Below are 57,671 nucleotides of genomic sequence, written 5' to 3' on the forward strand. Positions count from 1 at the left end.
TTCGGTAAAGTTGTTATTGCTCAGTACTACCTTTGTTTCATCTTCGTCATCATCCTCTCTACCCGGAGTCTTAAGGTATTATTTTGTGTATAAATTATAAAGAAAATCTTCACTAGATATTGAAAATAAAAGGGATTAAAAATCTTTTATGTAAAAAATACAGAGTATTTTACAACAAAAATACATCAAAGTCTGAGTTTGGTGCATAATAGGATGGATACTGTAAAACATATATTTATTTCCGCAGCAAGTTAAGGCTGGAGCTGTTTGGTATGTAGATGTTGTGGAATATGTGACTTTGAAAGAGGAGAGATGAAACATGGCAATGAAAAGACGAACAGATAACAAAGGCAGAATTTTAAGGGTGGGAGAAAGTCAGAGAAAAGACGGTAGATATCAATATCAGTATACGGATTCCGTCGGCAAAAGGCAATGCATTTATGATTTAACCTTAGCAGGGTTAAGAGAAAAAGAAAAAATGATTATAAGAGATTTGAGAGACGGAATAAGAACAGGGGAGTCTAAAAAGATAACACTGAATATTTTGTTTCGTAAGTACCTGGAGAATCATAAAACAATAAGGAAGAGTACAGAAGTGCTTTATAAGAGTTATTGGAAAAATCACATAAAAAGTGCGGATATAGGGGAAAGGGCAATCTCTGATATAAGAAGCAGTGATATTGTGAGATTTTATAATCATTTGTTGGAAAAGGGATTGTCCAGCAGAACAGTAGGTGTAATTAATGCCGCGTTGCAGCCATGTTTTGAAATGGCAATAGAAGATGATCTAATAAGAAAAAACCCATGTAAAAATGCAATGGCCAGGATACCGCAGACAGAGGCGGCAAATAGGAGGGCCATGACCATTGATGAACAAAGGCGTTTTGTCAATTTTGTATCAAAGGATAAAGTGTATCGCCATTATTTGCCCTTGTTTACGACTCTTCTGGGGACAGGAATGAGAATTGGGGAATGTCTGGGACTGACTTGGGAAAATCTTGATTTTAAGGATGGCTTGATTTATGTTACACATTCTTTGAGATATGATAATTATGGAGATGGATATAAACTACATATATCGAAACCGAAAACGGAAAGTGGTAAAAGAGTAATTCCAATGATGGAAGATGTCCGCTGGCAGTTATTAAAGCAAAGGGAACACAGCTTCATGAGCCAAAGCAGCAAAGAATGTATGATAGATGGTTATAGCGGCTTTGTGTTTGTAAAAGAAACGGGCAAGGTATTTCTGACAAATGAAATAAATGCAATGCTCAACCGGATATGCAGAAAATACAATAAATTGGAAGAACGAGCGGCGGAAGAGGAAAAACGCCATCCTATTGTTCTTCCACATTTATCTGCCCACGTGATGCGGCATACATTTTGCACCAGATTCTGCGAAAATGAAACGAACGTAAAGGTGATTCAGGAGATTATGGGACATAGCAATGTAGGGGTGACAATGAACATATATAATCATGTGACATTAGATAAAGCAAAGGAAACCATGAAAAATATGGAGGGGAAAATGATAATTTCGTAGAGTATAAAAAGGTACAACAGTTTTACAACAAAAGCCGATGTAGAGTAGCGCAATCTGCTTCCATGCCGCATATATTATGGATGACAGTAAAGTTTTGTGGGAGGTGTCTATTGAATATGAATACGGGATCCTGTGATTTTGCTGTTATTGGCGGGGATATGCGGCAGGTTTATGCTGCCCGGATGTTAAAAGAACGGGGATACAGGGTGTGTTGTGCGCTGCTCTGCGGTGATGAGGGATTGCCGGAACAGGAGCTTAGGGAGGCAGTCTGCTCTGCACGTGTGGTTCTTGCCCCGGTGCCGCTGTCTGTTGACAGGCTTTATTTAAACCAGAAAAGTGGTGAAGGCGCCTTTCCTCTGACAGAGCTTTTGGACTGTCTTAAGGAAGGGCAGAAGTTTTACGCAGGATGTATTTCGGAAGAGTTTGCATATGCTGTGTCAGATAAAGGGGCAGAGGCGATTGATATTATGAAGCAGGAAGAAATTGCGGTTTATAACACAATTGCTACTGCAGAAGGAGCGGTGGCAGAAGCCGTAATGAAGAGTCCGAGAAATCTTCATGGCAGCAGGTGCCTGGTGCTGGGCTATGGAAAATGCGCGCGGACACTGACGGCGCTTTTGAAAGGCATGCACTGCCAGGTTCAGGTTTGCGCCAGAAATCCTGCGCAATTGGCGGAGGCGGCTATTTTGGCAGATAAAGCTTTTGAATTTGGAGAACTTGAGGCTGCGCTTCCGGATTATGATTTTATTTTTAATACGGTTCCAGCTATGATTTTGAACCGCAGGATGATAGAAAATATGAATTCTGCGGTTTGTATTTTTGATATAGCGTCGGCTCCGGGAGGAGTAGAATTTGAAGCGGCGGAGGAATTGGGGATTTCTGCATGGCTGTTGCCGGGGCTTCCTGGGAAATATGCGCCTGCATCTTCCGCAGAGGCAATTGTGCGTTATCTTATTGGAAAATAGATAACAGTTTGGCAGGGCTTTTACAAAAATAATTTAGAATATTGAGGAGAGGAAATTTATGTCATTAAAAAGAAAGAAAATCGGTGTGGCATTTACAGGATCTTTCTGCACCTATCGGAAAGCATTCCAGGATTTACAGAAGCTGATAGATGAAGGGGCAGAAGTTACGACCATTTTTTCAGATGCGGCACAGTCTATTGACAGCCGATTTGGACGTGCAGATGATTTTCTGGAGGAAGCAGCGCGGATTACCGGAAAATCAGCGATACGTACGATTGCACAGGCGGAACCGATTGGCCCGGGAAGCCTTCTGGATGTATTGATTATCCTGCCGTGTACGGGGAATACCATTGCAAAGCTGGCAAATGGCATTACGGATTCACCAGTGCTGATGGCTGCAAAAGCACATTTGAGGAATGAGAAGCCGTTAGTGCTTTCAATTTCTACAAATGACGCACTAGGTATGAACATGAAAAATATCGGTCTTCTGCTCAATGCCAAACACATTTATTTTGTGCCTTTTGGACAGGATAATCCAGAGAAGAAGCCGAATTCTATGATTGCTAATACAGAATATCTGCTTCCGGCGGTGGAGGCAGCTATAGAGGGACGGCAATATCAGCCGATTCTCTGCTGAATCGCGTAAGCAGCAGACGACCTGTGTGCCAGGCTGGTCTGCTGCCTGTATGTTGTAAGAGATTGTAGTAGAAAGGAGAACACTGCATGTGCGGAATTGCAGGATTTTGTAACCCTTCAATTGTTTTAGAAGATGAGAAGAACAGATGGCTGCCCATACTTGATGAGATGAACCGCGTCCAGAGACATAGGGGACCGGATGATGAGGGGGTTTATTTGAAACAGGGCTGCGGACTTGCGCACGTCCGTTTGAAAATCATTGATTTGGTGACAGGGCATCAGCCAATGACCTGTCGAAAGGATGGCGGGGAATGCACGATTGTATACAATGGTGAGATTTATAATATGCCGGAGCTGAAAGAGGAGCTTTTGTCAGAGGGAGCTGTATTTGAGACGGAAAGTGATACGGAAGTCATTCTTCAGGGATATCTCCGCTATGGAGAAGAATATGTGAAAAAGCTCAACGGGATTTTCGCGTTTGCCATATGGGATTCCCGAACAGAAAGACTTTTTCTTTTCCGTGACAGGCTTGGCGTAAAGCCGTTGTTTTATACCATGAAAGAAGGGATGTTGGTATTTTCTTCTGAAATAAAAGGGCTGTTTGCCTATCCGGGGGTGAAGCCTATCCTTGACAGGGATGGCTTGTGTGAAATATTTGCGCTGGGTCCTGCAAAATCTTACGGCAGAGGAGTATTTCAGGGAGTTCGTGAGGTGCTCCCCGGAGAATATCTGTGTTGCAGCCGGGAAGGTATTCAATCGGTTATTTATTGGAAACTGGAAAGTCATTTGCATGAGGAGTCTTTTGATGAGACGGTAGCACATACAGCATGGCTGGTGGAGGATTCCGTAAAAAAGCAAATGCTTTCTGATATTCCTGTCAGCACGTTTTTGTCAGGAGGGATAGACAGCAGCCTGGTAACGGCAATCTGTGCCAGGGAGCTGCATCGCCAGGGGAAGGTACTGAATACGTTTTCCTTTGATTTCCAGGACAATAGCCGCTATTTTCGCGCCAATGCATTTCAGCCGGGGGAAGACCGCCCATGGGTGGAAAAGATGATAGAATCCTCTCAGACGAATCACCGCTTTTTGGAATGCAGTAACATTTTGCAATATGAGTATCTGTTTAAGGCGGTAGATGCCAGGGATTTACCATGCATGGCAGATGTAGAGTCATCTATGCTATATTTCTGTTCTCAGGTGAAGGGGTATAATACAGTAACGCTTACAGGGGAATGTGCGGATGAAATTTTTGGCGGATATCCCTGGTTCCACAGCAGGGAGGCGTTTGAAGGGGAGCATTTCCCGTGGACGCCAAGTATGGAGCCGCGAAAACAGCTGCTTAGTGATGATATGCTTCGGGAACTGCCATTGGAAGAGTATGCGCATACAGCCTATGAGCGCACAGTGAAAGAGACGCCGCAGCTTTTTGGCGAATCTGCCGAAGAAGCACGCAGGCGGGAGATTTCTTATCTGAATCTGAGATGGTTTATGGTGACACTGTTAGATCGGATGGACCGAACCAGTATGCACTCGGGACTGGAGGCCCGCGTGCCTTTTGCAGATCACCGTATTGTGGAATATTTATGGAACGTGCCGTGGGAGATGAAAAGTCATGGGGGGATCGCTAAGGCGCTGCTGCGTCATGCTGCTGCGGGGCTGGTGCCGGAAGAGGTACTTTGGCGGAAAAAGAGCCCTTATCCGAAGACTTACGATCCGGCGTATGAAAAGCTGTTGGGAGAAAAATTAAAAGAAGTGATTTCAGAGCCGCAGGCTCCGGTGCGCAGCCTTCTTGATACACAGAAGGTTCGGAAGTTTCTTGACAGCCCATCGGATTATGGAAAGCCTTGGTATGGGCAGCTGATGGCAGGTCCTCAGATGCTTGCATATATTCTGCAGATTAATTATTGGCTGGAAAAATATCAGATTCAGATATTGTGAGCAGAGAATGGCTTACCGGGGAAGGGAGTTAACGGATAAATAGAAAGAATTCTGCCCCTGCATATGCGGTGCAAAAGATTGTTCGTATGGCATATGCGGGGGCAGGAATTATGTTTACGAGCAGCTGTAGGTAATATCAATGACACCGTTGGTTTCTTTGACATTTTCAATACAGAGCCTCAAGTTCGGGTGCGCCCTGTCAAACAGCGGGATGCCGCCGCCCAGTACAACCGGCATAATATGCAGATGGAATTCATCAATCATTCCGGCAGCTATAAGCTGATTGGCGAGATTGGAGCCGCCGCAGACCCAGATATGTTTGCCTGACTGTGCTTTCAACTCTGCCAGAAACTTTTCGGGGCGCCGCTGTATGAAAGCGATGCCTCTTTGGTCATCCATTTCCTTGTGGGTAAAGACATAGCTTTTCAGAGTCGGGTAAGGCCAGGTATCTGGTGAAAGCTCTTCTGTAATTTGTCGATAAGTATTCATTCCCATTAGAATGGTATCTGTTCCGGAGATGAACTCTTCATATCCGTAATCTCCGCTGTATTCTTCGGATTTACCTACAAGCTGGCTGACAGAACCGTACTGGTCGGCAATATATCCGTCTAAACTTACTGAAATGTACAAAATTACTTTTCTGGCCATAAAATAAGCCTCCATTTTCTGTCTGCCGGATGCAGACGTTATTTCTGAAGTAACGGTAACATCAGGTTACTGTTTACCTCATGTGTAGTAACTAATATACTACGAAAGTAAAAAAAGCTCAAGATGAAAGTTGTTAAAAAGTACAGGGGTGTGTTATAGTGGAATCACTATTTGTAGAGGAGCAGAGGGATGGACATAAGGAAAAGGGTAGTAAGAGTTGGGATTTTTCTAATGCTATTAGGGGCAATAGTTTTTGGAAAGGATGCGCAGGGGGCTTCAGGAAAAGCACGTGTATTGCTTGTGACCAGGGGGGAGTATAACGATTCATATAATAGTTTAAGCCCTGCACCGGAAAATGACGGAGAGAATTTCAGACGTGTTCTGGAGCAGGCATACGGCGAATTGCTTGCAGAAACAGTGGTGAAAAGAAAGGAGGGGGCAGATACAGTTGCAGGTGTACAGAAGGTTGTTTATGAAACGTTTAAAGACGCAGAGGATGGAGATATTAATTATTTCTACTATTCAGGACATGGGGTGCAGAAAGGAAGCGGGGGTGCGAAGGAGTCAACGCTTTTTTTGGCGAAAGGCCAATATATGACTGCCAAGGACTTGGCAGCGGCTTTTGAGGGAGTTAAGGGAAGAAATATACTGGTGATGGATTGCTGCTATTCCGGGGGGATGGTGAGCCGGAATGTGCAGGAGACGTCCGTATCAGAAGGATTTGCAGAAGATTTTGTGGATGCATTTCAGGAGGCGGTTTCAGACTGCGGGACTCGTGCGCGCTCAGCGCTGACAAGTTCAGGGTTTCAGCTTTTGATGGCGGCGGGGGAAGAAGAGCTTTGCTGGCAGCAGAAAATCAGTGAAAGTAATGAGACGCTGGAGGAAGAAGCTGTTGAGACAGGGCTGTTTACTGCAACGCTTTCCTACGGGTGCGGTGTGAATCCGGCGAGGGTTGGGAAAGAGACAGGATATGGTTTAGATACGGCATCTGCAGATTATAATCTGGATGGGGAAATATCATTGGAAGAGATTACAAGATACATAGAGAATACGTATCATTATACAGCGAATCATGTAAGGTGTTATCCGGCGAATGACAGCAGGAGCTTTCTCCCCGTGGGAGAAGGGCTTACACCCGGCGCAGCTTTTGGAAATATTGTTCCTGCTAAGGATTCTGCAGGCAATGCGATCGTAAAACTGTTTGGCCATATGAAACAGGGAGTGCTGGCGGAATATGCGGTTTATCAGGGGGATACGGAAGATCTGGGAGCCTGGGCTATGCAGGCGCTGCGGGCAGCAGAGACACCAAAAGAGGGGGATGGCGTCTGGAAAGCGGCAGAAGGGCAGATTGCATGTGAAGGACAGTTGGGGAAGGAATATGTTGTACATATTCCGGCGGATAGTTTGGATGAGGGGAAGTATTATGCAGCTGTACGGCTGCCGGGCCAGGAACTTCGTTATCTTTTGCCCTTTGTGCTGGAGGGAACGTCAGGCAGTGGTCTGGAGGAAAATTTTCGGTTGATATTTTCAGGCAGCCATTATAAGGAAGGGGAACCAGAAGGCGTCGGGATTTTCACCTCAGGAGGTGGAAATGAACTGGTCATCCGGGCGGATTTCGGCATTACGGAAGACCCGGATGAAGCGACGCCTTATCTGAGCTGCTATATATACAGTGAAGCAGACTATGCGGAGCAGGGAAGTGAGCCTGTAAAGATTTTGGGAAAAAATATGTTGATGCAGGTTGTGCCTACAGACTACCAGGCGATAGGACATGGAAATGTACTCGAAAGAGGAAATTGCTATCGTAATTTTTATTGGGATGGAAAAAATTCGGCCGGACAGCCGGTGGAGGAAGGTATGTATTATGCAGTGGTGAACGCTGCGGGTGCAGTGGAGGGTTCCAGAAGGGCAGCAGTATATGTGAAAGCGCCGGTTCCAGAAGAGACAGAACCCGGGGCTCCGTCAAATCCACAAGAACCATCGAAATCGGAAACGGAAAAAATGACGGAAACAGACCAGGAAAGACCTTCAGAGGCGCCAGGCACGACAGAAACAAAGAAGGAAGAAACGAAACAAGATACCAAGCCGGAAACGGTAAGTATAAAGATAGGGAAAAAAGCAGTAAAGAGCATTACTATGGGGAAGAAGGAAAAAGTTCTGCTGATACCTGCCGTTCGCCCACAAGGAAGTAAAGTGTCGTATATTTCCTCTAATCCCAGGATAGCGTCAGTGGATGCACAGGGGAAAGTCAAGGCGAAAAAAGTGGGACGTGCGGTGATTACTGTGCGTACTGCAAAAGGAACGTCCGCTAATTTGAGTATCCGTGTGAAAAAGGCGCCTGCTAAAATTATGTTTTCAGCTAGGAAAAAAACTCTGAAAGCCGGAGAGAGCAGCAGGATAAAAGTTAGATTTCCGGCAAAGTCCGGCAGCTACAAAATTACCTTTACCAGCAGCAGAAAAAAAGTGGCGGCAGTAGGGGCGGATGGGAAAATCAGGGCTTTGAAAAAAGGAAAAACAATAATCACTGCCCGCAGCTTTAATGGGAAAAAAGCCAGGATAGCGGTAACAGTGAAATAGGGAGTGGCCTGGAGTAAGTAACTTTCCGTTAAATGAGAACTTGAATGTGGAGCAGCAGCGTTTCGTTAGAAATATAGTGTTAACTATAGAGATAATTTGGTTGACAATAGAGAGGGGATCTACTATAATGACAATAGTCAACCGGAAGATAATGAGAGTTGACAATTCGAAGGATGTGCGAGGAGAGATACTATGGAAGGTAAAAAACAATTGTCAACAAAATCGATTATTCTGGTGGGAATGTTTGCAGCGGTGCTGGCAGTCATGTCTCAGATTGCGATTCCTATGCCGTCAGGTGTGCCCATGACACTGCAGACGTTTGCAGTAGCTTTGGCAGGCGCAGTGCTGGGGTGGAAGCTGGGCGCATTATCAGCGCTTGTTTATCTGCTTCTGGGTGCGGCGGGGGTTCCGGTATTTTCAGGAATGAGCGGCGGACTGGGGGTTTTGCTGGGAAAAACAGGCGGTTTTATTTTTGGGTTTATTTTCATGGCGCTGCTGTGCGGGCTGGGAGCGGCTCAGAAGAACAAAGGAATTAGAGGAATCTGTGGACTTGCGGGCCTGGCAGTCTGCCATGTCCTGGGCGTTTTGCAGTTTATGGTGCTGACACAGGTGTCTTTTGTGGAATCGGCAGTTCTTGTATCAGTTCCTTTTCTGCTTAAAGGCATTGTTTCTGTAGCGCTGGCATTTGTAATAGGGGAAATTCTGCGAAAGGCTTTGAATGCGGCAAACATATTGACTTATGCAAAGAAAGCTTAGAGTACATCATCTGCTGTGCATTCCGCTGTTTCAGGGATATGGGTATAGCGATAGCTTCAGCAGAAATATGGAAGCGCAGATAGAATATCTCAAGGCACATGCAGACGAGAAGATTTCACTGGTGTGCGCCCCGGATATGATATGTGAGAGATGCCCAAATCTGAAAGACGGGAAATTTTGCCGGGAGTCAGGGGACAGAGTCAGGGAAAAGGACAGGCGGCTGTATGAATCTCTGGGATTGGAAGGAGAATGCTTTACTTTTCGATTACTGCTTCAAAGAGCAGAGAATGCGGTGACGGAAACAGTCTTTTTAGAGTCCTGCCAAGACTGTGAATGGCGGGAAAGGGGGTTGTGCTCCTGGGAAAAATACCGGAGAGGCCTAAAGAACATGTATATTTAAAGGAGGTCTTTTGCGGCATGGCTGCAGAGGGCAGCGATATGTTTTGTGAAAAGTCACGAAGTTTAATATTTTGTATGGTGAAAAAAACAAAGAAATGTCCATTTTCCGCATGAAGGGAAATGGACATTTCCAGTGTTTTGTGCTATGATTAACACATATGGCAAAACATAGGAAATATGTATGAAAGGATTCTATGCGAGTCCAAAAAATAAGGAGGAAAAGCAAAAATGGCAAGAAAAATGAAAACCATGGATGGTAACCATGCTGCGGCTCATGCATCTTATGCGTTTACGGATGTAGCAGCTATTTACCCAATCACCCCGTCATCTGTTATGGCTGAAGCTACTGACGAATGGGCTACCCAGGGAAGGAAAAATATCTTCGGACAGGAAGTTCAGGTAACGGAAATGCAGTCTGAGGCAGGTGCGGCAGGTACGGTACACGGATCTCTGGCAGCAGGTGCGCTGACGACCACATACACAGCGTCCCAGGGTCTGCTGCTGATGATTCCGAACCTGTACAAAATTGCAGGTGAGCAGCTTCCAGGTGTGTTCAATGTTTCCGCGCGTGCACTGGCAAGCCATGCATTATCGATCTTTGGCGACCACTCCGATGTTTATGCATGCCGTCAGACCGGATGCGCGATGCTCTGTGAGTCCAGCGTCCAGGAGGTTATGGATTTGACGGCTGTCGCTCATATGGCTGCAATCGAAGGGCGTATTCCGTTTATTAATTTCTTTGACGGATTCCGTACTTCTCATGAGATTCAAAAAATCGAGACATGGGATTATGAAGACCTGAAGGAAATGGTAAATATGGATGCCATTGATGCATTCAGAAGAAATGCACTGAACCCGAATCATCCGTGCCAGAGAGGTTCCGCACAGAACCCGGATATTTTCTTCCAGGCAAGGGAAGCATGTAATCCATACTATGATGCGCTTCCGGCAGTTGTCCAGAAATATATGGACAAGGTAAATGAGAAGATTGGTACAGATTACAAATTATTCAACTACTATGGTGCAGCAGACGCAGAGCATGTGATTATTGCAATGGGGTCTGTATGCGATACTATTGATGAGACGATTGACTACTTGACGGCAGCAGGCGAGAAGGTTGGTGTTGTGAAGGTTCGTCTTTACAGGCCATTTTCTGCAGAAGCCCTGGTTGCCGCAATTCCTGAGAGCGTTAAGCGGATTAGCGTATTAGACAGAACGAAAGAGCCGGGAGCGCTTGGCGAACCGCTGTATCTGGATGTTGTGGCAGCGCTCAAGGGAACGAAGTTTGATGCGGTGCCAGTGTTTACAGGACGTTATGGTTTAGGATCCAAGGATACGACTCCGGCGCAGATCGTAGCTGTATACCACAATACAGAGAAACAGAAGTTTACTATCGGTATTGAGGACGATGTGACACATCTCTCACTGGAGTGCGGCGCGCCGCTTGTTACGACGCCGGAAGGAACCATTAACTGTAAGTTCTGGGGTCTGGGAGCAGACGGTACGGTAGGCGCGAACAAGAACTCTATCAAGATTATCGGTGATAATACAGATATGTATGCACAGGCATACTTTGACTATGATTCCAAGAAATCAGGCGGCGTTACTATGTCTCACCTGCGTTTCGGTAAGAGCCCGATTAAGTCTACTTACCTGATTAAGCAGGCAAACTTTGTGGCATGCCATAATCCGTCCTATATTAATAAATATAACATGGTTCAGGAACTGGTAGACGGAGGTACATTCCTGCTGAACTGCCCGTGGGATGCAGAAGGCCTTGAGAAACATCTTCCAGGCCAGGTGAAGAGCTTTATTGCAAATCACGGCATTAAGTTCTATGTGATTGACGGTATTAAGATTGGTAAAGAAATCGGGCTTGGCGGACGTATCAATACGGTTCTCCAGTCAGCATTCTTTAAACTTGCAAACATCATTCCGGAGGAGCAGGCAATCGAGCTGATGAAAGCGGCAGCGAAAGCAACTTACGGAAGAAAAGGTGATGCGATCGTACAGATGAATTATGACGCTATTGATGCAGGTGCAAAACAGGTTGTGGAAGTAGCGGTTCCGGAAAGCTGGAAAGACGCGGCAGACGAGGGCCTGGTTATGACCCACGCAGAAGGCGGCAGGAAAGATGTTGTTGATTTTGTAAATAATATCCAGAGCAAAGTAAATGCGCAGGAAGGAAATACGCTTCCGGTATCCGCATTTAAAGATTATGTGGATGGAACGACACCGTCAGGTTCTTCTGCCTATGAGAAACGCGGCATCGCAGTAGATGTTCCTGTATGGCAGCCGGAGAATTGTATTCAGTGTAACCGCTGTGCATATGTATGTCCTCACGCAGTTATCCGTCCGGTTGCGCTGACAGAGGAAGAGGCAGCTGCGGCACCGGAGGGAATGAAGACTCTGCCGATGACAGGTATGCCGAACTACAAGTTCGCAATCGTTATGTCTGCATATGATTGTACCGGATGTGGTTCTTGTGCAAATGTATGTCCGGGCAAGAAGGGTGCGAAAGCTCTGGCTATGGAGAATATGGAAGCAAATGCAGGTCTGCAGAAGTATTTCGATTATGGAGTAGAACTGCCGGCAAAGGCTGACGTTGTTGAGAAATTTAAAGAGAATACCGTTAAGGGAAGCCAGTTTAAACAGCCGCTGCTTGAGTTCTCAGGCGCGTGTGCAGGCTGCGGTGAGACACCGTATGCAAAACTGATCACTCAGCTGTTTGGCGATAGAATGTATATTGCAAATGCTACGGGCTGTTCTTCTATCTGGGGCAACTCCTCACCGTCTACACCGTACACGGTAAATGCAAAAGGCCAGGGTCCTGCATGGGGCAACTCACTCTTTGAGGATAACGCAGAGTTCGGATATGGTATGCTGCTGGCTCAGAAGGCATTGAGGGACGGTCTGAAAGCGAAAGTGGAAGATGTTGTAGCAAACGGTGAGAATGAAGCTGTAAAAGCAGCAGGACAGGAATGGCTGGATACGTTCTCATCCGGTATTTTGAACGGGCCGGCTACGGACAAGCTGGTAGCTGCATTAGAAGCATGCGGATGTGAAAAAGCGCAGGCAATCCTGAAAGATAAAGACTTCCTGGCTAAGAAGTCACAGTGGGTATTCGGCGGCGACGGCTGGGCATATGATATCGGTTTCGGCGGTGTTGACCACGTACTGGCAAGCGGACAGGATATCAATGTTATGGTATTTGATACCGAGGTTTACTCCAATACAGGCGGACAGTCCTCTAAGTCTACACCGACAGGTGCAGTGGCACAGTTCGCAGCAGGCGGTAAAGAAGTGAAGAAGAAAGACATGGCAAGCATTGCAATGAGCTATGGTTATGTATATGTAGCACAGATTTCTATGGGTGCTGATTTCAACCAGACTGTAAAAGCAATTGCAGAGGCAGAGGCATATCCGGGTCCATCATTGATTATCGCATATGCACCATGTATTAATCATGGTATTAAGAAAGGAATGAGCAAGGCTCAGACCGAGGAAGAGCTGGCTGTTAAGTGTGGTTACTGGCATAACTTCCGCTTCAATCCTGCATTGAAGGCAGAAGGAAAACCGGCATTTACCTTAGACAGCAAGGCTCCGGAAGGAGATTATCAGGAGTTCCTGAACGGAGAAGTTCGTTATAACTCCCTGATGCGCTCAAATCCTGAAAAGGCTAAGAGGCTCTTTGCGAAGAATGAGAGTGAAGCGAAGGAAAGATATGCATATCTGAATAAGTTGATTACTCTGTATGGCAGCGAGGAGTAAAAGAGTTTTGTAGAATATAAAAATTTTTGGCGGGGGATGTTGCATTTGCAGCATCCCCCCTGTTTTAAAGAATTGAGAAGGAGCGCTATATGAGAAAATTTAGGCGATGGATATTGGCGTCGGTATTTTTGTGTATGGTAATTCTTGTGCCGCAGGCAAAAGCGGAAGCGGCACAGCGTCTGTTTGATATTGTAGTGAAAGATGGGCGGACAACACAGGTAATTGAAATGAAATATGGAAAAACGCCTTATGGATATACTTCGTATTACGCAAATCAGTCAGTCATTTATGTCAGTGAAAAATCAAAGAGCGTGACATTTTCCGTGAGGAAGAATACTAGCGGGAGATATGGAAATTTTCATTTCGCATCTGTAAAAATGAAGCCGGGGGACAAACCTCAGGGCAACCTGTTTACTTATACAGTGGATGGGAAAAGGCGCGCATGGATGTTTACCGTGCAGAAATACGTGGAGCCTAAAATACAATATCTGAAGACGGCTGTTCCACGTAAGGGAAGCGCGTTTAAGCCTGGAAAGAGGAACAGTGTGAAACTGAAGGCATTTATTAAAACGGATGTGCCTGTAAAGACCATCCTGCGGATTTTGGATGAAAAAGGAAAAGTAGTGTATAAAAAGAGTTATGGAGAAAGCGGTTCAAAGACTTATACATTTGAGTGGGACGGAAAGCCTTCAAAAAAGAATACTGCAAAGCTCAAAACGTCTGGATATGTTCCGGCAGGGGAATATACAGTTAAAGTCAGTGTGTATCCTCAGATAGGGAAGAAAGTAAAAGAAGTCATTAGAGAGACAAAGCTGTGTGTAATAAAATGAGTGCCATAGAGGAGAAACGAACAGGTTTGCATCTTTCATGAATAAATGCTATACTTTCGGTAACGATTCAGAAAAAAGAGTACGGAGGTTTTACATGGAAATTTCAGGTTATGAACAGTTAAAGCAGGAAAGAATAGATGATGTCCATTCAGATGGATATCTTTTCCGACATAAAAAGAGCGGTGCGCGTATCTGTGTACTGTCAAATGATGATGAAAATAAAGTGTTTTATATAGGGTTCCGTACTCCGGTGCCGGACAGCACCGGGGTGGCTCATATTCTGGAGCACAGTGTGCTCTGCGGGAGCAGGAAGTTTCCGTCAAAGGATCCTTTTGTGGAAATGGCGAAAGGTTCTATGAATACATTTTTAAATGCCATGACCTATCCGGATAAGACTCTGTATCCGGTGGCGAGCTGTAATGATGCAGACTTTAAAAATCTGATGGATGTATATATGGACGCGGTATTTTATCCGAATATATATGAGAAAGAAGAAATTTTCCGGCAGGAAGGCTGGAGCTATCAGCTGGAAAGCCCGGAGGACGAATTGACATATAACGGTGTGGTGTACAATGAGATGAAGGGGGTATTTTCTTCTCCGGAGGACATGCTGGACAGGGAGGTTCAGAATTCGCTTTATCCGGATAACACGTATAGCAATGAGTCGGGGGGAGACCCGGAATATATTCCGGATTTGAAATTCTCTGAGTTTCTGGGATTTCATGGGAAGTATTATCACCCGTCAAATAGTTATATCTATCTTTATGGAGATATGGATGTGGAAGAACGGCTGGGGTGGCTGGATAAGGAATATCTCAGCAAATATGACGCGATGGAGGTTGGTTCAGAGATTGTCCGACAGCCTGCATTTGAGAAGATGCGCGAGGTGAGGAAACATTACTCTGTGTCCAGTACGGATTCTACAGAGGATAATACGTATTTTTCATTTAATGCTTCGATAGGCACCAGCCTTGACGCGAAGCTGTCCAATGCTTTTGCTGTCCTGGAGTATGCACTGCTTTCCGCGCCGGGGGCGCATTTAAAGCAGGTTCTCCTGGATGCGAAGGTTGGAAAGGACGTTATGGGCACTTATGACTGCGGTATTTATCAGCCGGTGTTTTCTGTGATTGTAAAGAATTCGAATCCGGAACAGAAAGAGACGTTTATGAGGATTATCCGGGAGGAACTCGAAAGAACCGTGGCTGAGGGTCTGGATGAAAAAGCTCTCCGGGCGGGAATTAATTACATGGAATTTCGTTTTCGGGAAGCTGATTATGGAACGTTCCCGAAAGGATTGATGTATGGAATTAATCTGCTGGATTCCTGGCTTTATGATGATGAGAAGCCTTTTGATTATCTGTTTCAGATATCGATATTTGATTATCTGAAACAGCAGGTGGGAACAGGATATTTTGAAGAACTGATTCGGGAATATATTTTGGAGAATCCGCATGTTTCCCTTGTTATTCTCGAACCAGAGAAAGGGATGACAGCAAAGAAAGAGGAGAAAAGCAGAAAAAAACTGGCGGACTATAAGGCGTCCCTGAGCAGGGAAGAAATTCAGGATCTGGTGGAAAAGACGAAGAAGCTTCAGGAATTTCAGGAAACGCCGGATACAGAAGAACAGCTTAGAACGCTGCCGATGCTTTCGCTGTCTGATTTGAAGCGGGAAGCACAGCCTTTGTATAATCAGGAACATTATATAGAAGAGACACTGTTGCTCCACCATAATCTTTTTACGAATGGTATTGCATATGTAAACCTGCTGTTTGACACGAAATATGTGAAGAAGGAATACCAGCCCTATCTGGGAATTTTGAAAGCAACTTTGGGTCTGATTGATACGGAGAACTACTCTTATGGGGAGCTGTTTAATGAAATTAATATGCGGACGGGAGGAATCTATGCGTCGCTGGATGTATTTCCAAACTGGAAAGAGCCTGAGAATTACCGGACGGCATTGGTCATACAGGCAAAGACGCTTTATGGAGAACTGGGATTTGTGAAAAAGATGGTGGAGGAGATACTTTTTACTTCGAACCTGGACAATGAAAAGCGTCTTTATGAAATTATTGCGCAGCTCAAATCCAGGCTTCAGATGGTATTGAATTCCAGCGGCCATACCACGGCGGTATTGCATGCCATGTCGTATTTTTCCAATGTCGGAGCGTATAACGAGGCATTAGGGGGAATCACGTTCTACAAGCTGGTGGAGGACATTGAGGAGCATTTTGAAGAACGAAAAGCCGGGCTGATTGCCATATTGAAGGAGCTTGTTTCTTCCCTGTTTCGAAAGGATACTTTGATGGTAAGCTGCACTGCTGACGTTGAAGGGTTTGAGGCGGTCTGTGGGTATGTGAAAGAACTAAAAGAAAAGCTGCCGGAAGGTAAGCTTCCCGTACAGGAGCAAATAAAAGCTGTTGGATTGAAAAATGAGGGCTTCCAGAATTCAGCAGAAATACAGTTTGTGGCGAGAGCGGGAAATTACCGTATGGCAGGATTTTCTTACACAGGCGCGCTGCGTGTCCTGAAGGTCATTATGGGCTATGGATATCTTTGGGAAAATGTACGTGTGAAAGGCGGCGCTTATGGGTGTATGAGCGGATTTAGTTATATGGGGGACAGCTATTTTACTTCCTACCGCGATCCGAATCTGAGGCAGACCAATATGGTGTTTGAGGGAGCTGTGGAAGCTGTAAGGAATTTTACGGTGACAGAGCGTGAAATGACGAAATATATTATCGGTACGATTAGCGATATGGACGTGCCGCTCACTCCGGCAACCAAGGGAAACCGTTCGCTGTATGCCTATATGTCTGGACGCACAGAGGAAGATTTTCAGAAAGAGCGGGAGCAGGTGCTCGGAGCAGATCAGGAAGCTATCCGCGGACTGGCTGATCTGTTAGCTGCGGTTTTGGCGCAGGGGGCAATCTGCGTAATTGGAAATGAGGAAAAACTGGAAAATGATAAGGATTTGTTTAAAGCACTGGTTCCTTTTGTGGGATAGAGGAGGAAAGCATGGATGAGAGAAGCTGTAAATCAGGGTTTGTCACGCTGATAGGAAGGCCAAATGTAGGAAAGTCTACACTGATGAATCATTTGATTGGGCAAAAAATCGCGATTACATCGAATAAGCCGCAGACGACGCGGAATCGGATACAGACGGTGTATACTTGTGAACAGGGGCAGATTATTTTCCTGGATACGCCGGGAATCCACAAGGCAAAAAATAAGCTGGGAGAATACATGGTAAATGTGGCGGAACGGACTGTGAGCGAGGTAGATGTGGTGCTTTGGCTTGTAGAGCCGTCGACGTTTATCGGTGCAGGAGAAAGGCATATTGCAGAACAGCTTACAAAAACATCTACGCCGGTTATTTTGGTGATTAATAAAATAGATACGGTAAAGAGAGAGGAAATCTTGCTTTTTATTGACGAATACCGGAAAATTTATGATTTTGCTGAAATTATTCCGGTATCGGCATTGAAAGGGACGAACACTCAGGATATTATTGATACTGTATTTAAGTATCTGCCTTACGGCCCGATGTTTTATGATGAAGATACGGTAACAGACCAGCCTCAGCGGCAGATTGCGGCAGAGCTTATCCGCGAGAAAGCGCTGCGCTGCCTGAAGGAAGAGATTCCTCATGGGATTGCAGTTTCTGTTGACAAGATGAAGGAGCGGAAAAAAGGCGGTATTGTGGATATTGAAGCTACGATTATCTGTGAGAAGGATTCCCATAAGGGCATCATTATCGGAAAGGGAGGCGCGATGCTGAAAAAAATCGGCGCAGCGGCCCGGTATGAGATGGAAACAATGCTGGAGATGAAAGTGAATCTCCAAGTCTGGGTTAAGGTGAAAAAGGACTGGCGGGACAGTGATTTTCTTATGAAAAATTTTGGGTATGACAGGAAAGAAGTATAATGAGGGAGCAGCTCAAGCTGACGGGAATGGTATTGTCTGCGGTTCCCATAGGTGAATATGACAAACGGGTGGTGGTGCTGACAAAAGAGAGGGGAAAGATTACCGCGTTTGCCAGAGGGGCACGGAAACCGAATGGCAGTCTTTTGGCGGCGGCGAACCCGTTTTGTTTTGGTGAATTTTCTTTTTATGAGGGGCGGAATGCGTATACGATGGTACAGGCAGACGTGAAGAATTATTTTAGGGAACTGGCCGAAGACTTTGAAGGCGCATATTATGGATTTTATTTTATGGAATTTGCAGACTATTATGCCAGGGAAAATAATGATGATGCGGAGCTGCTGAAGCTTTTGTATCTGTCGCTGCGGGCGCTGCAGAACCCTCATTTGGAGAAAGAACTGGTGCGCACGGTGTTTGAGCTGCGGGCGATGATGGTGAATGGTGAATATCCTCAGACGTTTCAGTGTGTTGAATGCGGAAGAGAGCAGGGATTGTGTATGTTTGTACCTAAGCGTGACGGACTGGTATGCCGTGCCTGCGCCTCTCATTATCAGGAAGGTATGCCGCTGCGTGAGTCTGCTATATATGCACTGCAGTATGTGATTTCATCGCCGCTGCAGAAGCTTTATACGTTTGCAGTCACGCCGGAAGTATTGCGGGAACTTCAGGCTGTGACAGAGCGTTTTCGAAAGAAATATATAGAAAAGCCATTCAGGTCACTTGAGATTTTACAGAGTATCCTGAATTATTAGTTGAAAATCGGAGAGTTAGATTATATAATAAGGTTTGCTACAATTTTATTCGGAGGGTATAAATGAAGAATACGAAGGGATTGATTTTGGCAGTCCTGGCACTCTGTGTGCTGACGGGCTGCAGTAAGTTTTCACCGAAGGAAACGGCTGTGTCTGTGGGGAAGGAAGGCACGGTGACGGCGGCGGTGATTGACACACTGGATCAGAGCTATTACGATGGAGAAGAATTGAAAGCCAGCGTGGAAGAGAGCGTTGCAGAATACAACGCCGGCGCCGGAGAGGATACCATTACGGTAGAAGAGTTTGAGATTGGGGAAGAGAAAGATGTAAAGCTGTTTATGGAGTATGCTTCCTACAAGGATTATGCTGCGTTTAATAACGTAGATTTTTATGTGGGAGACATTACAGACGGCTACAACAATGGCGGTTATCGGTTTGAGACTACGTTTTGCCAGGTGGAGAAAGGCGAAGCGGTGGAAGGAGAGATAAAGCGGGAAGAGATTTTCGCGGGAGCCAACCACCCGATGGTTGTATTTTCTGAGCCGATGGCAGTAGAAGTTCCGGGGGAAATCCTTTATGTGAGCAGCAATGTAGAGGTTACCGGAAAAAAGTCTGCGAGAATGGCAGGAACCGGGACGGAGAACGAGACAGAAACAGAGCCGGCAAGCGAGAGTACCGCCGAGACAGAAGGCGATGTACAGGAAATCACGCCGGTGGTAGAGTCTGACACAGAAGGAGAAGAAAAGACAGCATTGGCATACATTATTTATGAATAGGAAGGCAGGCGGCCGTGCATCGGCGGCGTGTCCTTTGGAATAACTATAAATAAGAAAAGGTGAGGAGTGTATCATGGAAAAGACAATGGAGAAAATCGTAGCGCTGGCAAAGTCCAGAGGGTTTGTGTATCCCGGTTCTGACATTTACGGAGGATTGGCAAATACCTGGGACTATGGAAACCTGGGTGTGGAACTGAAAAATAACGTAAAGCAGGCGTGGTGGAAAAAATTTGTGACAGAGAATCCCTATAATGTAGGCGTGGACTGTGCGATTTTGATGAATCCGCAGACCTGGGTGGCATCCGGGCATCTGGGAGGATTTTCTGACCCGCTGATGGACTGTAAAGAGTGTCACGAGCGTTTCCGCGCAGATAAGCTGATTGAAGATTTCTGTGAGGAGAAAGGCATTGTATTGGAAGAGTCCGTGGATGCATGGAGCCAGGAACAGATGAAAGCATTTATTGACGAGCATGAGATTCCATGCCCGACATGCGGAAAGCATAATTTTACGGATATCCGTCAGTTTAACCTGATGTTCAAGACGTTCCAGGGCGTTACCGAGGATGCGAAAAATACGGTATATCTCCGTCCGGAGACAGCACAGGGAATTTTCGTGAACTTTAAAAATGTGCAGAGGACATCCAGGAAGAAGATTCCGTTTGGAATTGGGCAGATTGGAAAATCTTTCCGAAATGAGATTACTCCGGGTAACTTTACATTCCGTACCAGGGAGTTTGAGCAGATGGAGCTGGAGTTCTTCTGTGAACCGGGAACGGATTTGGAATGGTTCTCATACTGGAAGAAATACTGTATTGACTGGCTGAAAGCGCTGGGAATGAAAGAGGATGAGATGCGTGCGCGCGACCATTCACCGGAAGAGCTGTGTTTCTATAGTAAAGCTACCACAGATTTGGAATTCCTTTTCCCATTCGGATGGGGAGAACTTTGGGGAATTGCAGATAGGACAGACTATGATTTGACCCAGCATCAGAATACTTCTAACCAGGATATGTCTTATTTTGATGATGAGAAGAAAGAAAAATATATCCCATATGTGATTGAGCCGTCTCTGGGCGCTGACAGGGTAGTACTGGCATTCTTGTGCAGTGCATATGATGAAGAGAATATCGGCACAGAAGAGAAGCCGGATATGCGTACGGTTCTTCATTTCCACCCGGCTCTGGCTCCGGTGAAAATCGGTGTGCTCCCGCTTTCAAAGAAGCTGAATGAGGGTGCAGAAAAGGTGTTTGCGAAGCTGGCGAAAAAATGGAACTGTGAGTTTGACGACAGGGGAAATATCGGAAAACGTTATAGAAGGCAGGATGAGATTGGTACGCCGTTCTGTGTCACCTATGACTTTGATTCTGAGACAGACGGAGCGGTGACAGTCCGCGACCGTGATTCTATGGAACAGGTTCGAGTAAAGATTGACGAGCTGGAGGCATATTTCGCGGATAAATTTGAAATTGAAATGTAAAATGTAAGAGCCAGGAAGATCCCGCTATCGTGTGATGGCGGGATTTTTACAGTTGTAGAATTTGTACAAATAAAAAGTAAAATTTTAGGAGATTTCTATAATATACACATAAAAAATATGGGAGTATAATAGCAGTGATAAGGCGTAGAAAGCGTATAGGAAAGGAGCAAAAATATGAAGTGGAAAAAAGTCTTATCGCTGACGCTTTCGCTTTCCATGATTGCCGGGGCGGCATATTATACAGCACCGACAGCAGAGACAGCGAAGGCAAGCGACACAGAAAATGTTGACAGTACGTATCAGGAACCGTGGAGCAGCGGGGCAGGGATTCCCCAGTTGACATCCAAAGTAAGCGGCAATACTGAGGCACAGAAGTTTACCCATAAGGAGTGGACCGGCACGGAGTATGAGGTGGACGGCGCGACTGTCAAAGGTGCGGATGTATATGAAATTAACCGGGAAGAAGCGAGTATGTTTGCAAGTACAAGCGTTGTTTACGATACCGTGGACAAGGCAATTACAGGAGCAAAAGACTATAATAAGGCGGTTTCTGATTATGTGCAGTATTTGACTGGAGAGGGGGCGGCTGACTGGTCGCTGGTGGTTCTCCAGAACCAGGCGCTGGCGCAGGGAGAGAAGTATCAGGAATTTTATACAACAGATTATACGCCGAATGCGGCGGATGAGTGGAAGTCAAACCTGCAGCTTCCATGCAGCTGGACGCGCCAGGGATTTGATTTTTCCATTTATACGAATGTCCAGATGCCGTGGCAGAGTAAATATGATTCCAATGTGTCCTGCCCGCAGGCGCCGGTAAATTATAATCCGGTGGGCCTGTACAGAAAAAGTTTTGACGTAGACCCCGGCCTGCAGAGGACGGGAGGGCGGGTTTATATTTCCTTCCAGGGAGTGGAATCTGCTTATTATGTCTATGTGAACGGCAAAGAGGTGGGATACAGCGAGGACAGCTACAGCCCCCACAGCTTTGATATTACAGAATATTTGACTGAGAATGGACAGGGAAACCTTTTGGCGGTGAAGGTTCATAAGTTCTGCGACGGAACCTGGATGGAGGATCAGGATATGTATTATGACGGAGGTATTTTCCGTGATGTATATCTGTATTCGGCGCCCTTGGTACATATCCAGGACTATACCGTAACGACTGATTTGGACGAAAATTATGAAAATGCAACGCTTGGACTGAGCGTGGATGTAGCAAATGCTTCGACCAGTGAAGTGAGTGGTTACCGGGTGGACGCGCGCCTGTATGATGAGGAAGGAGAAGTGTTCGTAAACGGCATTACACTGGACATGGGCACGATTCCGGCTGCTAATGGCGATGCAGACGGGAAAGCTACGAAAACTGCGCAGAAAACAGTAAACGCGCCGAAACTCTGGTCGGCAGAGACACCGAACTTGTATACACTGGTGCTGTCTTTGTATGATTCATCCACAAATGCGTATTTAGGAAGCGTTTCCCAGCAGCTTGGATTCCGGGAAATCGAGTTTGTGCGCACGGAAGTAGACGGGAGCGGAAACAGGACAACAGAGGATTCTGCATACGAGCCTATTAAGATTAATGGGAAGCAGCTCCTGCTCAAAGGCACGAACCGCCATGATACCGATCCGGTTTATGGAAAATATGTGCCGGAGGAAACGCAGGAAGAAGACGTTAAGCTTATGAAGCAGTATAACCTGAACGCAATTCGTACATCACATTACAGCAATGATGAATATTTGTATTATCTGTGTGATAAATACGGGTTGTATATGATGGGGGAAACGAATCTGGAAGCACATGCGCTTCAGAATCAGGAGACGCCGAAAACGAATTTCAAAAAGCTTGCTATGGACAGAACCGTCACGACATTTGAACGGCTGAAAAACCGCACGGCAGTGGTGATATGGTCTACTGGAAATGAAAGCTATTATTCCAGTGACGCGGGATATGCGGACGGCATGTTCTATGATTTAATCTGGTATTTTAAAGAGCATGACAGCACCAGGCCGGTGCATTCGGAGAGTTCTAATGATGCCAACGGTACAGATATGGGAAGCAATATGTACCCGAATGTTGGCACGGTACAGGGCTGGGCAAGACGGGATATGCCGTATGTGCTCTGTGAATATGCCCATGCAATGGGGAATGCCGTAGGGAACCTGAAAGAATACTGGGATGCTATCCGAAGCTCTGATAATATGATTGGCGCGTTTGTCTGGGACTGGGTGGATCAGTCAAGGCTGATTAGCCTGGATACGCTGCCGAAGAATTATGATTTAACTGAGAAAGCGGAGCAGGCAGCCGGGACGGCAGTCATTAGAGACATTTATGATGTGACGGATGAGAAAGCCCTGGCATCTAAGAGTGCAACAGGATATGCGCTGTTTAACGAGGCTTCCTACAATACGGCTTTGTCCGGCAGCGGCAAGGCATTTACGGTTGAGGTTGTCTGCAAGCCTACGACTGAGAGAGGGGATCAGGTACTGGCGGCAAAGGGGGATCATCAGTTTGCGTTAAAGACGAACTCAAACGGCCAGCTGGAATTCTTTGCTTATTATAATAATAACTGGAATTCTGTAGCGGCAGACCTTCCGGCAGACTGGTTGAATAACTGGCATCAGGTTGCGGCTGTTTACGATCAGGGGGCTATTAAGATTTACTGTGACGGTACATTGCTGGCGTCTGGAAATGGCAATACGACAGTGGCGTCAAGCAGCGTTGCCCTGGGTATCGGCTGCTGCGCGGACAATGGCAGAAACTTTGACGGCGAGATTTCTTTGGGACGTGTGTATACAAAGGCGCTCACAGAAAGCGAACTGGCGTCACAGAACAGTAAGACGCCTGCGATTGGGGCAGACTCAGATGACGTGCTTCTGTGGGCGGATTTCAGTGAGGCGGTTTTATCAAGCAGACAGCCTTATGATTATTATTCAGAGAATTTTGCCCATAAAAATCTCTATAAAGAAGAGGCGAAGGGGCAGTACTATGGATATGGCGGCGACAGCGGAGAATCGCCGAATGACGGTTCCTTCTGTGTAAACGGACTGGTTTCTCCGGACAGGGATCCCCAGCCGGAACTTTGGGAGGTAAAATATCAGTATCAGAGCGTCTGGTTTACGGCTACGGCGAAACAGATTATGGCTCAGGAGGTTTCTGTTTATAATGAGAATAATTTCCTGAATCTGAACGATTTTGATGTAAAATGGTCTTTGCTGGAGGACGGTAAAGAGATTGGAAACGGCACGGTGGCCGAAGCGGATGTTGCAGGAAGGCAGAATGGAAAGCTTTCCGTTCCGTATGCTGAGAAACTTCCGGAAAATAAAAAAGCTGGGGCAGAATACTACCTGAATCTGTCCGTTCAGTTGAAAGAGGATACTCTCTGGGCAAAAGCAGGGCATGAGGTTGCCTATGAGCAGTTTGAAATTCCGGCTGTCGTTGAAAGTGTAAAAAAAGCAGTAGACGCAGAAGTTAACGTAGATGAGACGGACGAAAGTGCGATTACCGTTTCCGGTAAGGACTTTAGTTTCCGCATTGACAAAGCGACAGGCGCAATTCAGAATTATATCTGGAAGGATGAAGTCATCATGGCGGAAGGCCCGGTTCCCAATTACTGGAGGGCGCCGATGAATAATGATAATAATAACTATAGCGGCAGTCTGCAGACGATAAATAATGGCGTTCGCGCATCGAATCTTACAGTTACCAGCAACCGGGACGGACAGAAAGTAATTACTGTGACGCTCCAGGCTCCGGATTATGCGGATATAAAACAGAAAATGGTTTATACAGTAGACGGAAGCGGGGCAGTGGCGGTAAAAGCCAGCGTGGACGCGACCGCCCATAACTTTGGAAGCCGTAACAGATTCATCCGTATCGGTACGATTATGAAGCTGCCGCAGGGATATGAAAACGTGGAGTGGTATGGAAACGGGCCGGTTGAGGCGACCTGGGACAGAGAAGATTTTGCGACAATCGGTATCAACAGGACTACAGTTTCTAAGATGTTTTATCCATACCTGGATACCCAGGATACCGGAACTGTAACCGGAGTGAAATATATTACAGTGACAGACCCAGCCAAGACAGGGGCAATGGCAATCGCGTCGACGGACGGTGTGGAGGCGTCTGCCCTGCACTTTGACGTGAATGATTTGACGCAGGCACGGCATCCTTATGAGCTGACGCCTCAGGCAGAGACATTCCTGACAGTCAACTACCGTTCTCAGGGGACAGGGAATGCGAGCTGTGGTGCGGATACACTGGCTGCGTATACACTTCCAAACGACAGGGAGTATACTTATGAGTACACGATGATTCCGTATACCACTACAGACAGTGCTATGGATGTCACACGGGCATACCGGACAAAAGACAGCCTGACATCGCTAATCGAGCGGATTGATGCTATTACTGCTGACAGAATTAGTGCGGATCAGATTTCGGAATTTGAGGATATCGCGGCAATGTGCGAAGGACTTTCTGAAACCGCCAGGGCGCAGGTGACAGAAGCGCGCTGCGAGAAGGTGGGGGAAGCACTGGCATTGGCAAAGAAACTGGAAGCTGTTACAAATGTAGAGGATAAGAGCGGAAGTGGGCTGGGACTTGCCGTAAACGGAACTGCAAAGCTGGCACAGAGAGGCGACAGCAGCGCTCTGGAAGGTTATGCAGACGTGACGGGCGAAGGTGCGAATGAAATCTTTAACAATATTATCGGAGGCACGAAACCGTTTACGATTGAAGCAGTTGTTAATCCTAACGGAGTTGGCTATGAAGGCAACGAGTATAATATGATTGCGTCTAAGGGTGATGACTGCGCAGCATTCCGTATTTCTGAAAATGTAATTTACTTCTTTATCAAAAATACATCTGGAGAGTGGATAGTAGCCAGAAGTACGCCTCTCAGGACAGATACGGAAGACAGGCTGAACAAGAAACTGCATGTTGCGGCGATTTATGACGGAAACAATATTTCCGTGTATCTGGAGGGGGAGGAGCTGGTTACGGTAGAAGCAGGCGCCGTGGCAGCATCTAATTACCCGCTGGGTATCGGATACTGTCCGCAGGCGACAAGCCGTACTTCACAGTCAAGCATTTACAATATCCGCGTTTATTCAAAAGCGCTGACGAAAGAAGAGCTTGACGCGGGAACCATGCAGGAAGACGATGAGAACGTGGCGCTGTGGCTTGATTTTGACAAAGTACAGCCTGCGGAAGCTCCGAGCGGACTCCGTACCTATACATCGTCTCTGGAGCTGGAGCCGGGTGAGGCAGCAGCAGTGAAAGCAGACAAGGTTCCTTTCTATGCGGCAGGGGATATTACCTATGCGTCTGGTGATACAGGGATTGCTTCCGTAGACTCCAGCACAGGTGTGGTGACTGCGGAGGGAATTGGTGCAACTGTCATCACGGCATCCTGCGGTGATAAGAATCTGGAGATTCCAGTAGTGGTCGGAAAGAACAGCATCGTGCCTATTAGTGGAATTTCTGTGCAGAGCGCTTTGACGCTGACGGTTGGCCAGACCCATACGATTACGGCAAAAGTGACACCGGAAAATACAACGGATAAGAAAGGGTTGGTTTATGCTTCTTCCAACAGGACAGTGGCAGAGGTAGATGCAGCGGGCGTTATCACTGCAAAGGCAGCGGGAGAGGCTGATATTACTGTGGCAAGTGCGGTACGTCCGGCAGTCATGGCAAAAATCCATCTTACAGTAACGCAGGCAGGCAGCACGGGTGCAGGAGACAGCAGGGCGCTTGGGACAGCTGTCAGCGAAGCAAAGAAAGTAAACCTGGCGGGATATTCTGCAGCGAGCGCAGCAGCATTCCGGAAGGCTTTGGCAGAAGCAGAAGCGGTCATGGCGAATCCGAAAGCAACCCAGGCACAGATAGACGCGGCGCTGAAAGCGCTGCAGGCAGCAAAGGCGGCGCTGCAGCCGGAAGCTCCAACCAGCAATATAATCCAGGCGGGCGTTCTGCAGTATAAAATTACGAAAGCCAGCGGGAAGAACGGTACGGTTACAGTAGATAAGCTTTTGAAAAATAAGAGCAAGGTGACAATCCCGGCAACTGTGAAGAAAGACGGCGTGGTTTATAAAGTTACCGCCATCAATAAGCAGGTGTTCCAAAAGAATAAGAAGCTGGGAAGCGTGGTAATCGGAGCTAATGTGACAAGCATAGGGGCAAAGAGTTTCTTTGGATGTAAAAAGCTGAAATCTATTACTTTCAAAGGCAAAAAAGCGCCTAAGATTGGAAGTAAGGCATTCAGCGGTATTAAAAAGAACTGTAAAATTACTGTTCCGAAAAAGATGTCAAAGAAGAACTTTAAGACTCTCAAGAAGAGGATGAAAAGCGCTGGAAAAAAGGTTGTGTATAAAAAGAAATAAATAGATGGGAGGTAACAGGCCGGCTTTGCTGGCCTGTTGCTTGTGAAAGGGCAGGGCATATGGGATCAAATTATGAAAAGCAGGTGTTTGCGGCAAGGGAGATTTTTCTGAAATATGACCAGAGGATTATGACGGAGAGATTTCCGATAAAGAGTGATGAGAAGTATCTGTATCTGAAATTCCTGGGGACGGACTATCGGGTTTGCCGAGAGAACGGAGAGATAGAGGAACAGAAAGAAGAGGGATATGTTCCGTGTCTGGATTATCAGGTGGTTATGGCTCTCTATGATATTCTGTGCTATCCCAAAGGGAGGCCGGCGCTTTCAGGGGAATGGCGTACCCTTGCCTCCCTGCAGGTAACCCACAGCAGTCCTTCGGCGGACAAATTTACCGCCCCATATGGAAAGCTATTTTCTGGTAAAGCCGGGGCGCTGGCTGACGCATGTAAAAGGCTTGGCGGGCGGCGGCTGGATGTACCTGCCAGTGCGGATGTATCATGGGAGATTCCGGTGTTTTCCTTTTTTCCTGTAGCTTTCCGCTTCTGGGAGGGAGATGAAGAATTTTCTTCGGTCATTACACTGCTGTGGGATAAAAATTCTCTCGACTTTATGCATTTTGAGACGCTGTATTATGTAATGAATCATTTGCTGGAGCGCCTAAAAGAGGTAATCCGCCCGATAGCGATTCCTGGCTGTTACAAGGAGGATAAAAAACACGAAAAATAAACAAAGACATCGGGCTGACGGAACCCAATGTCTTTGTTTATTTTTTGTGTATGGACTACGCGATGCTGTTTACAGCTTTTGCCAGGCGGGAAACTTTTCTCGCAGAAGTGTTTTTGTGATAAACACCCTTCTTCGTAGCCTTATCAATAACAGAAGTAGCGTTTAATAAAGCGGCAGCAGCAGCCTCTTTATCCTTTGCAACAACAGCAGCATTCACTTTTTTGATAGCAGTTTTAACACTTGACTTAATTGCTTTGTTACGCTCAGCTTTTGTCCTGTTTACTAAGATTCTTTTCTTTGCAGATTTGATATTAGCCAACCTGTACACCTCCAAAATATTTTTATCATCTTAAACCATTAAACGTTATCTCATACATCGGAGCCGGACACGGACGATCCGATGTAAACATGCTTATATAGTTTAGCCCAACCTTTCGGGTATGTCAATACATATTTTGCAAAAAAATGTGAAAAATAGTAATGGCTTGGGAGGTAAATTGCGGTTTGCCGGGGAGTATGTATTAAGAAAGCAAAGAGGAGAAGAATTATGCTGGGAAAGTTTAATATCCGCACCGACCTCGCACTGGAGGCGAAGGAGAGCTTTGAGGAAGATAATGTAGAAATCCGGGGGGTGCGCATTCACGAGACGGAAGATGAGGAAAACGAGATACGCACTACCAGGGTTGTGATAGAGACGGAAAACGGGGCAAAAGCGATGGGAAAACCTGTGGGAAATTACATTACTATGGAAGCGCCGCATATGTCTGTGCCGGATGAGGACTATCATCGGGAGATTTCCAGGGCTCTGTCCGGACATTTGAAAGAGCTTCTGGGTGGGGAGGAGCAGTCAGTGCTGGTAGTGGGTCTGGGGAACCGGGAAGTAACGCCGGATGCTCTGGGACCCTATGTAGTGAACAATGTGAATATTACCCGTCATATGATTAAGGAATATGGCAAGGCATCGGTGGGGGGAGGAAAGGTAAATCAAATCAGTGCACTCGTGCCGGGGGTCATGGCACAGACAGGGATGGAAACACTGGAAATCATCCGCGGCGTGGTAGAGGAAACGCATCCGGCAGTGATTATAGCCGTGGATGCACTGGCTGCAAGAAGCACCAGAAGGCTAAACAGGACGATTCAGATTACAGATACGGGAATTAATCCCGGCTCCGGTGTAGGGAACCACAGGAATGGTATTAATAAGGAAGTGCTGGGGGTTCCGGTAATTGCCATAGGAGTACCTACGGTGGTGGACGCTGCGACGATTGTGAATGATACGATGGAAAGTCTGGTGGAGACTATGGATAAGGATGAAAATATCCGTAACCTGGGAGGTGCGTTAGGGACGCTCAGCAAGAGTGAAAAGCACCAAATGATACGGGAATTAATTTCACCTCATTTAAATACGATGTTTGTAACCCCTAAAGATATTGACGAGACGATGAAGAGAATCAGCTATACGATTTCTGAAGGAATAAACCTTGCCCTGAAACTGTCATAGTCTGGAAATATGCCGCATATACTGTAATATCCGGCAGCAGGTCAGCAATGTGGAGCTGCTGCAATATCTATAACTGGAATGCCCATCCTATTGAAATGGGGAAGGGTGTCGGGCGGGACACTGGCAGCAGCAGGACGGGGGCGGTTGGATGCAGAGAAAATTACAGAATGCAGTATGGGTTTTGATTGTTTTGCTGGGCCTCTATATTTTATATAGGGGTCTTATTATTGCGAAAGAGAGCAGGGTTCTGCAAAGAATTCCGGGGATTGCCGGAATAGAGCGGGCTTTGGAGTCTATGGCATTGAAAACACATATGCCGGGGTTTGCGTTTGCATGGCAGGGAGATGAATATCCTGACAGCTGGGTGGATATGGTGCTGCAGGAAATCTTTCCACTGTACTCTTATGCAGAAGAAGCGGCAAAAGAACTTCCGGATATTGAAAGCCGCCTGGAATACGATTTGATGATGGAATTGGAAGGGAAGACGGAGGAATGGGCGTCCCGGGCAGAAGAAGCCACAGACAAGGCGCAAGGGCAGGCAGAGAGCGGGACAGAAACGACTGGAGGAGGCCAATCAGAGGCGCAGAGTGAAGACCAGTCAGAAACGCAAGGAGACGGGCGGCAGGAAGAAATGAATGGCGGGAGCCGGTCAGGAGTACAGGAAAGCAATCCGATGGGGGAACAAGGGAATAGCCAGTCAGAAACGCAGGACGGGAGCCTGCTGCAGATTTTGCCCAGAGATCCTGCCAGGGAGCCTGTAACAGTTCTCGATGAAGCATCGCTGCGGGACTATAATTATCTTTTGAATAATTTTTTTGCGGTTGACCCATCAACGACGCCGCTGGAGAGCCAGATAAATTATGATTCTCTGATGTCGAGGGATTTGAGCCTCACCACGGATAATTCAAAGCCTCAGATTTTGATTTACCACACTCATTCTCAGGAGGCATTTATTGATTCAGTGGAGGGGGATGTAAATGATACGATTGTGGGTGTGGGAAACCGGCTTACGGAAATTTTGACGGATACGTATGGGTATAATGTGATTCACCATACACAGGTATATGATATGATTGACGGGGAGCTGGACAGGAACAGGGCATATACCCTGGCTGCACCGGATATACAGCAGATTCTGGACGAAAATCCGTCTATTGAGGTGGTAATTGATTTGCACCGGGACGGAGTGGACGGACATAAGTTTGTGAAGGAGATTGATGGAAAACCCACGGCGCAGATTATGTTTTTTAACGGCCTGAGCCGCACGGCAAGGAACGGGGAAATTGATTACCTGCCCAATCCTTATATTGAAGATAACCTGGCGTTCTCTTTTCAGCTGCAGCTAAAAGCAGCGCAGCACTATCCGGGCTGGACGAGAAATATTTATCTGCAGAGCCTGCGATATAATCTCCACATGCGTCCGAAGTCTTTGCTGATTGAATCAGGAACCCAGCTCAACACAGTGGAGGAAGAGCTAAATGCAATGGAGGTGCTGGCAGATATTCTGAATCAGGTATTGCGTGGCGGGTGAAAGATGTGATACACTAATTTAAGCTATGCATATGTGGCCGTTCGGCACGGAGATGTGAGACGGGATGCATGACTTAAAGGAGGAAGAGAAGTGGCAGCAGTAGAACAGAGCAAAATCAGAAATTTTTGTATTATTGCACATATAGATCACGGAAAATCTACATTGGCTGATCGGATTATCGAAATGACCGGACTGCTTACCAGCAGGGAAATGCAGGCACAGGTGCTTGATAATATGGAGCTGGAGAGGGAGCGGGGCATTACGATTAAGGCGCAGACTGTCCGCATCGTTTATCGGGCGAAGGATGGAGAAGAATATATTTTCAATTTGATTGACACCCCGGGACATGTAGATTTTAATTATGAGGTATCCAGGAGTCTGGCGGCATGTGACGGCGCAATCCTGGTGGTAGACGCCGCGCAGGGGATAGAGGCGCAGACTCTGGCGAATGTATACCTGGCTCTTGACCATGACCTGGATGTAATGCCGGTTATTAATAAGATAGACCTGCCCAGCGCAGACCCGGATCGGGTAATCAATGAGATTGAAGATGTTATTGGGATTGAAGCACAGGATGCGCCCAGGATTTCCGCCAAGACGGGGATGAATGTTGATCGGGTGCTGGAGAAAATTGTGGAGAGGATTCCGGCTCCGACAGGAGATCCGGATGCCCCGCTGAAAGCGTTGATTTTTGATTCCCTGTATGATTCTTATAAAGGCGTTATTGTATTCTGCCGTTTGAAAGAAGGCACGGTAAAGAAAGGAACGCCAATTCGTATGATGGCGACAGGCGCCACCGCAGAGGTCGTAGAAGTGGGATATTTCGGCGCGGGGCAGTTTATCCCATGTGATGAGCTGAGCGCGGGCATGGTGGGCTATATTACGGCCAGCCTGAAAAATGTGAAGGACACGCGGGTAGGAGATACGATTACAAACGCGGAAAAACCTTGCGATGAGCCTTTGCCCGGATATAAGAAGGTGAATTCCATGGTATTCTGCGGTATGTATCCGGCAGATGGGGCGAAATATCCGGATTTGCGGGATGCGCTTGAGAAGCTCCAGTTAAACGATGCATCCCTTCAGTTCGAGCCGGAGACTTCCATTGCTCTGGGCTTTGGGTTCCGGTGCGGTTTTTTGGGACTGCTTCATCTGGAGATTATTCAGGAGCGTCTGGAGAGGGAGTATGCCCTGGATTTGGTGACGACTGCGCCCAGCGTTATCTATAAAGTGTACAAGACAAACGGTGAGGTTATCGAGCTGACGAATCCCTCAAATTTGCCCGATCCGTCAGAAATTGACTATATGGAGGAGCCGGTTGTAAGTGCGGAGATCATGGTAACAACAGAGTTTATCGGTTCGATTATGCAGCTTTGCGAGGAGCGCAGGGGTACGTATTTGGGCATGGAATATATGGAAGAAACCAGGGCGCTGTTAAAATATGATTTGCCGCTGAATGAGATTATTTATGACTTTTTTGACGCCCTGAAATCGCGTTCCAGGGGATATGCATCTTTTGACTATGAGATGAAAGGGTATGAGCGTTCTGAGTTAGTGAAGCTTGACATTCTGGTGAACCGGGAGGAAGTAGACGCGCTGTCCTTTATTGTACATGGGGATACGGCATATGAGCGCGGAAGGAAGATGTGTGAAAAGCTGAAAGAGGAAATACCGAGACAGCTCTTTGAGATTCCTATTCAGGCGGCGATTGGAAGCAAAATTATCGCCAGGGAAACGGTCAAGGCTATGCGGAAAGACGTGTTGGCGAAGTGTTATGGCGGCGACATTACCCGTAAGAAAAAGCTTTTGGAGAAGCAGAAGGAAGGAAAGAAACGGATGCGCCAGGTTGGAAGCGTAGAGATTCCGCAGAAGGCGTTTATGAGTGTTCTGAAATTAGATGATAAATAAACTGGAACTTTATATTCATATCCCATTTTGTATCAGAAAATGCGCTTACTGTGATTTCCTGTCTTTCCCAGCCGGAGAGAAGGACAGGCAGTCCTATGTGGAAGCGCTCCTGGATGAGATCTATGGGGCAAAAGAGAAGGGGGATGCGGCTACTGTATTTTTTGGGGGCGGCACCCCTTCGATTCTGCCCGGAAAAGAGATAGGCCGCATCATGGATGCAGTGCGGGCGAAATATAGTGTGCCCGAAGATGCGGAAATCACGCTGGAAGCCAATCCCGGTACATTAAATAGGAAAAAATTGGAAGAGTGGAAGAAGGCGGGCATTAACCGGCTGAGCCTGGGGCTGCAGTCGGCAGAGGATGCGGAACTGAAGGCGCTGGGGAGAATCCATACATGGGAGACATTTTTGGAGAGCTACCGGATGGCACGGGAAGCGGGATTTCAAAATATCAATATTGACCTGATGTCGGCGCTTCCGGGGCAAAGCGCGTATACATGGCGGAAAACGCTGCAGAAGGTCACGGAGCTGAAGCCGGAGCATATTTCTGCTTACAGCCTGATTGTGGAAGAAGGGACGCCTTTTTATGAAAAATATGCCGAGGACGTCAAGCGCAGGGAGAAAGGGCTTCCATGCGGATTCCTTCCGTCTGAGGACGAGGAACGCCAAATGTACTATGATACAGAGAAAATACTGAAAGCGGAAGGCTATCGGCGATATGAGATTTCTAATTATGCCAGGGAGGGATTCGAATGCCGCCATAACTGCGGATACTGGGAGCGTAAGAACTACCGGGGATTTGGCCTGGGGGCTTCCTCTCTGATAGACGAGGTGCGCTTTCATAATACGGAAAGTATGGAGAATTATCAAAACCGTGCATTTGGCAGGGAAGATGAGGAATACCTGGATGCAGAGGCGCAGATGGAGGAATTTATGTTCCTTGGGCTGCGGCTGACACAGGGGATTTCGGTAAATGATTTTGAAAAAAAATTTCATACGCCCTATGTGAGTGTTTACGGGAAAATCAGCCGGGAACTGGAAGAAAAAAAACTGCTCCGCCGGGAAAATGGAAGGATTTTCCTGACGGAGCGGGGTATTGACATTAGCAACTATGTGCTGTCAGAGTTTTTGCTGTCTGAATAAGTTTAAGAAGCGTTATCGCCGCCATTTAAGGACATTACGGCAAAGTGGTGGACCATACGGTATACCCTGTCCGGATAATGGAGCCCGTCCGAGGTGGCGAAGTCCTGCGAAAGCAGGTAATTGTAACAATCCAGGTACTTGTCCGGAAATTCGGCCTTCATTTTTTCATTAAATGCCTGAATTTCTGCATTGCTGGCGCCGGAGCACCTGTCATCTTCCACCGGGTTTACAGACATAATATAGAAAGAAGGGTCATGGTACTCAGAGAACAAAGCCTTGTAGAAGCTGATATAACGGTCTGCTTCTTCCAGGTCATTCACGCCCAGGTTAAAGATAACTGTGGCATATGGCGTGGATCTGAGCGCTTCTTCCAGCTCCACGATACCATCGTGGTATAGCCAGTAAAAGCCTTCGCCAGACTTTGCAATAAAACGGCAGGGAACATCGTTACTGTCGTTTTGGAGGGCGTTCCGCATTCCTACTGTACGGGAATCTCCGACAAATATATAGGAATGTTCAGGTTCTTCGGCAGATTCATCAAAAGGATCTGTGGTGACAGCCGCACTCGGCTTCAAAATCTGGGTAGGCATGTCCGACTCTGATTCCAGCGCTGCTGTGGCAGCGGGGGAAGTTTCAGAGGCTGAGGAAACATCGTACATATTTAAAAAAGTTACAAACCCGGCCAGCACTACGAGACATACAATTGCAAAAGATGCCAGGAGCAAAGGTATTGTCGAGCCTTTTTTCATAAATTGTGCTTCCTTTCCTGTTTACATAAGATAGCTTAAGTGTACCACACTTTATAGAAAAGTCAACGGGGAGAGGGACGCTTTGATAAGCAAATGTGGCTGTTACATGACAAATTGCGGTTTGTATACGAGTTTACAGCTTGCCCCGGACGGTTACGGAACCGATAGTCTCCCATGTTTACGTCGGACACCGGGAAGCCTGCCGCATATCCCACACGGCGCGTTGTCCCCGTCCGTGTGGGATATATGGCAGGTGTCCCAGCGTCCGGTGTAAACATGGAGGACTGTCGGTCCCATGACTGTTCGGGGTAAGCCGTGCGAACTATCGGTTCCATAACTGTCCGGGGTAAGCGACAAACCGCAATTTTCATTTGAACTGCAATAATTGTGGCAAATATTACTGTTCGCACAGGTCTGAGAAAAAGACTATTGCCATAAATGAGTTTTCATGGGTTTTGAGGCCATTGTATATGGCAGCAATGCCAGGATAATAGAATAGGAGTCAAACATTATGGAGCAAAAACAATACACATCAAAGGAACTGTTGAAAAGATTTGTGCCTTATTTCAAAAAATATAAAGGAACGCTGTGCATGGACTTGTTCTGTGCTGCTCTGACGACGGTATGCGAACTGGTGCTGCCGCTTATTATGCGCTATATCACGAATGAAGGAATGAGGGATTTGGCGGCGCTTTCGATGCAGACAGTGGGCAGGCTGGGACTGCTTTATCTGGTACTGCGGATCATGGACGGTATCGCCAGCTATTACATGGCAGATATGGGGCATGTGATGGGGGCGAAGATTGAGACAGATATGCGGCGGGACGCTTACAGGCATCTGCAGCAGCTCTCTAATACGTACTATAATAATACAAAAGTCGGGCAGATTATGGGTCGCGTGACCAATGACTTGTTTGATGTAACAGAATTTGCCCACCACTGTCCGGAGGAGTTTTTCATTGCGGCAATCAAGACAGTGATTTCCTTTTTCATCCTGGCAGGAATTCATTTGTGGCTGACGGTGCTGGTTTTCTTGTGCGTGCCCTTGATGGCAGGGGTGTGCATGACGCTGAACTTTCGGGTGAAAGGCGCATTTCGCAAACAGCGGCACCAGATTGGGGAACTAAACGCCAGAATAGAGGATAGCCTTCTGGGACATAAAGTGGTAAAAGCATTTACCAATGAAGGGATTGAGAAAGAAAAGTTTGAGAAAGATAATCAGAAGTTTCTTGATATTAAGAAAGAATCTTATAAATATATGGCTATGTTCCAGACGACCGTGAAGATGTTTGACGGGCTTATGTATCTGATGGTGGTGGTGGCGGGAGGGATTTTTATGGTGAAAGGGCTGATTCTTCCCGGAGATCTGGTAGCTTACATGCTCTATGTAACCACACTGATTGCCACGATTCGCCGCATTATTGAGTTTGCCGAACAGTTTCAGAGAGGAATGACCGGGATTGAGCGGTTCCTCCAGATTGTAGATGCAGATATTGAGATCTTTGACGAGCCGGATGCCGTAGATTTGTATGATCCGAAAGGGGATATTGTCTTTGAAAACGTGAGTTTTGAGTACCCGGATGATCACAACCGGGTTTTCAAAAGATTAAACCTGCATATAAAAGCAGGGGAAAAAGTAGCGATTGTAGGACCGTCGGGAGGGGGCAAGACTACTTTGTGCAACCTGATTCCAAGGTTCTATGATGTGACTTGCGGGCGAGTTACGCTGGACGGAGAAGATATCAAACATTTTACACTGAAAAGCCTGCGCGGCAGCATCGGTATCGTGCAGCAGGATGTTTATCTGTTTTCCGGGACGATTTATGAAAATATCACATATGGACGCCCGGGGGCATCCAGAGAGGAAGTCGTGGAAGCAGCGAAAAGGGCGGGCGCCCATGAGTTTATCACGGAACTAAAGGAAGGGTATGATACTTATGTGGGAGAGAGAGGCGTGAAACTTTCAGGAGGCCAGAAGCAGAGGCTCAGTATCGCGCGGGTATTTCTGAAAAATCCTCCGATTATTATTTTGGATGAAGCAACCTCTGCATTGGACAACGAGAGCGAATTTGAAGTGGCGAAATCTCTTGCACGGCTGTCGGAAGGGCGCACAACACTTACGATTGCCCACCGGCTTTCCAGCATCCGAAATTCTGACAGGATACTGGTGCTGACAGAGGACGGAATCGTCGAAGAAGGAACTCATGAGCAGCTTCTGGAACAGAAAGGGATGTATTTTCATTTTTATAACATGGCGAACCAGCTGAAATAGAAGGAGCCTCTATTTTAAAGTTTGCTTTCGCAAAGGGCTGGATTCTCTGGCTGAATTTACGCATTCTCACGAACTTTGCAGCAGGTGCAAAGTCCTGGGCTGAACTGTTACATTTTTGCAGAAAAAATTGAATTTCCTATTGACAAAGAAAATGGGTAGTGCTATCTTATGTACATAGATGTTAGCACTCGACCTTAAAGAGTGCTAATAAGAAAAGGGAAGGAGGATTTGAAGATGCAGCTGGACGACCGGAAAACGAAGATTTTATATGCGATTATTAAGACGTATCTGGAAACGGGCGAGCCGGTAGGTTCCCGGACAATTTCCAAATATGCAGATTTGAATCTGAGTTCCGCCACGATTCGGAATGAGATGTCCGATTTGGAGGAGATGGGCTATATCGTGCAGCCCCACACATCAGCAGGCAGAATTCCTTCAGATAAGGGATACCGTTTTTATGTGGATCAGATGATGGAGTACAAAGAGCGGGAAGTCACTGAGATGAAAGAGCTGATGATTCAAAAGCAGGATAAGATGGAGCAGATTCTAAAGCAGGTAGTGAAGGTTTTGGCAAACAATACCAACTATGCTACCATGATTACTGCTCCGCAGTATCACCGGACGAAGCTTAAGTTTATCCAGCTTTCGGTTATTAGCGAAAGCCAGATGCTGGCAGTGGTGGTTACGGAAGGGAATGTGGTAAAGAACAAGATGCTCCATATGGAGCACAGGCTTGACAATGAGACGGTGCTGAAGCTGAATATCCTTCTGAATACCAGCCTGAACGGCCTTACGATGGAGCAGATCAATCTGGGAACGATTGCGAAGCTGAAGGAGCAGGCAGGTATCCACAGTGAAGTGGTAAACAGCGTGCTGGATGCGGTGGCAGAGGCCATCCGGATGGACGATGAGGACTTGGAAATCTATACCAGCGGCGCGACAAATATTTTTAAATATCCGGAGCTGAGTGATAATGAGAGGGCACGGGAGCTGATTAGCGCATTTGAAGAAAAGAAACAGCTGGTGAATCTGGTGGCAGAGACGATGAATTCCGAGGAGAATACAGGGATTCAGGTGTATATTGGGAACGAATCCCCTATGCAGAACATGAAAGACTGCAGTGTTGTTACGGCAGCGTATGAATTAGGGGACGGCATGAAGGGAACGATAGGTATTATCGGACCCAAACGTATGGATTACGACAGAGTCGTGTCCGCGCTCAAAACACTTACGACACAGCTCGATTCTATATTTGAAAATACGGAAAAAGAAAGGCGGTAAAAGGCGTGGAAGATGAAAAGCTGCAACAGGAATTAGAAGAAACAGCATATGAGGAGCCGGAAGTGGAGGGTACAGACGCCGGAGAGGAGACAGCAGCAGAAGCTTCTGTAGAAGAGGCGGCAGAAGAGCAGGGAGACAGGACAGAAGAGTTTGCGGAAGATGGTCCGGGAGAGAAGAAAAGCTTCTTTAAACGGAAGGAAAAGAAAGACAAAAAGGACGAGAAAATTGAAGACCTTACAGACAGGCTGAAACGCCAGATGGCGGAATTCGATAACTTTAGGAAGCGTACAGAAAAAGAAAAGGCTTCCATGTATGAAATCGGAGCGAAAAGTGTCATTGAAAAGATACTTCCGGTGATAGATAACTTTGAGCGGGGGCTGGCGGCTGTGCCGGAAGAACAGAAGGAAGACTCCTTTGTTGTCGGAATGGATAAGATTTATAAGCAGATTCTCGCGACACTGGATGAGATTGGCGTTAAGCCTATCGAGGCTGTGGGGCAGGAGTTCGACCCTAATTTCCACAATGCAGTGATGCATGTGGAGGATGAAACGCTTGGTGAAAACACCGTTGCAGAGGAGTTTCAGAAAGGCTATATTTACCGTGAAACTGTCGTGCGGCACAGCATGGTGAAAGTAGCAAATTAATTTATACAGGAAACAACGAAATTCATATACCATTTAATTTATGAGGAGGAAGTCATAATGGGAAAAATTATTGGAATTGATTTAGGTACAACAAATAGCTGTGTAGCAGTTATGGAAGGCGGTAAGCCAGTGGTTATCGCAAATACAGAAGGCGCAAGAACCACACCGTCCGTAGTAGCTTTTACAAAGACAGGAGAAAGATTAGTAGGAGAGCCTGCAAAACGCCAGGCGGTAACAAATGCTGACAAGACCATAGCTTCTATTAAAAGGCATATGGGAACAGATTATAAAGTGGATATTGACGGAAAGAAATACTCACCGCAGGAGATTTCAGCGATGATTTTACAGAAGCTGAAAGGCGATGCAGAAAATTATCTCGGTGAGAAGATAACGGAGGCCGTTATCACAGTTCCTGCATATTTTAATGATGCGCAGCGTCAGGCAACGAAGGATGCAGGAAAGATCGCAGGACTGGATGTAAAGCGTATCATCAATGAGCCGACAGCGGCAGCGCTGGCATATGGCCTGGACAATGAAAAAGAGCAGAAAATTATGGTATATGACCTGGGCGGCGGAACATTTGATGTGTCTATCATTGAAATCGGCGACGGCGTTATCGAGGTTCTTGCGACAGCCGGAGACAACAGGCTGGGCGGCGACGACTTTGACCAGAAGATTACCGACTATATGCTGGCAGAGTTTAAGAAGAATGAGGGCGTGGATTTATCTAATGATAAGATGGCGCTCCAGAGGCTGAAAGAAGCGGCAGAGAAAGCAAAGAAAGAACTTTCCTCTGCGACGACTACAAATATCAACCTTCCGTTTATCACGGCGACTTCCGAGGGGCCGAAGCATTTTGATATGAACCTGACAAGGGCAAAATTTGATGAGCTGACCCACGATTTGGTGGAGAGGACAGCGACTCCGGTTACCACAGCACTGAAGGATGCAGGGCTTACCTCCGGCGAGATTTCCAAAGTGCTTCTCGTAGGCGGTTCCACAAGAATCCCGGCTGTACAGGATAAGGTGAAAGCGCTGACAGGCCATGAGCCGAGCAAGAGCCTGAACCCGGATGAGTGTGTGGCGCTGGGCGCTTCCGTACAGGGCGGCAAGCTTGCAGGCGATGAAGGCGCAGGCGATATCCTTTTGCTGGATGTTACGCCTCTGTCACTGTCTATTGAGACAATGGGCGGGGTTGCTACAAGGCTGATTGAAAGAAACACAACGATTCCTACCAAGAAGAGCCAGATTTTCTCGACAGCAGCAGATAACCAGACAGCCGTAGACGTACATGTTGTACAGGGCGAGAGGCAGTTTGCAAGAGATAATAAGTCCCTTGGCCAGTTCCGGCTGGATGGAATTCCTCCTGCAAGAAGAGGCGTACCGCAGATTGAAGTTACTTTTGACATTGATGCAAATGGTATTGTTAATGTATCCGCAAAGGATTTGGGAACAGGAAAAGAGCAGCATATCACGATTACTTCCGGTTCCAATATGTCTGACTCTGATATTGAGAAGGCAGTAAAGGAAGCAGCTGAGTTCGAGGCTCAGGATAAGAAGCGCAAAGAAGCAATTGATACGAGAAATGATGCAGACTCTATGGTATTCCAGACAGAGAAAGCGCTGGAGGAAGTGGGAGATAAGGTAGATGCTGCGGATAAGACAGCGGTACAGGCGGATCTTGAGGCATTGAAAAAACTGATTGAGGAATCAAATCCTGAGGATATGACGGATGCACAGGTAGCAGAAATCAAGGCAGCGAAAGAGAAGCTTATGGAGAGTGCGCAGAAGGTGTTTGCAAAAGTCTACGAGCAGGCACAGGCGGCGCAGGGAGCAGCAGGCACAGGTCCGGATATGGGCGCGGCTGACGCCGGGTATCAGGCAGATGACGTCGTTGACGGAGATTACAAAGAAGTATAGAGATAAGCCGCATAAGGTTCAGGGGACAGATGCTTTCAACAGAAGTCAGAAGCGTCTGTCCCTAGCGAGCGTAAAAACATGAGGATAGGTGAGGAGTATGGCAGAGAGTAAAAGAGATTATTATGAGGTGCTGGGCGTTGATAAAAATGCTGATGAAGCCGCGATAAAAAAAGCATACAGGAAATTGGCCAAAAAATATCACCCGGATATGAATCCCGGAGATGCGGAGGCGGAAAAGCGCTTTAAAGAAGCATCGGAAGCTTATGCAGTTCTTAGCGATTCCCAGAAAAGAGCGCAGTACGACCAGTTTGGGCATGCGGCTTTTGAGCAGGGCGGCGGTCCCGGCGGGTTTAGCGGTTTTGATTTTGGCGGTGATATGGGAGATATTTTTGGAGATATTTTCAGCGATTTGTTTGGCGGGGGAACCCGGTCCCGAAGGGCAAATAATGGGCCGATGAAAGGGGCAAATCTGCGAACCAGTGTGCGGATTAAATTTGAAGAGGCGGTATTTGGCTGTGAGAAGCAGATAGAGCTGAACCTGAAAGACGAGTGTACCCACTGTCATGGAACCGGGGCAAAGCCGGGAACCAGTCCGGATACCTGTCCGAAATGCGGCGGCAAGGGACAGGTAGTATTTACACAGCAGTCTTTGTTTGGAACAGTCAGAAATGTTCAGACCTGCCCGGACTGCGGCGGAACCGGAAAAGTTATCAAAGAGAAATGCAGCAACTGCCGCGGGACAGGGTATACTTCCAGCAGGAAAAAGATTGCAGTGACAGTTCCGGCAGGCATTGACAATGGACAGAGCATTCGTATCCGAGAGAAAGGCGAGCCGGGAACAAACGGAGGGCCGAGAGGAGATCTGCTGGTAGAGATAAATGTTCAGCGTCATCCGATTTTCCAGCGCCAGGATATGAATATTTTCTCTACGGCGCCGATTACTTTTGCACAGGCAGCCTTGGGCGGCGATGTGCGAATCAGTACGGTGGACGGCGATGTACTTTATACGGTGAAGCCGGGGACGCAGACTGATACGAAAGTGCGTTTAAAAGGGAAAGGCGTGCCGTCCCTGCGGAATAAATCCGTGCGCGGAGACCAGTATGTAACTCTTGTCGTACAGGTTCCAACAAAACTGAACGAAGAAGCGAAAGAGGCGCTGCGCCAGTTTGACGCGGCGAGCGACAATTCTCTGGGTGTGAATTTGAACGAGGAAAAGACAGCGGAAAAACCGAAGGAGAAAGCCAAAGAAAAGACGAAGAAAAAAGGGTTTATGGATAAATTGAAAGAAACCTTCGAGGATAATAATTAGTGTGTGACTGCCGTAGAGCGTGAGAGCTTGCGGCAGTTTTGTAATGTATTTAGCAGAGGAAGATGAGTTTTCTGATTTTTTGATAAAATTATTTTGGGAGTTCAAAAAGAAAATTTAATATTTCTTAAGGGAAATGCCATTGACAGCTTGCAAGGGAAGAATTATTATATAGGGTATGAGAAAATCGGGTTACGTTTCATTCATGTTGCAGAATATGTTGGCGGCAGGGGTGAACTGCCGCAGAACAGATACTTATACATGGCGTTAGATATAAAGAGGGGACAGCGATGAAGAATAATATAATAAGAAAGAAGCTGATGGTTTTTGGGCTGGTGTGCAGTATGGCGATGTCTATGGTATCTGCCCCGGCGCTGGCGGCAGGGACAGAACCTTATTCGGAAACGGAGAGTGAAAGCGAGAGCCAAACACAGCAGACGGAAACAGAGAGTGAAAGCCAGACACAGCCTCTGTCAGAAACACTTCCGTCTGAGAGCGAGACATATATGCAGGGAACAGAGAGCGAGAGCCAGTCGGAAGAGACAGAAACGCAGGGCGGAGGCGCAGAGGTGGTTTTGGATGACTGGGACCTGACGTCCAGAGAAGGAGTGGAAGGCCTTTATATCAGCGGGATTGAAGGCGAAGACTATACCCGTGATAGCGTTACAGGGATGATTACTATAAAGAGTGATAAGGCGATAGAGATTACCGGAAAGCCTGGTGTGGAATATACGGGACAGATTGTTGTAGAAGCGGACGAAGCAAAGCTTACCTTAGATAATGTAGTGATGAAAAATGCCGCAGGCGATATGCTTACAGTGCAGGAAGGGAAGAAACTGGATTTGACTGTGAGCCATGTAAATAAGCTTCTTGCGGACGAGAACGACGGGGCTGTGGCGGTAAAGCTTGAGACGGCATCGGAGCTTACGATAAGTGGAGACGGAAAACTGGATATCCGGGGCACAAAGATGGGGAAGGACATCGTTATGTCCAGGGGAATGAAGAAAATAGATACAGAAGAGGAAAAAGATAAACCGGCTTCCCTGACGATTACAGATGGCACGGTAAGAGCAGTGAACGGTATTTCAGTGACGGGGAATGAGTCTCAGAAGGTATCTGTAAAAATTACAGGAGGAAGCGTGGATTTGAAGGAGCTTTCTTCCTCAGACAAAGAGAAAATTAAACTTACAGGGAATAGCGGCGCAGATGTTCATAAGACCAGCCTGACTCTTTCAGAAGCAGAAGAGCAGGTGGATGACATTGCGATTTTATCCGGTGGGACAGCCTATACTTATGGAAAAGATGGTATCTATACAGACGAGAATAATAAGATTTACCTGTATCTTCCGGCGAAGCAGACAGTAGTGACGGCAGCAGGCACAGCCTATGCCGGGGAGGTAAAAACCAGCGGGACAACAGAACTGGCAAAGGAGAGTGCTATGCTTACTGTGGAGCCGGTGACGGTTCCGGCGCTGACTTATGGCGATACGGCGGATAAGATTGTATCTGCAGCCGTGACAGTGAAAAATGCTTCTGTTAACAGTACGACGGTGACGGCAGAGCTTACCGGAGCAAATAGAGACGGATTTACTTTAACTCCGGCGGCAGTGCAGACAGATGGGGTGACAGTTCCGGGAAAGACGGATGCGGCAGTCGGCGTCAATACAGAAATCAGGATACAGCCCAAGGAAAGCCTGCTGGATAAGGGCGCCGGGAAATATGAGACGACTCTGACTATCACGGATGCGTCGGGAAAGACGACTCTGGTGACGGTTTCTTTTACAATCAATAAAGCGAAACTTACGCCGGAAGCGAAGATTGACGAGAAGGTGTACGATGGCAAGCGGACAGGGTCAGGTACGGTAACGCTGAAAGGCGCGATGTATGGTGAGAAGCCGAAGATTGTTGAGAATAAGGTATCTTATAAATTTAACAGTGCAAATGTGAAGGATGCAAAGAAGGTGACAGTGTCAGAGCTGGAGCTGCAAGAAGAGTATGCGAAGAATTATGAACTGGCTCTGGACAGGTTTGAGGTAGAAGCGTCTATTAAAAAAGCGCCGAATGATAATGATAAAGAGGATTTGAAAAAGCCAAGCGTTACGGCAGTGTACAATAAGGAGAAAGGAATTTGGCAGCCGAAGATGACAACCTATGAGGGACAGGAGTATCTGTTCTTCGGTTCATCGCGCACAGAGCTGACGGAAAAGAATAAGAAAAGCGAAAACTGGGAGTTTGGCGATAAAAAGACCAAGTCGGATCGGATCGTGTCTATGGGCGATAAAAATGGGAAGCCGATAGGGCTCAAAAGCGGAACTACGTATACGGTATGGACAAGGTTCGCAGGGGATGATAACCATGAGCCAAGCGACGGGGATGCGATGGCATATACGACATTTTCCGTAGGTTCTTCTGGTGGGGACGGAACCTCGGTGAGTGAAAGTAATAACAGGATTAAAGGGCTGACAGAGGGGACGACTTACAAAATCGGTTCCCGGCTTGCCTTTGGCGCAGAGGGGGCAGGAATGACGAATACTTCCCCGAAAACGGGAGATGAGCGCTATATTCCGCTGTCCTGGAAGGTAAGCGAGGAGCATACCTGGAGCAGCGCGCCTTATGAGGCGGCATTTACGATTAATCAGGCGGGTTCTTATACCCTGCAGGTGACGTTCCGCAAACAGACGTATTCGAACAATTCCTGGGTAAATACCAGCACGACGTCAGTGAAAAGCGTGAACTTCAAGATGGCGTCTGACGGGGCGAACGGCACAGGCTATACAACGAGCGGCGGAAACTCTCCGTCTACAGGCTCAGGTACGGGGAGCAGCGGAAGCGGCAGCAATTCAAATTCAGGCTCCGGTACAAAGACAAATACCGCAGCAAAGACAGGGGATGATTCACCAATCATTCCGCTGCTTGTGGTTTGCCTGGCTTCGGCATTGGTAGTGGGGGGAATTCTGTGGAAGAAACGGAAGGATGACAAAGAAGATGAGATGGAATAAATTTACACTAAAGACGCGTTCGGCTGTAGAGGATATCGTGATTTCTACCTTGGCGGAAGCAGGAGTAGAGGGCGTAGAGATTGAAGATAAGATTCCTTTGACGGAGCAGGACAAGCAGCAGATGTTTGTAGACATCCTGCCGGAAGGACCGGAAGACGACGGCATTGCGTATCTGAACTTTTATCTGGATGAAGCAGAGGATAAGGAAGCGCTTCTGGCACGGGTGCGGGAAGCGCTGGAGGAGCTTCGCAGCTTTATGGATATCGGAGAGTGTACGATTACGGAGTCCCAGACAGAAGATAAGGATTGGATTAATAATTGGAAGCAGTATTTTCATCAGTTTTATGTGGATGATATTTTAATTATTCCGTCCTGGGAGGAAGTACAGCCAGAGGATACCCCAGGTATGATTATTCATATTGATCCGGGCACGGCGTTTGGGACAGGAATGCATGAGACGACACAGCTCTGTATGCGCCAGTTGAAAAAGTATGTGAAAGATGGCTCTGAGATTCTTGATGTGGGGACGGGAAGCGGTATCCTGTCTATCGCGGCATTGAAGATGGGGGCGGGCCATGCGGTCGGTACGGACTTAGACCCTTGTGCGATTTCCGCCACGAAAGAAAATCTGGAGGCAAATGATATCCCGGCAGGGAAAATGGACGTGATGATTGGAAATATCATTGATGATCCGGCAGTACAGGAGAACGTCGGCTATGAGAAGTACGATATTGTGGCGGCGAATATCCTGGCAGATGTTCTGGTTCCTCTTACGCCTGTGATTATCCGTCAGATGAAGCGGGGCGGCATTTACATCACATCAGGTATTATTGATGAGAAGGAAAGCGTGGTGGTTAATGCAGTGAAAGCTGCCGGGCTTGAGGTTCTGGAAGTAACGCGTCAGGGTGAATGGGTGTCCGTGACTGCGAGAAAGAATTAGGGAATGACATGCACCATTTTTTTGTAGCGCCGGAACAGATTGGCGAAAAGAAGATAACGATTACGGGCAGTGATGTGAACCATATCCGGAATGTGCTGCGGATGGAAGCGGGAGAACAGATTACGGTGAGCGGCGGGGAAGGAAAAGAATACCGCTGTGAAGTGCTTGTACTGGAGCCTGACAGAGTAGAAGCAGGGATTATGTGGGTGCAGGAGACGGAAGCAGAGCTTCCGTCGAAGACTTATCTGTTTCAGGGACTGCCCAAAGGCGATAAGATGGAACTGATTATCCAGAAGGCTGTGGAACTGGGCGTATATGAAATCATCCCTGTGGCTACGAAACGGGCGGTAGTGAAGCTGGATAAGAAAAAAAGTGAGAGCAAGAGGAAACGCTGGCAAAGTATTTCCGAGAGCGCGGCAAAGCAGTCTAAGCGGCTGATTGTCCCGGAAATTACATCTGTGATGAGTTTTCGGGAAGCGGTAGAATATGCCGCAGGGATGGATGTGAAGCTGATGCCGTATGAGCTTGCAGAAGGGATGGAGGAAACCAGGCATCTGCTTGAGGGCATTGTACCGGGGCAGTCTGTGGCAATCTTTATCGGACCGGAGGGAGGTTTCTCGGCGGAGGAAGCAAAGCTGGCTGCGGCAGAAGGGCTGCAGCCTATAACACTTGGAAAACGGATACTCAGGACAGAGACTGCAGGGATGACGGTATTGTCAGTGCTAATGTACTTGTTAGAGGGCAGGACAGAGAGGGAAAATGGAAGCATATCTGGATAATTCGGCAACCACCAGATGTCTGGAAAGCGTGCGGGACATTGTGGTAAGGACGATGATAGAAGATTACGGGAATCCGTCTTCGAAACATTTGAAGGGGATGGAGGCAGAGAGGTATCTGCGCGATGCCCGGGAGAGAATCGCACGTACCCTGAAAGTAAGTGAAAAGGAGATTTTCTTTACATCCGGAGGGACGGAGTCTAATAATTGGGCGCTGATTGGCGCGGCGATGGCAAACCGCAGGGCAGGAACACATATTATCACGACGGCGGTGGAACATGCCGCCGTGATTCAGCCTATGATGTATCTGGAGGAGCAGGGATTTTCCGTAACATATCTGCCCGTGAACCGCTATGGCGAGGTTTCTCTGGCGGATTTGAAAGCGGCGGTTCAGGAAGACACTATTCTGGTGTCTGTGATGTATGTGAATAACGAGCTGGGGGCGGCAGAGCCGATTGAGGAGATTGGACACTTTTTAAAGGAGAAATATCCCGGTATTCTTTTTCATGTAGATGCGATTCAGGCATATGGAAAATACAGGATTTTTCCGAAGAAAGCGGGCATTGACATGCTTTCAGTCAGCGGGCATAAGATTCACGGGCCTAAGGGAACCGGCTTTTTGTATATTCAGGAAAAGGTGAAGATAAAGCCGCTGATGCTTGGCGGCGGACAGCAGAAGGGAATGCGTTCAGGAACAGATAATGTACCGGGAATCGCAGGGCTTGGCGAGGCTGCCGGCGAGGCATACCGTGACTTTGAGGAAAAGCGCGCACATCTTTTAAGGCTGAAAGAGTATTTTATGGAACAGGTTTCCATGCTTCCTGATGTGGTGATCAACACCCGGCCGGGCGAAGACGGCGCTCCGCATATTGTCAGTGTGAGCTTTAGAGGAGTGAGGAGCGAAGTTCTGCTCCATGCGCTGGAGGAGAGGGGGATTTACGTTTCTTCCGGTTCGGCGTGTTCGTCGAATAAGAAACTTCCGGTGAGCGCAGTTTTAAAAGAAATCGGAATGGAACGGGAGCTTCTGGATGCAACGCTGCGGTTCAGTTTTGGCAGGTTTAATACGGAGGAAGAACTGGCGTACTGTGTGGAAGCACTGAAAGAGCTTCTGCCGATGCTGCGCAGATATTCGCGACATTAAAGGAGAAAAGTTATGTTTCAGGCATTTTTGATAAAATATGGAGAGATTGGAATCAAGGGGAAGAACCGCCATTTGTTTGAGGATGCGCTGATGAAGCAAATCCGCCATGCATTGAAGCATGTGGAAGGCAAATTTTTCGTGCGCAAGGAGCAGGGGCGTATTTTTGTTGAGGCGGAAAGCGCGTTTGATTATGATGAGGTTATCGCAGCGCTGCAGCGGGTTTTCGGAATCGTGGGTATTTGTCCGATGGTGCAGGCGGCTGACGAGGGATTTGACAAGCTGGCCGAAACGGTGAACGATTATCTGCGGAAGGTGTACGGGGACAGGGAAATGAGCTTTAAGGTAAATGCCCGGAGGGCGAAAAAGAGTTATCCCAGGACGTCCATGGAAATCAACGCGGATTTGGGCGAGAGAATTCTTGCGGCATTTCCCAATATGAAAGTAGACGTGCATAAGCCGGATGTGATGCTGGATGTGGAAATACGGGATCAGATTTATATTTATTCCCAGATTATTCCGGGGCCGGGCGGTATGCCGGTGGGGACAAACGGAAAGGCCATGCTGCTTTTGTCAGGAGGGATTGACAGCCCGGTAGCGGGGTATATGATTGCCAAACGGGGTGTGAAAATTGATGCGGTGTATTTCCATGCGCCGCCATATACCAGTGAACGGGCAAAGCAGAAGGTGGTAGATTTAGCGCATCTGGTAGCCAGGTATTCAGGGCCGATTAACCTGCATGTAGTGAACTTTACGGATATCCAGCTTTATATCTATGAGGCGTGCCCTCACGAGGAGCTGACAATTATTATGCGGCGCTATATGATGCGGATTGCGGAACATTTTGCAAAAGAAACGGGCTGCCTGGGATTGATTACAGGCGAGAGCATCGGGCAGGTGGCGAGCCAGACCATGCAGAGCCTGGCGGCGACGAACGCTGTGTGTACTATGCCGGTATTCCGTCCGGTGATAGGCTTTGATAAGCAGGAAATTGTAGATATTGCGGAAAAGATAGATACTTATGAGACTTCCATCCAGCCTTTTGAGGACTGCTGTACGATTTTTGTGGCGAAACATCCGGTAACAAAGCCGAATATTAATATCATCAGACGCAGCGAGACGCATCTGGAAGAAAGAATTGACGAGCTGGTGCAGACTGCAATAGAAACGACAGAAACTATATGGGTAGAATAGAGGCAAAAAAATGAATCCATCTGCCGCAGTGATGCTGGCAGTGGATTCTTCACTGATACCTGTTCTACTCTTCGATGATGTATGGAGACAGGGAAGAAATGATTTCATCCACATTGTCTTCTACATGGATATTTAAGTCGATAGGCTTAGAAAGATCCAGACTGAAGATACCCATGATAGATTTTGCGTCAATCACGTATCTCCCGGATACTAAATCAAAATCATAATCAAATTTCGTAATATCATTTACAAATGACTTTACTTTATCAATGGAATTCAAAGAAATTTTTACTGTTTTCATTTGGAAAAACCTCCCTTATTATTTTATACTCTCATCTTAACTATGAGAGGCAGAAAAGTCAAGTCGAAAAAGAGACAAACTTAAAAATGCTAATTGGGCAAAAGTAATAAAGTCAGAAAGGGACTGGAAAAAGTCAATAGTAAGATTGGATGAAAGCCGACAGAAAGGACAGGAACTGATATGAAAAAGAAAGCCGCCCTGCATAATTTGGGATGTAAAGTGAATGCATATGAGACGGATGCTATGCGGCAGATGCTGGAACAGGCGGGGTATGAGATTGTCCCGTTTGCGCCGGGGGCGGATGTGTACGTGATAAATACCTGTACCGTGACGAACATTGCCGACAGGAAGTCACGGCAGATGCTGCACAAGGCAAAGAAAATGAATCCCCGGGCGATAGTGGTGGCGGCAGGCTGCTATGTCCAGGCGTCGGCCGACAGACAGGAGATAGATACGTCTATTGACATTGTTATTGGGAATAATAAGAAAAAAGACTTGGTAGAAATCCTGGCAGAATATGAGAGGAGCCATGCGGAAGAATTCATTATTGATGTGAACCATACCCAAGAATATGAAGAGCTTTCGATTAGCCATACCTCAGAGCATACCCGGGCATATATTAAAGTCCAGGACGGATGCAACCAGTTCTGCAGCTACTGCATCATCCCTTATGCCAGGGGGCGGGTCAGAAGCCGGAGCATGGAGGATGTCATTGAAGAAGTGTGCTCTCTGGCGGCGAACGGGTATCAGGAGGTGGTTCTCACAGGTATCCATTTAAGCTCGTATGGGATAGATTTGGATACGACGCTTGCTGAGCTTATTCTCGCTGTCCATGAGGTAGATGGTATACAGAGAATCCGGCTGGGCTCACTGGAACCGCGGATTGTGACGGAAGAATTTGCCCGGACGATTTCTGCGCTTCCGAAACTGTGCCCTCACTTTCATCTTTCTCTTCAGAGTGGGTGTGACGCTACCCTGAAACGGATGAACCGCAGGTATACGACAGAAGAGTATGAGGAAAAATGCAGGCTTTTGCGGAAGTATTTTGATAATCCGTCCCTGACGACGGATGTTATCGTGGGATTTCCGGGTGAGACGGAGGAAGAATTTGCCGAGACGAGGGCATTTCTGGAAAAAATACAGTTTTATGAAACGCATGTATTCAAATATTCCCGGAGGAAAGGGACGCGGGCAGCTGTGATGGAAGATCAGGTAAGCGATGGGAAAAAGGCGGAACGCAGCAATATCCTGCTGGAGCTTAACCGCAGAAACCGGGAAGCGTATGAAAATGCCCGCATGGGAAAACAGGATGAAGTATTGTTTGAAGAGTGCGTGACGCTGGACGGGGAAAGCTATTATACAGGGCATACGAGAGAGTATGTCCGCATGGCTGTTCCGGCGGAAGAAGGGCTTGCCAATAAAATCCTTCCGGTACGCGTGGGAAAAAGCAGGAAGCAGGGGCTGCTGACGGCGGAGATATCGAAAAGTTTTGATTGTATTTTTGCATGATTTATATTAGAATAAAGAGAAAGTATAGTTAAGGGCGTGATAAAATGGGCAATATAAGTAATACACAGTATTTTAAAGTAAATTCGGAAACAGAAATAAGCGTGAAGGAAATCCTGGACACGGTTTATAATGCGATGACGGAAAAAGGGTATAATCCGGTGAATCAGATTGTAGGGTATATTATGTCGGGAGACCCTACCTATATCACCAGCCATAAAAATGCCAGGAGCATGATTATGAAGGTGGAACGGGACGAGCTGGTAGAGGAGCTGTTGAAAGAGTACATTAAGAATAGGGCCTGGCAATAGGTATGGGCAAACGGGTAATGGGACTTGATTTCGGCTCAAAGACAGTAGGCGTGGCTGTCAGCGACGGGCTGGGACTAACTGCACAGGGAGTAGAAATCATCAGGAGGACGTCAGAGAATAAGCTTCGGCAGACGTTGGCAAGGATAGAAGCTTTGGTTCGTGAATATGAAGCCGGGACGATTGTGCTGGGCTTTCCCAAAAATATGAATAACACAGTGGGGGACAGGGCTGAGAAATCCCTGGCATTTAAAGAAATGCTGGAGAGAAGGACGGGTCTGCCTGTTGTGATGTGGGACGAGCGGCTGACAACGGTAGAAGCAAACAGGACACTTATGGAGGGAAAGGTGCGCCGTGAGGACAGGAAGCAGTATGTAGATAAACTGGCGGCAGTCTTTATTCTTCAGGGATATTTGGATTGCGAAGGTATGAAGTCTGGAAATACACATCCGGATATAACGGGCTGACGCGCAAATGCGCCGGAGAGAGGAAAATATGGAAAAAATCAGGTTTAGTTTTGGAGAAACCGGAGAGACAGCGGAATTTTTTGTTCTGGAACAGACAAGAATTAACGGAATGAACTATATTTTGGTGACGGATTCTGAGGAAGATGATGCAGAGGCATTGATTTTGAAAGATTTGTCCCAGGATGGTGATAAAGAAGCGTTGTACGAAATCGTGGAAGATGACAATGAGCTGGAGGCAGTGTCGAAAGTTTTTGCAGAAATGTTAGAGGATATTGAATTGGTATAAACAGAAAGACGCTGCTGCGGACGGAGTCAACAATAACAAAGATGCGAAAGATAAGCAGAGGAGGTCTGCTTTTATGTTGAATAAGAATAAAAATCAAGGAGGTAGGATTGTTTGAAGAACGTGAAACATGAAAAATTGAAAATTATTCCCCTGGGAGGGCTGGAGCAGATTGGCATGAACATTACTGCTTTTGAATATGAAAACAGTATTGTTGTGGTAGACTGCGGCCTGTCTTTTCCGGAGGATGATATGCTGGGGATTGATTTGGTGATTCCTGACATTACTTACCTGAAGAACAACGTGGAAAAGGTGAAAGGGTTTGTCATTACCCACGGGCATGAGGATCATATTGGCGCGCTGCCTTATATTCTGAAAGAACTGGCGGCGCCTATCTATACTACGAAGCTTACGATGGGATTGATTGAGAATAAGCTGAAAGAGCATAATCTGATGAAGGCGTGTAAACGCAAGGTGGTAAGGCATGGGCAGTCTATCAATCTGGGCGCATTCCGTATCGAGTTTATCAAAACAAACCACAGCATCCAGGACGCGTCGGCTTTGGCTATTCATTCCCCGGCGGGAACGGTTATTCACACCGGAGACTTTAAGGTGGACTATACGCCGGTATTCGGAGACGCTATTGATCTGCAGCGCTTTGCCGAGATTGGGAAGAAAGGCGTACTGGCATTGATGAGTGACAGTACAAATGCAGAACGTCCGGGATTTACCATGTCAGAGCGGACAGTAGGAAAAACATTTGACAATATTTTTTCCGAGCACAGGAACACAAGGATTATTATTGCCACATTTGCTTCAAATGTGGACAGGGTGCAGCAGATTATTAACTCTGCCTATAAATTTGGACGGAAAGTTGTCGTAGAGGGCAGGAGCATGGTGACGGTAATCACCACGGCGTCAGAGCTGGGATATCTGGACATTCCGGAAAATACCCTGATTGATATTGAACAAATGAAAAATTATACAGATGACCAGATGGTGCTGATTACGACAGGAAGCCAGGGAGAGTCTATGGCGGCGTTGTCCAGGATGGCGGCGGATATGCACCGGAAAGTATCGATTAAACCGGGAGACACGATTATTTTCAGCTCAAACCCGATTCCGGGAAATGAAAAGGCGGTGTCAAAGGTCATCAATGAGCTGTCGGCAAAAGGGGCGGATGTCATTTTCCAGGATGCCCATGTATCGGGACATGCCTGCCAGGAGGAACTGAAGCTGATTTACTCTCTGGTGCATCCAAAGTATGCGATTCCGGTTCACGGGGAATACCGCCATTTGAAAGCAAATGCAGGGCTCGCCATGAGCCTGGGTATTCCGAAAGAAAATACGTTTATTCTTCGCTCAGGCGATGTGCTGGAGCTGGATGAGGAACAGGCAAAAGTGGTAGACCATGTGCATACAGGCGCAATCCTGGTGGACGGACTGGGCGTAGGCGACGTGGGAAATATCGTGCTGCGTGACCGTCAGCATCTGGCGGAAGACGGTATCCTGATTGTTGTGATGACGCTGGAACGTTACAGCAACCAGCTTCTGGCGGGACCGGATATCGTTTCCAGGGGATTTGTGTATGTGAGAGAATCCGAAGTATTGATGGACGAGGCGCGTCATGTGGTAGAGAGCGCTCTGGACGGATGTATGGACAAGCATATCACGGACTGGGGAAAGCTTAAGAATGCAACAAAGGATGCGCTGAGTGAATTTCTGTGGAAAAAAACAAAGCGCAGCCCGATGATCCTTCCAATTATTATGGAAGTATAAGGAGACAGTGTAAAAAGGGGTTGGAGAGGCATGACGAATGTAACCAGATGTACGCAGGAGCTGACAGAGGCAATCTGTAACTGTGAGGCTTATGCGGAGTATGAAAAGGCCAAGGAAAAGATGCGGGAGAACCCGGAACTGCTGGCACGCCTGAATGCCTACCGGCGGGAGAAGTATGAGATTCAGAATGCAGAAAATGGAGTGGACGCATATGATGAACTGGAACGCTTTGCAAAGGAGCATGAAGAGTTCCGCAGGAATCCGCTGGTAGAGGAATATCTCAGTACCGAACTGGAGATGTGCCGGATGATTCAGCGCATTAACCAGGCGGTGACAGGCGTGGTGCAGCTTGAAATAGAAGAATTTGCCGACGTGATTGAATGAGCGCTGACAGGAGGCGGAAGCACTTATGAACCAGAGAAGGAAATCGGTTACAGCCATATTTGCCATATTGAAAATCCTGGCGCTGATCGTAGTGATTGCAGTGCTGGTTTCGGTGGGACGAAGAGCCTATGACTTCGGATACCGGGTATTTGCGGAGGAAGCAGTTTCTGCGCCGCCCGGAAAGAAAGTAGCGGTAACGATTGAGGATGGTATTTCTGTGTCTGAGTTGTCAGAGCTGCTAAAATCAAAGCGTTTGATTAAAGATGAGAACGTGTTCTGGATGCAGTACCATCTTTCTCAGTACAGGGGGAAGATGAAAGGCGGGAACTATATCCTTACGACTGCCATGACTGCGGAGGAAATGCTTGCGGAGATGTCCGGGGCAAATGAAACAGAGACAGGCGCGGCGGAATAGCCGGAGAGGAATTACATGATTGTAAATGAACGGATGATTGCCTATATCAATTCACTGGATATGGGCAATACGCCTTTATTGGATAAAATTGAACAGGAGGCGCTGAATGCTTTTGTGCCGATTGTGCGGAGGGAGATGCAGAGTTTCCTGAAGGTGCTTCTGGCGGTGCGCCGGCCCATACGGATTTTGGAGGTGGGGACGGCTGTGGGGTTTTCTGCGCTGCTGTTCTGTGAATATGCGCCGGAAGGAGCGCAGATTACTACAATTGAAAAATACGAGAAGAGGATTCCCGTTGCGCGTGAGAATTTCCGGCGAGGAGGAAAGGAAGCGCAGATAACGCTTTTGGAGGGGGATGCCGCTGAAATCCTGAGCAGCCTGACGGAAACATATGATTTTATTTTCATGGATGCGGCAAAAGGACAGTATATCCATTTTCTGCCGGATGTGATGCGGCTTCTGGAAGTGGGCGGCGTACTGGTTTCGGATAATGTGCTGCAGGATGGGGATATTATCGAATCCCATTACGTTGTAGAGCGCAGGAACCGGACGATTTACAAGCGGATGCGGGAATACTTATATGAACTGAAACATGACGAACGGCTGATTACATCTATCGTTCCCATCGGGGATGGGGCGACGGTCAGCGTGCGTATAAAGTAAGGGCGGCGGCGCTGCCCTGTTTTTGATAAGAGGAGAAAGAAAGTATGGGAAGGACACCTGAATTGCTGATACCTGCCAGCAGCCTGGAAGTATTAAAGACGGCTGTGATTTTTGGCGCGGATGCGGTATACATCGGAGGCGAAGCATTTGGACTGCGGGCGAAGGCCAAGAATTTTTCCATGAAGGATATGGGGGAAGGCATTGCGTTTGCCCATGCGCATGGGGCGAAAGTTTATGTAACGGCCAATATCCTGGCGCATAACCGGGATTTAGCAGGGGTAGAAGAGTATTTTAAGGAGCTGAAAGAGCTGCATCCGGATGCGCTGATTATCGCAGATCCGGGAGTGTTTCAGATTGCAGGGCGGGTCTGCCCGGAGATTGAGCGCCATATCAGTACCCAGGCGAATAATACGAACTATGGGACATATCTGTTCTGGCACGAGCTTAGGGCAAAACGAGTAGTGTCTGCAAGAGAGCTTAGCCTGGAAGAAATAAAGGAAATCCGGGAGCATATCCCGGAGGATATGGAAATTGAGACTTTCATACATGGAGCTATGTGTATTTCCTACTCAGGGCGCTGCCTGCTAAGTAATTATTTTACGGGACGGGACGCAAACCAGGGGGCATGTACCCATCCCTGTCGATGGAAATATGCGGTGGTGGAGGAGACACGCCCAGGTGAATATATGCCTGTTTATGAAAATGAGAGAGGGACTTACATTTTTAATTCCAAAGATTTATGTATGATTGAACATATTCCGGAACTTTTGGAAGCCGGGATTGACAGCCTGAAAATTGAGGGGCGCATGAAAACGGCTCTGTATGTGGCGACAGTGGCCAGGACATACCGCAAAGCAATTGATGATTACCAAAAAGATCCGGAGCTTTACCGAAAGAACATGCCCTGGTATCTGGAGCAGATATCGAACTGCACATACCGCCAGTTTACGAAAGGTTTTTTCTTTGGAAAGCCAGATGAAAATTCACAGATTTATGATAACAATACGTATGTGAAAGAATATACCTATCTGGGAATTGTAGGGGAGAAGAATGCAGAGGGGCTTTACCGGATAGAACAGAGAAATAAATTTTCAGTAGGTGAAACCATTGAAGTTATGAAGCCAAACGGGGAAAATCTGTCTGTGACGGTGCGGCGCATCGTGAATGAGGACGGGGTGGAACAGGAGAGTGCGCCGCATCCGAAGCAGGTACTTTACCTGGATTTGGGAGTGGAGATGGAGAAGTATGATATTTTGCGGCGGCAGGAGCCGGAGCAGCCGAAAGCTGCGCTGTCCTGAAGCCTGTGAGGTGCCGGTTTAGGGCACCTCTATTTTTTTACGCAGCAGAAGCAGCGCTATGACATTTGGGAATACCATGATTCCGTTAATCAAATCGGTTATTCCCCAAACCAGACCCAAGGGGATGACTGCGCCCAGATAGGCCATGATGATGTAGCAGAAGTGATATGCGGAAATCCATTTTTCACCGAAAAGGTATTCCGTGCCTTTTTCGCCGAAATAGCACCAGCCAATCAGGGTGGTGAGGGCGAAAGCTACCAGCGAGAGGGAGAGAAGCTCTTCTCCGCAGAAGGGCAGCAGGGAGAAGGCAGCCATGGTAAGTCCTCCGGCGCTGTAGCCCTGGATAGAAGCAGGGTTTTGAAGAATATTTGCTACTACTACAATGCCGGTGAGTGCGCACATCACAACGGTGTCCCAGAATACTGCCGTCATGGAAATCAGTCCCTGGCGGCGCGGAGATGCAGTGCTGGCGGCGGCAGCAATGGATGCGGTGCCGATGCCTGCCTCATTGGTGAAGAGTCCTCTGGCGATACCAAAGCGCAGCGTACTCTGCAGCGTGCTCCCTACAAAGCCCCCGAAAGCAGCCCCCGGATGAAAAGCACGTTCAAGAATCAGAGAAATGGCGGCTGGGACGGAGCTGCGGGTAATCCACAGCAGCACAAGGCAGCATCCAATATAGAAAAAGCCCAGGAAGGGTACGATGCGAACACAGAAATTCCCGATAGACTTAATGCCGCCGACAATTACGAAACCAGTGAATACGGCGGCGAGTATTCCTGTAATATGTGGAGAAATGTTCCAACATGCACCGATGGCGTCAGAAATAGCGCTGGCCTGCGTGGTGCAGCCTACGCCCAGGGCGGCGAGAA

Annotated in this window: 44 protein-coding genes (1 of these 44 running past the window's edge); 39 read left to right on the top strand and 5 right to left on the bottom strand. The window is 47.2% G+C overall.

Annotated features, from left to right (window positions below):
- Positions 1–319: 319 nt before the first annotated feature.
- From NFR99_RS05625 to asnB, 4 genes are all read left to right on the top strand, one after another.
- Positions 320–1,543 carry a tyrosine-type recombinase/integrase gene (locus NFR99_RS05625; protein WP_251353173.1) on the top strand — a complete coding sequence of 408 codons (1,224 nt, stop codon included), beginning with the start codon at positions 320–322 and terminating at the stop codon, positions 1,541–1,543.
- A 116-nt stretch (positions 1,544–1,659) separates the two neighbouring features.
- Positions 1,660–2,508, top strand: coding sequence for a dipicolinate synthase subunit DpsA (locus tag NFR99_RS05630; protein WP_251353174.1), 849 nt, complete (start codon positions 1,660–1,662; stop codon positions 2,506–2,508).
- 58 nt (positions 2,509–2,566) lie between these two features.
- Positions 2,567–3,145, top strand: coding sequence for a dipicolinate synthase subunit B (locus NFR99_RS05635; protein ID WP_120484405.1), 579 nt, complete (start codon positions 2,567–2,569; stop codon positions 3,143–3,145).
- Between the two features lie 86 nt (positions 3,146–3,231).
- Positions 3,232–5,082 carry an asparagine synthase (glutamine-hydrolyzing) gene (asnB, locus tag NFR99_RS05640; RefSeq protein ID WP_135975949.1) on the top strand — a complete coding sequence of 617 codons (1,851 nt, stop codon included), beginning with the start codon at positions 3,232–3,234 and terminating at the stop codon, positions 5,080–5,082.
- Between the two features lie 114 nt (positions 5,083–5,196).
- Here asnB and NFR99_RS05645 read toward each other — a convergent pair whose 3' ends face one another.
- Positions 5,197–5,730: a dihydrofolate reductase family protein gene (locus NFR99_RS05645; RefSeq protein WP_158604888.1), complete on the bottom strand. Its 534-nt coding sequence runs from the start codon at positions 5,728–5,730 to the stop codon at positions 5,197–5,199.
- A gap of 189 nt (positions 5,731–5,919) precedes the next feature.
- Between NFR99_RS05645 and NFR99_RS05650 the strand changes: the two genes are divergently transcribed.
- The 12 genes from NFR99_RS05650 (at position 5,920) to NFR99_RS05705 (ending at position 28,104) form a co-directional block, all read left to right on the top strand.
- Positions 5,920–8,307 carry an Ig-like domain-containing protein gene (locus NFR99_RS05650; RefSeq protein WP_251353175.1) on the top strand — a complete coding sequence of 796 codons (2,388 nt, stop codon included), beginning with the start codon at positions 5,920–5,922 and terminating at the stop codon, positions 8,305–8,307.
- Positions 8,308–8,499: 192 nt separating this feature from the next.
- Positions 8,500–9,063 (top strand): biotin transporter BioY, encoded by a 564-nt coding sequence (locus NFR99_RS05655; RefSeq protein ID WP_135975951.1) that lies wholly within the window; start codon positions 8,500–8,502, stop codon positions 9,061–9,063.
- Positions 9,047–9,463 carry a DUF1284 domain-containing protein gene (locus tag NFR99_RS05660; protein ID WP_120484400.1) on the top strand — a complete coding sequence of 139 codons (417 nt, stop codon included), beginning with the start codon at positions 9,047–9,049 and terminating at the stop codon, positions 9,461–9,463. Before NFR99_RS05655 ends, NFR99_RS05660 begins: the two co-directional genes overlap by 17 nt.
- A gap of 227 nt (positions 9,464–9,690) precedes the next feature.
- Complete coding sequence (gene nifJ, locus NFR99_RS05665) at positions 9,691–13,233, top strand: pyruvate:ferredoxin (flavodoxin) oxidoreductase (RefSeq protein ID WP_251353176.1); 3,543 nt, start codon at positions 9,691–9,693, stop codon at positions 13,231–13,233.
- A gap of 89 nt (positions 13,234–13,322) precedes the next feature.
- Entirely contained in the window at positions 13,323–14,063 is a 741-nt protein-coding gene (locus NFR99_RS05670; protein WP_135975952.1) for a FlgD immunoglobulin-like domain containing protein, read from the top strand.
- Positions 14,064–14,157: 94 nt separating this feature from the next.
- A complete protein-coding gene (locus NFR99_RS05675) occupies positions 14,158–17,070 on the top strand; it encodes an insulinase family protein (protein WP_135975953.1) in 2,913 nt (970 codons plus the stop codon).
- Between the two features lie 11 nt (positions 17,071–17,081).
- A complete protein-coding gene (era, locus tag NFR99_RS05680) occupies positions 17,082–17,990 on the top strand; it encodes a GTPase Era (protein WP_120484397.1) in 909 nt (302 codons plus the stop codon).
- Positions 17,990–18,739 (top strand): DNA repair protein RecO, encoded by a 750-nt coding sequence (gene recO / locus NFR99_RS05685; RefSeq protein ID WP_120484396.1) that lies wholly within the window; start codon positions 17,990–17,992, stop codon positions 18,737–18,739. Before era ends, recO begins: the two co-directional genes overlap by 1 nt.
- Positions 18,740–18,801: 62 nt before the next feature.
- Positions 18,802–19,515, top strand: coding sequence for a hypothetical protein (locus tag NFR99_RS05690; protein WP_135975954.1), 714 nt, complete (start codon positions 18,802–18,804; stop codon positions 19,513–19,515).
- A gap of 73 nt (positions 19,516–19,588) precedes the next feature.
- The gene (locus tag NFR99_RS05695; RefSeq protein WP_120484394.1) at positions 19,589–20,992 is read left to right on the top strand and encodes a glycine--tRNA ligase; all 1,404 of its coding nucleotides are present in this window, start codon (positions 19,589–19,591) and stop codon (positions 20,990–20,992) included.
- A gap of 174 nt (positions 20,993–21,166) precedes the next feature.
- On the top strand, positions 21,167–27,379 hold the full coding sequence (locus tag NFR99_RS05700; protein WP_251353177.1) for a glycoside hydrolase family 2 TIM barrel-domain containing protein: 6,213 nt from the start codon (positions 21,167–21,169) through the stop codon (positions 27,377–27,379).
- Between the two features lie 59 nt (positions 27,380–27,438).
- The gene (locus tag NFR99_RS05705) at positions 27,439–28,104 is read left to right on the top strand and encodes a DUF3786 domain-containing protein (protein WP_251353178.1); all 666 of its coding nucleotides are present in this window, start codon (positions 27,439–27,441) and stop codon (positions 28,102–28,104) included.
- Positions 28,105–28,159: 55 nt separating this feature from the next.
- Here the strand turns inward: NFR99_RS05705 and rpsT are convergent, their stop codons facing one another.
- Entirely contained in the window at positions 28,160–28,423 is a 264-nt protein-coding gene (gene rpsT, locus NFR99_RS05710; protein WP_120484391.1) for a 30S ribosomal protein S20, read from the bottom strand.
- Between the two features lie 228 nt (positions 28,424–28,651).
- Here rpsT and gpr point away from each other — a divergent pair, with 228 nt between their 5' ends.
- The 4 genes from gpr (at position 28,652) to hemW (ending at position 34,182) form a co-directional block, all read left to right on the top strand.
- Positions 28,652–29,605, top strand: a complete 954-nt coding sequence (gpr, locus tag NFR99_RS05715; protein ID WP_120484390.1) for a GPR endopeptidase — start codon at positions 28,652–28,654, stop codon at positions 29,603–29,605.
- Between the two features lie 148 nt (positions 29,606–29,753).
- On the top strand, positions 29,754–31,136 hold the full coding sequence (locus NFR99_RS05720; protein ID WP_120484389.1) for a stage II sporulation protein P: 1,383 nt from the start codon (positions 29,754–29,756) through the stop codon (positions 31,134–31,136).
- Positions 31,137–31,226: 90 nt separating this feature from the next.
- Positions 31,227–33,041 carry a translation elongation factor 4 gene (gene lepA / locus NFR99_RS05725; RefSeq protein WP_251353179.1) on the top strand — a complete coding sequence of 605 codons (1,815 nt, stop codon included), beginning with the start codon at positions 31,227–31,229 and terminating at the stop codon, positions 33,039–33,041.
- Positions 33,031–34,182: a radical SAM family heme chaperone HemW gene (gene hemW / locus NFR99_RS05730; protein WP_251353180.1), complete on the top strand. Its 1,152-nt coding sequence runs from the start codon at positions 33,031–33,033 to the stop codon at positions 34,180–34,182. The genes lepA and hemW overlap by 11 nt, the downstream gene beginning before the upstream one ends.
- Positions 34,183–34,184: 2 nt before the next feature.
- Here the strand turns inward: hemW and NFR99_RS05735 are convergent, their stop codons facing one another.
- Positions 34,185–34,931 carry an SGNH/GDSL hydrolase family protein gene (locus NFR99_RS05735; RefSeq protein ID WP_251353181.1) on the bottom strand — a complete coding sequence of 249 codons (747 nt, stop codon included), beginning with the start codon at positions 34,929–34,931 and terminating at the stop codon, positions 34,185–34,187.
- Between the two features lie 511 nt (positions 34,932–35,442).
- On the opposite strand from NFR99_RS05735, the gene NFR99_RS05740 reads away from it, so the two are divergent.
- The 10 genes from NFR99_RS05740 (at position 35,443) to thiI (ending at position 49,401) form a co-directional block, all read left to right on the top strand.
- Positions 35,443–37,203: an ABC transporter ATP-binding protein gene (locus NFR99_RS05740; RefSeq protein WP_135975959.1), complete on the top strand. Its 1,761-nt coding sequence runs from the start codon at positions 35,443–35,445 to the stop codon at positions 37,201–37,203.
- Between the two features lie 234 nt (positions 37,204–37,437).
- Positions 37,438–38,484: a heat-inducible transcriptional repressor HrcA gene (gene hrcA / locus NFR99_RS05745; protein ID WP_120484384.1), complete on the top strand. Its 1,047-nt coding sequence runs from the start codon at positions 37,438–37,440 to the stop codon at positions 38,482–38,484.
- A 5-nt stretch (positions 38,485–38,489) separates the two neighbouring features.
- The gene (grpE, locus tag NFR99_RS05750) at positions 38,490–39,128 is read left to right on the top strand and encodes a nucleotide exchange factor GrpE (RefSeq protein WP_120484383.1); all 639 of its coding nucleotides are present in this window, start codon (positions 38,490–38,492) and stop codon (positions 39,126–39,128) included.
- Between the two features lie 57 nt (positions 39,129–39,185).
- Positions 39,186–41,048, top strand: a complete 1,863-nt coding sequence (gene dnaK, locus NFR99_RS05755) for a molecular chaperone DnaK (protein WP_251353182.1) — start codon at positions 39,186–39,188, stop codon at positions 41,046–41,048.
- 97 nt (positions 41,049–41,145) lie between these two features.
- Positions 41,146–42,357, top strand: a complete 1,212-nt coding sequence (gene dnaJ, locus NFR99_RS05760; protein ID WP_120484381.1) for a molecular chaperone DnaJ — start codon at positions 41,146–41,148, stop codon at positions 42,355–42,357.
- Positions 42,358–42,644: 287 nt separating this feature from the next.
- The gene (locus NFR99_RS05765) at positions 42,645–45,353 is read left to right on the top strand and encodes a YDG domain-containing protein (protein WP_251353183.1); all 2,709 of its coding nucleotides are present in this window, start codon (positions 42,645–42,647) and stop codon (positions 45,351–45,353) included.
- Positions 45,340–46,293, top strand: a complete 954-nt coding sequence (prmA, locus tag NFR99_RS05770; RefSeq protein ID WP_135975961.1) for a 50S ribosomal protein L11 methyltransferase — start codon at positions 45,340–45,342, stop codon at positions 46,291–46,293. The genes NFR99_RS05765 and prmA overlap by 14 nt, the downstream gene beginning before the upstream one ends.
- Before the next feature lie 8 nt (positions 46,294–46,301).
- A complete protein-coding gene (locus NFR99_RS05775) occupies positions 46,302–47,072 on the top strand; it encodes a 16S rRNA (uracil(1498)-N(3))-methyltransferase (RefSeq protein ID WP_120484411.1) in 771 nt (256 codons plus the stop codon).
- Positions 47,053–48,210 (top strand): cysteine desulfurase family protein, encoded by a 1,158-nt coding sequence (locus NFR99_RS05780; protein ID WP_120484378.1) that lies wholly within the window; start codon positions 47,053–47,055, stop codon positions 48,208–48,210. Before NFR99_RS05775 ends, NFR99_RS05780 begins: the two co-directional genes overlap by 20 nt.
- Positions 48,211–48,222: 12 nt before the next feature.
- On the top strand, positions 48,223–49,401 hold the full coding sequence (gene thiI / locus NFR99_RS05785) for a tRNA uracil 4-sulfurtransferase ThiI (protein WP_251353184.1): 1,179 nt from the start codon (positions 48,223–48,225) through the stop codon (positions 49,399–49,401).
- A gap of 64 nt (positions 49,402–49,465) precedes the next feature.
- On the opposite strand, the gene NFR99_RS05790 is transcribed toward thiI, so the two are convergent.
- Positions 49,466–49,702: an HPr family phosphocarrier protein gene (locus tag NFR99_RS05790; protein WP_120484376.1), complete on the bottom strand. Its 237-nt coding sequence runs from the start codon at positions 49,700–49,702 to the stop codon at positions 49,466–49,468.
- Positions 49,703–49,882: 180 nt separating this feature from the next.
- Here NFR99_RS05790 and mtaB point away from each other — a divergent pair, with 180 nt between their 5' ends.
- From mtaB to NFR99_RS05835, 9 genes are all read left to right on the top strand, one after another.
- Positions 49,883–51,211, top strand: coding sequence for a tRNA (N(6)-L-threonylcarbamoyladenosine(37)-C(2))-methylthiotransferase MtaB (mtaB, locus tag NFR99_RS05795; protein ID WP_251353185.1), 1,329 nt, complete (start codon positions 49,883–49,885; stop codon positions 51,209–51,211).
- A 44-nt stretch (positions 51,212–51,255) separates the two neighbouring features.
- Positions 51,256–51,519 carry an IreB family regulatory phosphoprotein gene (locus NFR99_RS05800; RefSeq protein WP_120484374.1) on the top strand — a complete coding sequence of 88 codons (264 nt, stop codon included), beginning with the start codon at positions 51,256–51,258 and terminating at the stop codon, positions 51,517–51,519.
- A 2-nt stretch (positions 51,520–51,521) separates the two neighbouring features.
- The gene (ruvX, locus tag NFR99_RS05805; protein ID WP_251353186.1) at positions 51,522–51,983 is read left to right on the top strand and encodes a Holliday junction resolvase RuvX; all 462 of its coding nucleotides are present in this window, start codon (positions 51,522–51,524) and stop codon (positions 51,981–51,983) included.
- A 28-nt stretch (positions 51,984–52,011) separates the two neighbouring features.
- Complete coding sequence (locus NFR99_RS05810) at positions 52,012–52,269, top strand: DUF1292 domain-containing protein (protein WP_120484372.1); 258 nt, start codon at positions 52,012–52,014, stop codon at positions 52,267–52,269.
- A gap of 111 nt (positions 52,270–52,380) precedes the next feature.
- Entirely contained in the window at positions 52,381–54,045 is a 1,665-nt protein-coding gene (locus NFR99_RS05815) for a ribonuclease J (protein ID WP_251353187.1), read from the top strand.
- A 30-nt stretch (positions 54,046–54,075) separates the two neighbouring features.
- Entirely contained in the window at positions 54,076–54,429 is a 354-nt protein-coding gene (locus tag NFR99_RS05820; protein WP_120484370.1) for a YlbF/YmcA family competence regulator, read from the top strand.
- Between the two features lie 25 nt (positions 54,430–54,454).
- Positions 54,455–54,844, top strand: coding sequence for an endolytic transglycosylase MltG (locus NFR99_RS05825; RefSeq protein ID WP_120484369.1), 390 nt, complete (start codon positions 54,455–54,457; stop codon positions 54,842–54,844).
- A gap of 15 nt (positions 54,845–54,859) precedes the next feature.
- On the top strand, positions 54,860–55,504 hold the full coding sequence (locus NFR99_RS05830; RefSeq protein WP_120484368.1) for an O-methyltransferase: 645 nt from the start codon (positions 54,860–54,862) through the stop codon (positions 55,502–55,504).
- A 44-nt stretch (positions 55,505–55,548) separates the two neighbouring features.
- Entirely contained in the window at positions 55,549–56,802 is a 1,254-nt protein-coding gene (locus NFR99_RS05835) for a peptidase U32 family protein (RefSeq protein ID WP_251353188.1), read from the top strand.
- An 18-nt stretch (positions 56,803–56,820) separates the two neighbouring features.
- Here NFR99_RS05835 and NFR99_RS05840 read toward each other — a convergent pair whose 3' ends face one another.
- A protein-coding gene (locus NFR99_RS05840) for an alanine/glycine:cation symporter family protein (protein ID WP_120484366.1) crosses the window boundary here: on the bottom strand, positions 56,821–57,671 show its 3' portion. The gene runs 457 nt beyond the window's last position; 851 of the gene's 1,308 nt are visible here — the last part of the coding sequence; the start codon falls outside the window, past its right edge; the stop codon is at positions 56,821–56,823.

The organism is Hominisplanchenecus murintestinalis (genome assembly GCF_943193015.1).
Classification (GTDB): Bacteria; Bacillota; Clostridia; order Lachnospirales; family Lachnospiraceae; genus Hominisplanchenecus_A; species Hominisplanchenecus_A murintestinalis.

Excerpts from the sequence above, each read along its gene's own strand:
- NFR99_RS05625 (WP_251353173.1), top strand. The coding sequence starts at position 320 with ATGGCAATGAAAAGACGAACAGATAACAAAGGCAGAATTTTAAGGGTG.
- NFR99_RS05630 (WP_251353174.1), top strand. The coding sequence starts at position 1,660 with ATGAATACGGGATCCTGTGATTTTGCTGTTATTGGCGGGGATATGCGG.
- NFR99_RS05635 (WP_120484405.1), top strand. The coding sequence starts at position 2,567 with ATGTCATTAAAAAGAAAGAAAATCGGTGTGGCATTTACAGGATCTTTC.
- asnB (WP_135975949.1), top strand. The coding sequence starts at position 3,232 with ATGTGCGGAATTGCAGGATTTTGTAACCCTTCAATTGTTTTAGAAGAT.
- NFR99_RS05645 (WP_158604888.1), bottom strand. The coding sequence starts at position 5,730 with ATGGCCAGAAAAGTAATTTTGTACATTTCAGTAAGTTTAGACGGATAT.
- NFR99_RS05650 (WP_251353175.1), top strand. The coding sequence starts at position 5,920 with ATGGACATAAGGAAAAGGGTAGTAAGAGTTGGGATTTTTCTAATGCTA.
- NFR99_RS05655 (WP_135975951.1), top strand. The coding sequence starts at position 8,500 with ATGGAAGGTAAAAAACAATTGTCAACAAAATCGATTATTCTGGTGGGA.
- NFR99_RS05660 (WP_120484400.1), top strand. The coding sequence starts at position 9,047 with ATGCAAAGAAAGCTTAGAGTACATCATCTGCTGTGCATTCCGCTGTTT.
- nifJ (WP_251353176.1), top strand. The coding sequence starts at position 9,691 with ATGGCAAGAAAAATGAAAACCATGGATGGTAACCATGCTGCGGCTCAT.
- NFR99_RS05670 (WP_135975952.1), top strand. The coding sequence starts at position 13,323 with ATGAGAAAATTTAGGCGATGGATATTGGCGTCGGTATTTTTGTGTATG.
- NFR99_RS05675 (WP_135975953.1), top strand. The coding sequence starts at position 14,158 with ATGGAAATTTCAGGTTATGAACAGTTAAAGCAGGAAAGAATAGATGAT.
- era (WP_120484397.1), top strand. The coding sequence starts at position 17,082 with ATGGATGAGAGAAGCTGTAAATCAGGGTTTGTCACGCTGATAGGAAGG.
- recO (WP_120484396.1), top strand. The coding sequence starts at position 17,990 with ATGAGGGAGCAGCTCAAGCTGACGGGAATGGTATTGTCTGCGGTTCCC.
- NFR99_RS05690 (WP_135975954.1), top strand. The coding sequence starts at position 18,802 with ATGAAGAATACGAAGGGATTGATTTTGGCAGTCCTGGCACTCTGTGTG.
- NFR99_RS05695 (WP_120484394.1), top strand. The coding sequence starts at position 19,589 with ATGGAAAAGACAATGGAGAAAATCGTAGCGCTGGCAAAGTCCAGAGGG.
- NFR99_RS05700 (WP_251353177.1), top strand. The coding sequence starts at position 21,167 with ATGAAGTGGAAAAAAGTCTTATCGCTGACGCTTTCGCTTTCCATGATT.
- NFR99_RS05705 (WP_251353178.1), top strand. The coding sequence starts at position 27,439 with ATGGGATCAAATTATGAAAAGCAGGTGTTTGCGGCAAGGGAGATTTTT.
- gpr (WP_120484390.1), top strand. The coding sequence starts at position 28,652 with ATGCTGGGAAAGTTTAATATCCGCACCGACCTCGCACTGGAGGCGAAG.
- NFR99_RS05720 (WP_120484389.1), top strand. The coding sequence starts at position 29,754 with ATGCAGAGAAAATTACAGAATGCAGTATGGGTTTTGATTGTTTTGCTG.
- hemW (WP_251353180.1), top strand. The coding sequence starts at position 33,031 with ATGATAAATAAACTGGAACTTTATATTCATATCCCATTTTGTATCAGA.
- NFR99_RS05735 (WP_251353181.1), bottom strand. The coding sequence starts at position 34,931 with ATGAAAAAAGGCTCGACAATACCTTTGCTCCTGGCATCTTTTGCAATT.
- NFR99_RS05740 (WP_135975959.1), top strand. The coding sequence starts at position 35,443 with ATGGAGCAAAAACAATACACATCAAAGGAACTGTTGAAAAGATTTGTG.
- hrcA (WP_120484384.1), top strand. The coding sequence starts at position 37,438 with ATGCAGCTGGACGACCGGAAAACGAAGATTTTATATGCGATTATTAAG.
- dnaK (WP_251353182.1), top strand. The coding sequence starts at position 39,186 with ATGGGAAAAATTATTGGAATTGATTTAGGTACAACAAATAGCTGTGTA.
- dnaJ (WP_120484381.1), top strand. The coding sequence starts at position 41,146 with ATGGCAGAGAGTAAAAGAGATTATTATGAGGTGCTGGGCGTTGATAAA.
- NFR99_RS05765 (WP_251353183.1), top strand. The coding sequence starts at position 42,645 with ATGAAGAATAATATAATAAGAAAGAAGCTGATGGTTTTTGGGCTGGTG.
- prmA (WP_135975961.1), top strand. The coding sequence starts at position 45,340 with ATGAGATGGAATAAATTTACACTAAAGACGCGTTCGGCTGTAGAGGAT.
- NFR99_RS05775 (WP_120484411.1), top strand. The coding sequence starts at position 46,302 with ATGCACCATTTTTTTGTAGCGCCGGAACAGATTGGCGAAAAGAAGATA.
- NFR99_RS05780 (WP_120484378.1), top strand. The coding sequence starts at position 47,053 with ATGGAAGCATATCTGGATAATTCGGCAACCACCAGATGTCTGGAAAGC.
- thiI (WP_251353184.1), top strand. The coding sequence starts at position 48,223 with ATGTTTCAGGCATTTTTGATAAAATATGGAGAGATTGGAATCAAGGGG.
- NFR99_RS05790 (WP_120484376.1), bottom strand. The coding sequence starts at position 49,702 with ATGAAAACAGTAAAAATTTCTTTGAATTCCATTGATAAAGTAAAGTCA.
- mtaB (WP_251353185.1), top strand. The coding sequence starts at position 49,883 with ATGAAAAAGAAAGCCGCCCTGCATAATTTGGGATGTAAAGTGAATGCA.
- NFR99_RS05800 (WP_120484374.1), top strand. The coding sequence starts at position 51,256 with ATGGGCAATATAAGTAATACACAGTATTTTAAAGTAAATTCGGAAACA.
- ruvX (WP_251353186.1), top strand. The coding sequence starts at position 51,522 with ATGGGCAAACGGGTAATGGGACTTGATTTCGGCTCAAAGACAGTAGGC.
- NFR99_RS05810 (WP_120484372.1), top strand. The coding sequence starts at position 52,012 with ATGGAAAAAATCAGGTTTAGTTTTGGAGAAACCGGAGAGACAGCGGAA.
- NFR99_RS05820 (WP_120484370.1), top strand. The coding sequence starts at position 54,076 with ATGACGAATGTAACCAGATGTACGCAGGAGCTGACAGAGGCAATCTGT.
- NFR99_RS05825 (WP_120484369.1), top strand. The coding sequence starts at position 54,455 with ATGAACCAGAGAAGGAAATCGGTTACAGCCATATTTGCCATATTGAAA.
- NFR99_RS05830 (WP_120484368.1), top strand. The coding sequence starts at position 54,860 with ATGATTGTAAATGAACGGATGATTGCCTATATCAATTCACTGGATATG.
- NFR99_RS05835 (WP_251353188.1), top strand. The coding sequence starts at position 55,549 with ATGGGAAGGACACCTGAATTGCTGATACCTGCCAGCAGCCTGGAAGTA.